This window comes from Rhodococcus sp. BE178 (assembly GCF_050433545.1).
In the GTDB taxonomy this organism is placed as follows: Bacteria; Actinomycetota; Actinomycetes; order Mycobacteriales; family Mycobacteriaceae; genus Prescottella.
This window is the reverse complement of the sequence record NZ_JBNPXA010000003.1, coordinates 228,355-285,279: the sequence shown is the minus strand read 5'-3', so window position 1 is coordinate 285,279 and position 56,925 is coordinate 228,355. Positions and strand designations below refer to the sequence as shown.

Annotated in this window: 52 protein-coding genes and 1 pseudogene (2 of these 53 cut by a window edge); 28 read left to right on the top strand and 25 right to left on the bottom strand. The window is 68.3% G+C overall.

Annotated elements, in window-relative coordinates; all coding sequences use genetic code 11:
* On the top strand, positions 1-649 hold the 3' portion of the coding sequence (locus J2X34_RS08305; RefSeq protein ID WP_114718300.1) for an alpha/beta fold hydrolase. The gene continues 407 nt to the left of window position 1, outside the view; 649 of the gene's 1,056 nt are visible here — the last part of the coding sequence; its start codon lies off the left edge, out of view; it ends in the stop codon at positions 647-649.
* 3 nt (positions 650-652) lie between these two features.
* Here the strand turns inward: J2X34_RS08305 and J2X34_RS08300 are convergent, their stop codons facing one another.
* Complete coding sequence (locus J2X34_RS08300; RefSeq protein ID WP_147283439.1) at positions 653-847, bottom strand: hypothetical protein; 195 nt, start codon at positions 845-847, stop codon at positions 653-655.
* Between the two features lie 240 nt (positions 848-1,087).
* Between J2X34_RS08300 and J2X34_RS08295 the strand changes: the two genes are divergently transcribed.
* Positions 1,088-2,224, top strand: coding sequence for a class I SAM-dependent methyltransferase (locus J2X34_RS08295; RefSeq protein WP_429516543.1), 1,137 nt, complete (start codon positions 1,088-1,090; stop codon positions 2,222-2,224).
* An 8-nt stretch (positions 2,225-2,232) separates the two neighbouring features.
* Here J2X34_RS08295 and J2X34_RS08290 read toward each other — a convergent pair whose 3' ends face one another.
* Positions 2,233-2,571: a hypothetical protein gene (locus tag J2X34_RS08290; protein ID WP_114718302.1), complete on the bottom strand. Its 339-nt coding sequence runs from the start codon at positions 2,569-2,571 to the stop codon at positions 2,233-2,235.
* Positions 2,572-2,815: 244 nt separating this feature from the next.
* Here J2X34_RS08290 and J2X34_RS08285 point away from each other — a divergent pair, with 244 nt between their 5' ends.
* The gene (locus J2X34_RS08285; RefSeq protein ID WP_181818642.1) at positions 2,816-3,655 is read left to right on the top strand and encodes a Bax inhibitor-1/YccA family protein; all 840 of its coding nucleotides are present in this window, start codon (positions 2,816-2,818) and stop codon (positions 3,653-3,655) included.
* A gap of 141 nt (positions 3,656-3,796) precedes the next feature.
* On the top strand, positions 3,797-4,678 hold the full coding sequence (locus J2X34_RS08280; protein WP_429516541.1) for a DUF559 domain-containing protein: 882 nt from the start codon (positions 3,797-3,799) through the stop codon (positions 4,676-4,678).
* 54 nt (positions 4,679-4,732) lie between these two features.
* On the opposite strand, the gene J2X34_RS08275 is transcribed toward J2X34_RS08280, so the two are convergent.
* The gene (locus tag J2X34_RS08275; protein ID WP_114718304.1) at positions 4,733-5,950 is read right to left on the bottom strand and encodes an acetyl-CoA C-acetyltransferase; all 1,218 of its coding nucleotides are present in this window, start codon (positions 5,948-5,950) and stop codon (positions 4,733-4,735) included.
* Between the two features lie 284 nt (positions 5,951-6,234).
* On the opposite strand from J2X34_RS08275, the gene J2X34_RS08270 reads away from it, so the two are divergent.
* From J2X34_RS08270 to J2X34_RS08250, 5 genes are all read left to right on the top strand, one after another.
* Entirely contained in the window at positions 6,235-7,620 is a 1,386-nt protein-coding gene (locus tag J2X34_RS08270; protein WP_174908930.1) for a cystathionine beta-synthase, read from the top strand.
* A 78-nt stretch (positions 7,621-7,698) separates the two neighbouring features.
* Entirely contained in the window at positions 7,699-8,307 is a 609-nt protein-coding gene (locus J2X34_RS08265; protein WP_429516538.1) for a hypothetical protein, read from the top strand.
* A 60-nt stretch (positions 8,308-8,367) separates the two neighbouring features.
* Entirely contained in the window at positions 8,368-9,522 is a 1,155-nt protein-coding gene (locus J2X34_RS08260) for a cystathionine gamma-synthase (RefSeq protein WP_429516537.1), read from the top strand.
* Positions 9,523-9,684: 162 nt separating this feature from the next.
* Positions 9,685-11,046, top strand: a complete 1,362-nt coding sequence (locus J2X34_RS08255; protein ID WP_429516535.1) for an NlpC/P60 family protein — start codon at positions 9,685-9,687, stop codon at positions 11,044-11,046.
* 57 nt (positions 11,047-11,103) lie between these two features.
* A complete protein-coding gene (locus J2X34_RS08250) occupies positions 11,104-13,011 on the top strand; it encodes an SEC-C metal-binding domain-containing protein (RefSeq protein WP_429516533.1) in 1,908 nt (635 codons plus the stop codon).
* 58 nt (positions 13,012-13,069) lie between these two features.
* Here J2X34_RS08250 and greA read toward each other — a convergent pair whose 3' ends face one another.
* Complete coding sequence (gene greA / locus J2X34_RS08245) at positions 13,070-13,564, bottom strand: transcription elongation factor GreA (RefSeq protein ID WP_114718309.1); 495 nt, start codon at positions 13,562-13,564, stop codon at positions 13,070-13,072.
* A 259-nt stretch (positions 13,565-13,823) separates the two neighbouring features.
* Positions 13,824-14,249, bottom strand: a complete 426-nt coding sequence (locus tag J2X34_RS08240) for a DUF4307 domain-containing protein (RefSeq protein ID WP_114718552.1) — start codon at positions 14,247-14,249, stop codon at positions 13,824-13,826.
* Positions 14,250-14,449: 200 nt separating this feature from the next.
* Here J2X34_RS08240 and mca point away from each other — a divergent pair, with 200 nt between their 5' ends.
* The 3 genes from mca to J2X34_RS08225 are packed head-to-tail and all read left to right on the top strand — an operon-like array spanning position 14,450 to position 17,683.
* Entirely contained in the window at positions 14,450-15,325 is an 876-nt protein-coding gene (gene mca, locus J2X34_RS08235; RefSeq protein ID WP_174908942.1) for a mycothiol conjugate amidase Mca, read from the top strand.
* A 2-nt stretch (positions 15,326-15,327) separates the two neighbouring features.
* Positions 15,328-15,648: a hypothetical protein gene (locus J2X34_RS08230; protein ID WP_114718554.1), complete on the top strand. Its 321-nt coding sequence runs from the start codon at positions 15,328-15,330 to the stop codon at positions 15,646-15,648.
* 7 nt (positions 15,649-15,655) lie between these two features.
* A complete protein-coding gene (locus tag J2X34_RS08225) occupies positions 15,656-17,683 on the top strand; it encodes a thioredoxin domain-containing protein (protein ID WP_429516530.1) in 2,028 nt (675 codons plus the stop codon).
* 65 nt (positions 17,684-17,748) lie between these two features.
* Here J2X34_RS08225 and J2X34_RS08220 read toward each other — a convergent pair whose 3' ends face one another.
* From J2X34_RS08220 to trhA, 5 genes are all read right to left on the bottom strand, one after another.
* A complete protein-coding gene (locus tag J2X34_RS08220) occupies positions 17,749-17,895 on the bottom strand; it encodes a hypothetical protein (RefSeq protein WP_429516529.1) in 147 nt (48 codons plus the stop codon).
* Positions 17,896-18,920: 1,025 nt separating this feature from the next.
* Positions 18,921-19,838 carry an alpha/beta hydrolase gene (locus J2X34_RS08215; protein ID WP_429516528.1) on the bottom strand — a complete coding sequence of 306 codons (918 nt, stop codon included), beginning with the start codon at positions 19,836-19,838 and terminating at the stop codon, positions 18,921-18,923.
* 601 nt (positions 19,839-20,439) lie between these two features.
* Positions 20,440-20,637 (bottom strand): hypothetical protein, encoded by a 198-nt coding sequence (locus tag J2X34_RS08210; RefSeq protein ID WP_147283441.1) that lies wholly within the window; start codon positions 20,635-20,637, stop codon positions 20,440-20,442.
* Positions 20,638-20,760: 123 nt separating this feature from the next.
* Positions 20,761-22,269, bottom strand: coding sequence for a wax ester/triacylglycerol synthase domain-containing protein (locus J2X34_RS08205; RefSeq protein ID WP_429516527.1), 1,509 nt, complete (start codon positions 22,267-22,269; stop codon positions 20,761-20,763).
* A gap of 111 nt (positions 22,270-22,380) precedes the next feature.
* Complete coding sequence (gene trhA / locus J2X34_RS08200; protein ID WP_429516526.1) at positions 22,381-23,049, bottom strand: PAQR family membrane homeostasis protein TrhA; 669 nt, start codon at positions 23,047-23,049, stop codon at positions 22,381-22,383.
* Between the two features lie 180 nt (positions 23,050-23,229).
* Here trhA and J2X34_RS08195 point away from each other — a divergent pair, with 180 nt between their 5' ends.
* Positions 23,230-23,997, top strand: coding sequence for an isoprenyl transferase (locus tag J2X34_RS08195; protein WP_429516525.1), 768 nt, complete (start codon positions 23,230-23,232; stop codon positions 23,995-23,997).
* Positions 23,998-24,004: 7 nt separating this feature from the next.
* Here the strand turns inward: J2X34_RS08195 and J2X34_RS08190 are convergent, their stop codons facing one another.
* Complete coding sequence (locus J2X34_RS08190) at positions 24,005-24,640, bottom strand: TetR/AcrR family transcriptional regulator (protein ID WP_429516524.1); 636 nt, start codon at positions 24,638-24,640, stop codon at positions 24,005-24,007.
* Positions 24,641-24,787: 147 nt separating this feature from the next.
* Here J2X34_RS08190 and J2X34_RS08185 point away from each other — a divergent pair, with 147 nt between their 5' ends.
* Both J2X34_RS08185 and J2X34_RS08180 read left to right on the top strand, forming a co-directional pair.
* A complete protein-coding gene (locus J2X34_RS08185; RefSeq protein WP_114718316.1) occupies positions 24,788-26,122 on the top strand; it encodes a flavin-containing monooxygenase in 1,335 nt (444 codons plus the stop codon).
* Positions 26,119-27,258 (top strand): serine hydrolase domain-containing protein, encoded by a 1,140-nt coding sequence (locus J2X34_RS08180; RefSeq protein WP_429516523.1) that lies wholly within the window; start codon positions 26,119-26,121, stop codon positions 27,256-27,258. Before J2X34_RS08185 ends, J2X34_RS08180 begins: the two co-directional genes overlap by 4 nt.
* 50 nt (positions 27,259-27,308) lie before the next feature.
* Here J2X34_RS08180 and coaA read toward each other — a convergent pair whose 3' ends face one another.
* A complete protein-coding gene (gene coaA, locus J2X34_RS08175; protein ID WP_429516522.1) occupies positions 27,309-28,241 on the bottom strand; it encodes a type I pantothenate kinase in 933 nt (310 codons plus the stop codon).
* A 150-nt stretch (positions 28,242-28,391) separates the two neighbouring features.
* On the opposite strand from coaA, the gene J2X34_RS08170 reads away from it, so the two are divergent.
* The 4 genes from J2X34_RS08170 (at position 28,392) to kstD (ending at position 34,527) form a co-directional block, all read left to right on the top strand.
* Positions 28,392-29,636: a DUF885 domain-containing protein gene (locus J2X34_RS08170; protein ID WP_429516521.1), complete on the top strand. Its 1,245-nt coding sequence runs from the start codon at positions 28,392-28,394 to the stop codon at positions 29,634-29,636.
* A gap of 42 nt (positions 29,637-29,678) precedes the next feature.
* Positions 29,679-30,989, top strand: a complete 1,311-nt coding sequence (glyA, locus tag J2X34_RS08165; RefSeq protein ID WP_114718320.1) for a serine hydroxymethyltransferase — start codon at positions 29,679-29,681, stop codon at positions 30,987-30,989.
* A gap of 302 nt (positions 30,990-31,291) precedes the next feature.
* On the top strand, positions 31,292-32,602 hold the full coding sequence (locus J2X34_RS08160; RefSeq protein ID WP_114718321.1) for a PhoH family protein: 1,311 nt from the start codon (positions 31,292-31,294) through the stop codon (positions 32,600-32,602).
* Between the two features lie 221 nt (positions 32,603-32,823).
* On the top strand, positions 32,824-34,527 hold the full coding sequence (gene kstD / locus J2X34_RS08155; RefSeq protein ID WP_114718322.1) for a 3-oxosteroid 1-dehydrogenase: 1,704 nt from the start codon (positions 32,824-32,826) through the stop codon (positions 34,525-34,527).
* Here the strand turns inward: kstD and J2X34_RS08150 are convergent.
* The 6 genes and pseudogenes from J2X34_RS08150 to glpX form a co-directional block, all read right to left on the bottom strand.
* On the bottom strand, positions 34,514-34,927 hold the full coding sequence (locus tag J2X34_RS08150) for a carboxymuconolactone decarboxylase family protein (RefSeq protein WP_114718323.1): 414 nt from the start codon (positions 34,925-34,927) through the stop codon (positions 34,514-34,516). The two genes, kstD and J2X34_RS08150, sit on opposite strands and share 14 nt — an antisense overlap.
* A 142-nt stretch (positions 34,928-35,069) precedes the next feature.
* Positions 35,070-36,185 carry a hypothetical protein gene (locus J2X34_RS08145; RefSeq protein WP_429516520.1) on the bottom strand — a complete coding sequence of 372 codons (1,116 nt, stop codon included), beginning with the start codon at positions 36,183-36,185 and terminating at the stop codon, positions 35,070-35,072.
* Positions 36,186-36,386: 201 nt separating this feature from the next.
* Complete coding sequence (locus J2X34_RS08140; RefSeq protein ID WP_114718325.1) at positions 36,387-36,812, bottom strand: limonene-1,2-epoxide hydrolase family protein; 426 nt, start codon at positions 36,810-36,812, stop codon at positions 36,387-36,389.
* A pseudogene (locus J2X34_RS08135) lies at positions 36,809-37,486 on the bottom strand (serine hydrolase); the annotation flags it as partial. The pseudogene J2X34_RS08135 and the gene J2X34_RS08140, both read right to left, overlap by 4 nt.
* Positions 37,487-37,696: 210 nt before the next feature.
* A complete protein-coding gene (locus J2X34_RS08130; RefSeq protein ID WP_114718327.1) occupies positions 37,697-39,106 on the bottom strand; it encodes a class II fumarate hydratase in 1,410 nt (469 codons plus the stop codon).
* 97 nt (positions 39,107-39,203) lie between these two features.
* Positions 39,204-40,244: a class II fructose-bisphosphatase gene (glpX, locus tag J2X34_RS08125; RefSeq protein ID WP_114718328.1), complete on the bottom strand. Its 1,041-nt coding sequence runs from the start codon at positions 40,242-40,244 to the stop codon at positions 39,204-39,206.
* 131 nt (positions 40,245-40,375) lie between these two features.
* Between glpX and J2X34_RS08120 the strand changes: the two genes are divergently transcribed.
* Complete coding sequence (locus tag J2X34_RS08120) at positions 40,376-40,996, top strand: DUF4245 domain-containing protein (RefSeq protein WP_429516519.1); 621 nt, start codon at positions 40,376-40,378, stop codon at positions 40,994-40,996.
* A 31-nt stretch (positions 40,997-41,027) separates the two neighbouring features.
* On the opposite strand, the gene J2X34_RS08115 is transcribed toward J2X34_RS08120, so the two are convergent.
* Genes J2X34_RS08115 through J2X34_RS08105 form a run of 3 tightly spaced genes read right to left on the bottom strand, consistent with a single transcriptional unit; the run spans position 41,028 to position 43,141 of the window.
* Positions 41,028-41,261 carry an exodeoxyribonuclease VII small subunit gene (locus tag J2X34_RS08115; protein WP_114718329.1) on the bottom strand — a complete coding sequence of 78 codons (234 nt, stop codon included), beginning with the start codon at positions 41,259-41,261 and terminating at the stop codon, positions 41,028-41,030.
* Positions 41,262-41,267: 6 nt separating this feature from the next.
* Positions 41,268-42,530: an exodeoxyribonuclease VII large subunit gene (gene xseA / locus J2X34_RS08110; protein WP_114718330.1), complete on the bottom strand. Its 1,263-nt coding sequence runs from the start codon at positions 42,528-42,530 to the stop codon at positions 41,268-41,270.
* The gene (locus tag J2X34_RS08105) at positions 42,527-43,141 is read right to left on the bottom strand and encodes a lipid droplet-associated protein (protein ID WP_114718331.1); all 615 of its coding nucleotides are present in this window, start codon (positions 43,139-43,141) and stop codon (positions 42,527-42,529) included. Before J2X34_RS08105 ends, xseA begins: the two co-directional genes overlap by 4 nt.
* 107 nt (positions 43,142-43,248) lie before the next feature.
* Here J2X34_RS08105 and J2X34_RS08100 point away from each other — a divergent pair, with 107 nt between their 5' ends.
* Positions 43,249-44,253 carry a 4-hydroxy-3-methylbut-2-enyl diphosphate reductase gene (locus J2X34_RS08100; protein WP_114718332.1) on the top strand — a complete coding sequence of 335 codons (1,005 nt, stop codon included), beginning with the start codon at positions 43,249-43,251 and terminating at the stop codon, positions 44,251-44,253.
* 67 nt (positions 44,254-44,320) lie between these two features.
* Here the strand turns inward: J2X34_RS08100 and J2X34_RS08095 are convergent, their stop codons facing one another.
* Positions 44,321-45,262: a DUF6542 domain-containing protein gene (locus J2X34_RS08095; protein ID WP_114718333.1), complete on the bottom strand. Its 942-nt coding sequence runs from the start codon at positions 45,260-45,262 to the stop codon at positions 44,321-44,323.
* 173 nt (positions 45,263-45,435) lie between these two features.
* On the opposite strand from J2X34_RS08095, the gene J2X34_RS08090 reads away from it, so the two are divergent.
* Together J2X34_RS08090 and J2X34_RS08085 are read left to right on the top strand one after the other, a co-directional pair.
* Complete coding sequence (locus J2X34_RS08090; RefSeq protein WP_429516518.1) at positions 45,436-46,632, top strand: metallophosphoesterase family protein; 1,197 nt, start codon at positions 45,436-45,438, stop codon at positions 46,630-46,632.
* Complete coding sequence (locus J2X34_RS08085; protein ID WP_429516517.1) at positions 46,629-49,610, top strand: AAA family ATPase; 2,982 nt, start codon at positions 46,629-46,631, stop codon at positions 49,608-49,610. Before J2X34_RS08090 ends, J2X34_RS08085 begins: the two co-directional genes overlap by 4 nt.
* Here the strand turns inward: J2X34_RS08085 and J2X34_RS08080 are convergent.
* On the bottom strand, positions 49,607-50,818 hold the full coding sequence (locus tag J2X34_RS08080; protein WP_254622960.1) for an AI-2E family transporter: 1,212 nt from the start codon (positions 50,816-50,818) through the stop codon (positions 49,607-49,609). The two genes, J2X34_RS08085 and J2X34_RS08080, sit on opposite strands and share 4 nt — an antisense overlap.
* 183 nt (positions 50,819-51,001) lie before the next feature.
* Here J2X34_RS08080 and J2X34_RS08075 point away from each other — a divergent pair, with 183 nt between their 5' ends.
* Positions 51,002-51,469, top strand: coding sequence for a hypothetical protein (locus J2X34_RS08075; protein ID WP_309473061.1), 468 nt, complete (start codon positions 51,002-51,004; stop codon positions 51,467-51,469).
* A gap of 9 nt (positions 51,470-51,478) precedes the next feature.
* Here the strand turns inward: J2X34_RS08075 and J2X34_RS08070 are convergent, their stop codons facing one another.
* On the bottom strand, positions 51,479-53,056 hold the full coding sequence (locus tag J2X34_RS08070; RefSeq protein ID WP_429516516.1) for an FMN-binding glutamate synthase family protein: 1,578 nt from the start codon (positions 53,054-53,056) through the stop codon (positions 51,479-51,481).
* Positions 53,057-53,153: 97 nt separating this feature from the next.
* Here J2X34_RS08070 and J2X34_RS08065 point away from each other — a divergent pair, with 97 nt between their 5' ends.
* The 3 genes from J2X34_RS08065 to J2X34_RS08055 all read left to right on the top strand — a co-directional run bounded on the left by J2X34_RS08065 (position 53,154) and on the right by J2X34_RS08055 (position 55,865).
* Positions 53,154-53,585, top strand: coding sequence for a MarR family winged helix-turn-helix transcriptional regulator (locus tag J2X34_RS08065; protein WP_114718336.1), 432 nt, complete (start codon positions 53,154-53,156; stop codon positions 53,583-53,585).
* 76 nt (positions 53,586-53,661) lie between these two features.
* Positions 53,662-54,117, top strand: coding sequence for a MarR family winged helix-turn-helix transcriptional regulator (locus J2X34_RS08060; RefSeq protein WP_114718337.1), 456 nt, complete (start codon positions 53,662-53,664; stop codon positions 54,115-54,117).
* A 71-nt stretch (positions 54,118-54,188) separates the two neighbouring features.
* Positions 54,189-55,865 carry an MDR family MFS transporter gene (locus J2X34_RS08055; protein ID WP_114718338.1) on the top strand — a complete coding sequence of 559 codons (1,677 nt, stop codon included), beginning with the start codon at positions 54,189-54,191 and terminating at the stop codon, positions 55,863-55,865.
* A 13-nt stretch (positions 55,866-55,878) separates the two neighbouring features.
* Here J2X34_RS08055 and J2X34_RS08050 read toward each other — a convergent pair whose 3' ends face one another.
* Positions 55,879-56,628: a hypothetical protein gene (locus tag J2X34_RS08050; RefSeq protein WP_258557593.1), complete on the bottom strand. Its 750-nt coding sequence runs from the start codon at positions 56,626-56,628 to the stop codon at positions 55,879-55,881.
* 33 nt (positions 56,629-56,661) lie between these two features.
* On the opposite strand from J2X34_RS08050, the gene J2X34_RS08045 reads away from it, so the two are divergent.
* On the top strand, positions 56,662-56,925 hold the start of the coding sequence (locus J2X34_RS08045; RefSeq protein ID WP_114718339.1) for a class I SAM-dependent methyltransferase. It continues 324 nt past the right edge of the window; only the first 264 of its 588 coding nucleotides appear in the window; its start codon is at positions 56,662-56,664; its stop codon lies off the right edge, out of view.

Sequence of the window (56,925 nt, the reverse complement as noted above, 5' to 3'; positions counted from 1 at the left end):
CCTCGGCGGCACGCTCGCGCTGCTCACGGCCTCGGCGCATCCCGATCTGCCGATCGCGTCGGTCACCGCGCTCGGCACGCCGATCGACTACTCGAAGATTCCGACGATGGCCGTGGCGCGCGCCGTCGCCCGCGTCACCGGACACCGCCCGGTCACCGAACTGACCCGGCTGATGGGTGGACTGCCGGCGCCCCTGGTGCAGGTGGCCTACCGCGCGACGGCGCCGTCGCGGGAACTCCTCAAGCCGTGGTTCGTCGCGCGCAACCTGCACGAGACCGAGACCCTCGCCCGGATGGAAGCGATCGATCGGTTCATGGCCGAGATGCCCGGGTACCCGGCCCGGCTGTTCTATCAGATGGCGGAGGAGCTGGTGCTCGGCAACGGACTCCTCGAGGGCCGGGTCACGGTGGGCGGCACCACGATCAAGCTCGCCGAACTCGCCGTTCCGGTGCTGGCGGTCGGTGGTACCGGTGACGTCATCGCCACCGCCGACTCGGTCGGTGCGATCGTCGACGTCCTCACCGGGTCGCCGTCGGTGCGGTTCGAGACCGCGCCCGGCAGCCACCTCGGCCTGCTCGCCGGACCGGGAGCGCGCGACACCACGTGGCGGCACATCGACGCGTTCCTCGGTGAGCGACCGGCCGGCTGAGATTCAGCTTCCGAACAGTGGGCCGAGCGAGGCGAGCGATCCGGTGGCGGGTGGCGTCGACAGCCGGGCCGGTATGCGCTCGTGGACTCCGTCGACCAGGTAGGCGGCGCCGTTGTCGATGCTGAGGACGGCAGGATCGCGGAAGCCGTCGAACCGGAGCGTCACCGGCGCCGTGTCGCCTGAAGAAGTAGACGTCACCGTTGTCCACGGTCAGACCGCCGATCTGATTCTCCGCGGTGAAGGGCAGGACGATCGGCGTCGATGCGATTCCCGCTACGCACCTGCTCCTGAACGCCATCGAATCCCGTCACTGTTTGTCCGGTTATGTGCCTTCGGGCGGAGCCTAGCGGCAGTAGGAGACCCGAAATTGCGATTCGCCGGGATTCGGGACGGTCCCCGATCCGGCTGCCGTCACGGGGTACGCGCACACTTACAGCCATGCTCTCCGCCGAAAACCTGTTCACCCTCATGCGTCGATTCCCCGACGTCGAGGCCCCCAACCTGTTCGCCGTCGACGCGGCGGACCGTCTGATCCTCGACGAGGCGGCGGACGCCCTGGGCTCGGTCCCGGGCGATTCGATCGTCGTGATCGGCGACCATTACGGCGCGCTCACCCTCGGCACCGCCGTCCAGTACGAAGTGACCGGGATTCGTGTGCACCAGGATCCGCTCACCGGGGAACGCGCGCTCGCGAACAATGCGTCGACGTTCGAGTTGTCCGACTGCTACCGGTCGTGCGGCCTGGGGGAGGAACTGCTGGCCGGCGCCCGCGTCGTCCTGCTGCAGCTGCCGCGCAGCCTCGACGAGCTCGACGAGATCGCCGACGCGATCGCCCGCTACGCCGACCCCGGCGTCGTCGTGTTCGCGGGTGGACGCGACAAGCACATCACCCCGACGATGAACGAGGTGCTGGCCCGGTCCTTCGTCAACGTGCGTGCCAGCCGCGGGCGGCAGAAGTCACGCGTGCTGATCGCCGACACGCCGCGGGAGATCTCGACGGCAGCACGGTTCCCGATTTCCGAGCACCTCGACGAACTGGACCTCGACGTCTTCGCACACGGCGCGGTCTTCGCCGGCACCCAACTCGACATCGGCACCCGATACCTGCTCGAGTTCCTGCCGCGGGCGCTGCCCGACGCGCGAACCGCGGTCGACCTCGGCTGCGGCACCGGCATCCTGGCCGTCGCGCTCGCGTTGTGGCGCCCCGAGATCGAGGTCGTCGCGACCGACCAGTCGGCGGCGGCCGTTGCGTCGGCCGAGGCGACGGCCCGTGCGGCAGGCGTGGGCGATCGGGTCCGGGGACTGCGCGACGACGCCATGGCATCGCTTCCGGACGCGAGCGTCGACCTGATCGTCTGCAACCCGCCGTTCCACGTGGGCGCGGCGGTGCACACCGGCGCGGCTACCAAGATGTTCGCCGAGGCCGGACGCGTCCTTCGTCCCGGCGGCGAGATGTGGACCGTCTTCAACTCGCATCTCGAGTACAAGAGCGGCCTGGCCCGTGCGGTGGGGCGCACCGAGGTGGTCGGGCGCAACCCGAAGTTCAGCGTCACGCGGTCCGTCCGCGCGCAATAGCAGGGGGACTACTGGACCGGTCCGCCGCCGGCTGCGTCCCCGTCGACCTGGCCGCGGTGGAGTCCGATGTCCTCGACGATGACCCCGTCCACGATCTCGGCGCCCTGCAGTTCGTCGTCGTCCTCACGGTCGGGGCCCGACGGCGGCGTGTCCGGCTCCTCCTCGGCGAGGCGTTGGTCGAGGCTCTCGCCCTGCTCGGCCTCCCTGAGGGTGGTGCCGAAGCGGTCGGCCTCGCTCCACTCGTCGGGGGCGTCGACGACGTCGTCGCCGTCGGCGTTGCGGACCTCGTCAGAATCGAGGCTCTCGCTGACATCCAGTGTCTCGTCGAATCCGTCTTCGATTCCCATGCGCCCATTGTCGGCCGAATCGTGGTTTTCCGCTGGATTGCGGCCGAACGACGTTACCGTTGATCAGGTGCTCGTATAGCGGTGGCAGACGCGTCCCCGGTACAGTCCGAAATGTCCAACTCGGCTCGGCGGGCGGGAACTTTCCCCTCGGTGCCGGACGTTTCACGGACAACGACGCCGGTCCGACCCGGCCGAGACGGGCCCCGACGGGCACGACAGACGACCACGAGAAGGGATGTGCACGGTGCGCACCACCAGCAACCCGGTATTCAAGAACCTGCCCAAGCAAGAGGGCAGCGGATACGCCACCTTCGGATCCGCGCAGGCCGGCGCCGCGCAGGTCACGCAGGAATACGGGCAGCAGTACCAGGCGCCCGAGCAGTACCAGACCACCCAGCGGGCCATGACGATCGACGACGTGGTCACCAAGACCGCGATCACGCTCGGCGTGCTGACCGTGGCGGCGATCATCTCGTTCTTCCTGGTCAACAACAACGAGGCGCTGGCCGCACCGTTCGTCATCGTCGGCGGCCTCGTCGGCTTCGTCCTCGTGATGGTCGCGTCGTTCGGCCGCAAGATGGACAACCCGGCGATCGTGCTCGCCTACGCGGCGTGCGAGGGTGTGTTCCTGGGTGCGCTGTCGTTCCTGATGACTTTCCAGATCCAGGGCGTCGACGCATCCATCCTCATCGGCCAGGCTGTGCTCGGCACGTTCGGTGTGTTCTTCGGCATGCTGGTCGTCTACAAGACCGGCGCCATCCGCGTGACCCCGCGCCTGACCCGCATGATCATCGGCGGCCTCATCGGCGTCCTGGTCCTGATGGTCGGCAACCTGATCGCGAGCTTCTTCACCGACGGCGGCTTCGGCCTGCGTGACGGCGGCACCATCGCCATCGTCTTCAGCCTCGTCTGCATCGCGCTCGCCGCGTTCAGCTTCCTGCTCGACTTCGACGCCGCCGACCAGCTGATCCGCGCCCAGGCGCCGGAGAAGGCCGCCTGGGGCGTCGCCCTCGGCCTCACCGTCACCCTGGTGTGGCTGTACGTCGAGATCCTGCGCCTGCTGAGCTACTTCAACAACGACTAGCCTCACGCGCCCCACGAACGGGCGGTTTTCTGACAGGCCACGCGGCCGATTGTCAGAAAACCGCCCGTTCGTCGTCGTCGGCCTGGGGATAACTCGCTGGCGGTGGCGGTCCTGCCGGTCGGGGTGGGTGATGCTGCACGGATGGGGGAGTACGACGAGCCATTCCTGCGATCGACTGTGGCCGGCAGGCTGACAGATCACCAGCTCTATCACGACTTCGTCCGGATCTACCGTGGCGTGTACCTGAGCAGGCACGTCGAACTCACGCCGGACAAACGGGCCCGAGCCGCGGCGCTGTTCGCCGGCCCCGATGCGGTGCTGACCGGATTCTCGGCCGCTGCGCTCCACGGGGCGAAGTGGATCGGTGGCCATGAACCTGCCGAGATGATCCGTTCGGGTCACTGGCGGCCGCCGTCCGGGATGATCACTCACAACTGTCGGATCGAACCGGACGAGTTTCGCCTTCTTGGTGGGATCAGGGTGGCAACTCCGGCCCGTACCGCATTCGATCTGGGACGCAGGTTGCCGCGGCTCGAGGCGATCGCGGCAGTCGATGCGCTGTGCAATGCGACGGGCTTGAAGCCGATCGACGTGTCGCGGTTGGCCGACCGGTACGCCGGCATGCGCGGGATAGCTCGGCTCCGAGGGATCCTCGACGACGTGGACGGTGGTGCGGAGTCGCCGCCGGAGACCCATACGAGGCTGGTTCTCGTCGATGCGGGACTCCCCCGGCCGCAGACTCAGATACGTATCCGGAACCGGAGTGGACGTGTCTTCGCGCGGTCGGATCTGGGCTGGGTCCAGTGGTGGGTCCTCGTGGAGTACGACGGTGCCGATCACTGGAACCGAGGGCAGCGCGCGAGGGACATCGAGCGGCTTGCCCAACTCGAGGCGCTCGGATGGACGGTAGTTCGGGTAGGTGCAGAGCTGTTGTACGACCGGCCGAGGCCATGGTCGCCCGCGTACGGGAAAAGCTCCGAGCCGCCGGTGCTCCTGTCTGACGACGAACGGGCGGTTTTCTGACAGGCCTCTCGGCCGACATTCAGAAAACCGCCCGTTCGCGGAATCAGGTGAGGACTAGCTCAGGCGCTCCAGCACCATTGCCATGCCCTGGCCGCCGCCGACGCACATGGTCTCGACACCGAACTGCTTGTCGTGGGTCTGCAGGTTGTTGATCAGCGTCGCGGTGATGCGGGCGCCGGTCATGCCGAACGGGTGGCCGACGGCGATGGCGCCACCGGAGACGTTCAGCTTGTCCTCGTCGATCTTCAGCTCGCGGGCGGAGCCGAGGACCTGCACGGCGAAGGCCTCGTTGATCTCGAACAGATCGATGTCGCTGACCGACTTGCCGGCGAGCGCGAGGGCCTTCTTGGTGGCCTCGATCGGGCCCAGGCCCATGATCTCGGGGGACAGGCCGGAGACACCGGTGGAGACGACGCGGGCCAGCGGGGTCAGGCCCAGCTCCTTGGCCTTGGTGTCGCTCATGATGACCAGCGCGGCAGCGCCGTCGTTGAGCGGGCAGCAGTTGCCGGCGTTGACGGTGCCGTCGGGGCGGAAGACCGGCTTGAGCTGGCTGACGGCGTCGTACGTGACGCCGGCGCGCGGGCCGTCGTCGGTGCTGACGACGGTGCCGTCGGCGAGGGTGACCGGGGTGATCTCGCGCTCGAAGAAGCCGGCCTTGATGGCCTCCTCCGCGCGGTTCTGCGAGCGGACGCCCCAGCGGTCCTGGTCCTCGCGGGAGATGCCGGTCAGCTGCGCGACGTTCTCGGCGGTCTGGCCCATCGCGATGTACGCGTCGGGGACGATGCCGTTCGACCGCGGGTCGCTCCACTGGACGCCACCCTGGGCGGCGGTCGCGGTGCGCTCCATGGCCTCGGCGAAGAACGGGTTCTTCGTGTCCGGCAGCGAGTCCGAGTTGCCGGCGGCGAAGCTCGACACCGACTCGACACCGGCGGAGATGAAGACGTCACCCTCGCCGGCCTTGATCGCGTGCAGGGCCATACGGGTGGTCTGCAACGACGACGAGCAGTAGCGGGTGATCGTGGTGCCGGGCAGGGTGTCGTAGCCGAGCTTGATGGCGACGATACGGCCCATGTTGAAGCCGGCCTTGCCGCCGGGCAGGCCACAGCCGAGCAGCAGGTCGTCGATCTCGGTGGGGTCGAGCTCAGGAACCTTGGCCAGCGCGGCGGCAACCATCTGCGCGGCGAGGTCGTCCGGACGCATGCTCGCCAGCGAGCCCTTCATGGCGCGGCCGATGGGCGAGCGGGCAACGGAGACAATGACTGCCTCGGGCATGGAAACTCCTTCGTACGTTGGTCTCTTCGACCATGAACTTACGTTGCCTGCGCCACATCACCACGCGGCAGTCAGTCGTCGGCGGCCCGGAACTCGTCCTACCGCGGGTTTTGCTCGGCCGCAGGGGCCGCGACCTGGTCGGATGCACGCGGTTCTGAAACACGTTCCCGGAAGTCGAGTGACGAACGCCCGTCCCACTCAGCGAGAGCCCGTGCCGGGGCGGTTTCGCGCAGGTAAGGACCCTTCGCGACACGTGTCCGAATCGGATCTGGAAGCATGGGGTCATGCGCATCGCGGATCATGTCGTCGATCTCATCGGCAACACCCCTCTGGTCAAGCTGTCCTCCGTCGTCGGCGAGAACTCCGGGCTGGTTGCTGCCAAGGTCGAATACCTCAATCCGGGCGGCAGCTCCAAGGACCGCATCGCGGTCAAGATGATCGACGCCGCCGAGGCGTCGGGCGAGCTGAAGCCGGGTGGCACCATCGTCGAGCCCACGTCCGGCAACACCGGCGTCGGCCTGGCCCTGGTCGCGCAGAAGCGCGGCTACAAGTGTGTGTTCGTCTGCCCCGACAAGGTCAGCGAGGACAAGCGCAACGTGCTGCGTGCATACGGCGCCGAGGTCGTGGTGTGCCCCACCGCGGTCGCTCCCGAGCACCCGGACAGCTACTACAACGTCTCCGACCGTCTGGTGAAGGAGATCCCCGGCGCCTGGAAGCCCAACCAGTACGCCAACCCGGGCGGACCCGACAGCCACTACGAGACCACCGGGCCCGAGATCTGGCGGGACACCGAGGGCAAGGTGACGCACTTCGTCGCCGGCGTCGGCACCGGCGGCACCATCACCGGCACCGGTCGCTACCTCAAGGAGATCTCGGGCGGCAAGGTCAAGGTCATCGGCGCCGATCCCGAGGGCTCGGTGTACTCGGGCGGCACCGGACGGCCGTACCTGGTCGAGGGTGTCGGCGAGGACTTCTGGCCCACCGCCTACGACCCGTCGGTTCCGGACGAGATCATCGCCGTCTCCGACGCCGACTCCTTCGAGATGACCCGTCGTCTCGCCCGCGAGGAGGGCCTGCTGGTCGGCGGCTCGTGCGGCATGGCCGTCGTTGCGGCGCTCAAGGTCGCCGAGCGTGAGGGCCCCGACGCGGTCGTCGTCGTGCTCCTGCCCGACGGTGGCCGCGGCTACCTGTCGAAGATCTTCAACGACGAGTGGATGTCGTCGTACGGCTTCCTGCGCAGCCGCCTCGACGGCTCGACCGGCGAGCAGACCGTCGGCGACGTGCTGCGCGGCAAGTCCGGTGAGCTGCCGGACCTCGTGCACACGCACCCGTCCGAGACCCTGCGCGACGCGATCGAGATCCTGCGCGAGTACGGCGTCTCGCAGATGCCGGTCGTCGGCGCGGAACCGCCCGTCATGGCGGGCGAGGTCGCGGGCAGCGTGTCCGAGCGCGACCTGCTCAGTGCGGTCTTCGAGGGCCGGGCCGCTCTCGCCGACCCGGTGGAGAAGCACATGAGCAAGCCGTTCCCGCTGATCGGTGCGGGCGAGCCGGTGTCGTCGGCGACGAAGGCCCTCGGCGACACGGATGCGCTCATGGTGGTCGACGACGGCAAGCCCGTCGGCGTGATCACCCGGCACGACCTGCTCGGTTTCCTCAGCGCTGGCGCGTAACGCCGCGAGTTTCACGGAGAATCCCCGACGGACACCGTCGGGGATTCTCCCGTTTCGGGGCTCGGTTACGCTCTCGGCATGCAATGGGGGAGAGCAGTGGGGGCTGCCGCATGTCTTGCGGCGGTGGTGATGTCGGGTTCGGCGTGCGGGAGCACGATCGAGGGGACGCCGCAGGCACAGGGCGACAGCATGGTCGTGGCGGGATCGCCCGACAGCGATTCGGGCTCGCCGGCGACCGAGCCGCGGGTGCCGGGCGGCGCTGCCGTCCAGGTGTCGAAGCCGCCGACGTGCGCCGAGATCGAGAAGCCGGTGCTGGGCGTGCTGAAGGGCTACCGGTTGGACCGGACTCCCTCGGTCGACGGCGGATCGACCATGTGCTGGTTCAACCAGTCCGGTGCCGGGGGCTTGACGAAGGCGGTCACCGTCTCCGTCAACTCCGTGGACCAGACCGCCGAACAGCTGGCCCGGACCCGGGACTACTTGGCGAAGGAGCGGCCCGACAGGTTCGTGTCGTCTCCTGCCGCGGAACGGCTGGGTGGCTACGTCTCGACCCCACTGGGTGGTCGCGATGTGGCGTTGTCGTTGCCCGGCGCGCAGATTCTCCTCATCGTTCCCGACGGGGCGGACGTGTCGAAGGAGCAGGCCGTGGAGGTCGTTCTCGCGGTCGGCGCGGCCATGTCGAACTGAGGCGGGTGGGCCGACGGCCGGAGGACGGGTGCGGCGGCCCGGGTCGCTAGGCTGGTCGCCATGAGCGAGCAGGGATTCTCCAGCGGTTTCTCCACCAAGGCCATCCACGCGGGGTACGAGCCCGACCCGCAGACCGGTGCGGTCAACGTGCCGATCTACGCCAGTTCCACCTTCGCCCAGGACGGCGTCGGCGGGATGCGCGGCGGCTTCGAGTACGCGCGCACCGGCAACCCGACCCGTCGCCCCCTCGAGGCGAACCTCGCGGCGCTCGAGTCGGGCACGTTCGGGCGGGCGTTCGGTTCGGGGATGGCGGCCACCGACTGCGTGCTGCGGTCGATGCTGCGCCCGGGCGATCACCTGGTGATCCCGAACGACGCCTACGGCGGCACGTTCCGGCTCATCGACAAGGTCTTCACCCAGTGGGGCATCGAGTACACCCCCGCCGAGGTGTCCGACGTCGACGCCGTCCGCGCCGCGATCCGGCCGAACACGAAGCTGGTGTGGGTCGAGACCCCCACCAACCCGCTGCTCAACATCGGCGATATCGCCGCCATCTCCGAGGTGGCACACGCCGCCGGGGCAAAGCTGGTGGTGGACAACACCTTTGCGTCGCCGTACCTGCAGCAGCCGTTGCAGTTGGGTGCGGACATCGCGTTGCACTCCACGACGAAGTACATCGGCGGACACTCCGACGTCGTGGGCGGCGCGCTCGTGACGAACGACGAGGAACTGGATACGAAGTTCGCGTTCCTGCAGAACGGCGCGGGTGCGGTCCCGGGACCGTTCGACGCCTTCCTGACGATGCGCGGCATCAAGACCCTCGCGCTGCGCATGGAACGGCACAGCGACAACGCCGAGAAGATCGTCGATCTGCTCACCGGCCACGCCGCGATCTCCCAGGTCATCTACCCGGGCCTCGAGTCGCACCCCGGCCACGTGGTGGCGGCCAAGCAGATGCGGCGCTTCGGCGGCATGATCTCGGTGCGACTGAAGGGTGGCAAGCAGGCCGCGCTCGACTTCTGCTCGCGCACCCAGATCTTCACGCTCGCCGAGTCCCTGGGCGGCGTCGAGTCGCTCATCGAGCATCCGGGCGCGATGACGCACGCGTCCACCGCGGGCTCCGCGCTGGAGGTGCCGGAGGATCTGGTGCGCCTGTCCGTGGGTATCGAGGATGCGGCCGATCTGCTCGCCGATGTGGAGCAGGCGCTCGGCTGATCCCGCGCTGATCTCGCGTTTCGCGCACTTGTCGTCGTGTTCGGTGAACACCGGTCGACGACAAGTGCGCGAAACACTGAGGGTTTCCTGAATCCCGCCCGCGGCAGTCTGTTTGCCCGTTACCGTGAGTCCTCGGACAAGCACGACCCCCAGGAGCGGTGTATGACATGGGAGCCCGCAGCCGCGATCGTGGCTGTCGCAGCAGTAGCAGGTGTCGCGTTCCCCGCGGTTGCGAATGCAACACCCGACCCGGCTCCCGAAGCCCCACAAGCGCCCGCCGCCGTGCAGTCCGCGCCGCAGCTCGTGGAACCGGTGAACAGCATCGTCGCGCTGCTCCCACCCGAAATGCGGGAGCAGGCGGCGACCGATCTCGTCAGGGTCATACCCGCCCTCGAAGCTCCGAAGGCCCCCGACGCGCTGCCGTCCACCGATGTGGTCCCGACGCCGGAGGCTCCCGCGCCCGAACCTGCCCCGCCGGTCGCCACACCCCCCGCGGCGGTGCCGACCGTGATCCCTCCCGCTGTCGGCGCGAACACCGCTCCCACGATCACGCTGCCCGGTGTCGGCGGTCTGACATTGCCGTCGCTGTCGGCGGTACTCCCGCCCGGCAATCTCCTCGGGCAGGTCGGTTCGATCGCGGTGTTCGCGCCGTGGCTGCGTCAGGCCGGCGAGATCTGTGGGGGCGTCAAGGCGCCCACCCTCGCGGCGCTGTTCTCGGTGGAGAACGACTTCCGCTACGGTCCGACGGCTCCGGTCTCGCTCGCCGGTGGGCGTGGTCCCGCGAAGTTCATGCCGAGCGAGTGGGCCAAGTACGGCAAGGACGCCGACGGTGACGGCACGGCCGACATCCTCGGTGTCGCCGACTCGGTGATGGCCGCGGGACACATGCTGTGCGACAACTATGCGCAGGTCGACGCGTGGAAGCAGGAGGGCCTGGTCCAGGGCGACACCCTCGATCTCGCGCTCGCCGCGTTCAACGCCGGCACCCGCGCGGTGCGCAAGGCGGGTGGTGTGCCGTCGGGTGTCGACGACGCGGCCGACCAGAGCGGGCCGTACGTGCAGAAGATCCGCGCGTCGGAGGGCCAGTTCGAGCAGTTGCTGTCGCCGTTCGCGAACCTCGACCTCGGCAACATCACTCTCCCGACGTCGGGCATCGGGGGCGCGGTCGTGCAGCTCGCGATGCGCTACCTCGGTCTGCCGTACGTGTGGGGCGGCGGCAATATCAGCGGACCGTCGATGGGTGGCTTCGACTGCTCGGGTCTGACGTCGTTCGCGGTGTTCGCCGCCAGCGGCGGCAAGGTCGCACTGCCGCGCACGTCGGAGACGCAGTGGGGGGTCGGCACCGAGATCCCGATGGCCGCGGCGCAACCCGGCGATCTGGTGTTCGGTAATTGGCAGGCCGGGGGCCCCGGACACGTCGGCATCTACATGGGCAACGGGATGATGGTCCACGCCCCGACCTTCGGCGATGTCGTCAAGGTCGGGCCGGTCTTCGGCGACATGAAGGCACGCCGGGTCATGTGACGGTCCGCGCCTCGGCGTGGCATTCGCGGTCACGGGAATCGAATACGATCGATCCCCGTGACCGAGCCCGATCCCCGTGACCGCATCGCCGACGCCGCGATGACCATTCTTCGTGAGCACGGAGCGCTGACCACCGAGGAGTGGGGGCGGCGTCTGGCCGACGCGGGGTACGGCTCCGCCCGCGAGATCGAGGACGTCGTCGAGGCACTCGACGACTACGATCTCGGTTTCCTACCCGATGGGCGGAACCTTGCGCTCGGTCCGCTCCTCGAGGGCCGGACGCTGACCCACCGGCTCACGGATGCGGAGATCGCCGCCGGCATCCTCGACGCCAACCCCGACCTGACGCCGCTGACGACCTTTGCGTTCGACTCCGAGCAGGGGTTCCGTGTGGTCTTCGAAGGGCTGGACGACGACGTCTTCGCGGAGCGGGGTGTCACCGATCCCGATTTCCTGTACGACGAGGGGCTGCTGCTCGAGCCGGGGGCTCTGGCCGGTTACGCGGCGGGGGACCTCGTCGCGATCACCGCCGTCGACGGTGGGCTGGAGTTGCGAAGGGTGGCCGGCGAACCGGCTTCCGCGCCCGACCTCACCGCGGCCCTGCGCCGGATCGTGCCCGAGGATGCCGCCGAGCACCTGGACGCCCTGGTCTGGCAGCTGATGATCGACGACCCGGCGTTGTTCGTCGCCCCCACCGTCCCACTCGCCGAGCTGATCGACGCCGCCGGCTACGTGCGTGACGGTGACTACCTCGCGGTGCGCGGTTTCGATTTCGCCACGCACCGCCTGGCCGCGCAGATCGGGATGGTCGCACGCGAGCACGAACTGCATCCGGACGAGGCCCGCGCGGTGGTCGAGTTCCTGGACCTGGTGCGGCAGACGCAGGAACAGGCGGCACTCGGTGCCGATCCGAGAACCTATGCGCACGAACAGATCTCCGCCGACGTCGACGCGTTCGTCCTGCTGTCGGATCCGGCGGTGGCCGCCGCCGCGCTGGAGCTGGTGAGCGAGTTCGACGACCGGACCGAGGCGCTGCACGCGGTGGCCGTCGGACTCGTGGACCTGGCGCCGCGTCGTGCGAAGGCCGCGGCCTGTTGGCTGGCGGGTAAGGCCGCCGACCGGCTCGGTGACGTCCTGGCCGCGCGGTCGTACTACGACGAGGCTCTCTCCCACGATCCCGACTGGATCCCCGCGATCTTCGACCTCGCACTGCTCGCCGCCGACGGCGGCGACGTCACCCGCGCACAGTCACTGCTCGGCCGGATCGAGGGCGGCGAATCGGAGGCACTGCACGACGTGCTGCAACGCTTCGCGCCGCGCGAGCACCCCGAGCTGGGACGCAACGACCGCTGCTGGTGCGGATCGGGCCGCAAGTACAAGGCGTGCCACCTCGGTCGGTCCGAGCTGACCTCCGACGACCGGGCGGCATGGCTGTACAGCAAGGCACAGCTGTTCATGCGGTCCCCGGAACTGTTCGACATCCTCTTCGATCTCGCCGAGATCCATGCGGCGCCCGGGGCGGACGACGGTGAACTGTTGCGTGCGATCGAGGGCGGACCGGCCGTCGATGTCGCGCTGTTCGAGGGCGGCCTGTTCGAGTTGTTCGTCGGTCGGCGCGGCGCGCTGCTGCCGGCGGAGGAACTCGACCTCGCCGGGCAGTGGGTGCGCACGCGGCGGTCGGTGTACACCGTGGTCGCCGCGGCCGACGACGTGGTGACGCTGCAGGACCTGCGCGGAGACGACACCGTCGAGGTCACGCACGAGGGTGCCGGTCGCGATCTGAACGTCGGGGCAGTGGTCTGCGCCCGACTGTTGCCGACCGGATCGGCGACGCTGCTCGCGCTCGGTGGGATGGAGCCGGTCGAGGCGTCCGCCGCGGACGACCTGGTCGCGCTGCTCGCCGGGGATCCCGAACCCGAGGCGCTGGTCGAGTTCCTCGGCGCGCACTCCCTGCTCCGGAGCTGAAACGAGAGAACCCCGGCCGAGGAATCCTCGGCCGGGGTTCTGCGTCGGTGCGCCTGTATCAGGCGTGGTACGGCTCTGCGCTGACGAGGGTGACCTTCATCAGGCTGCCGTTGGGCAGGGTGTACTCGCGGGTCTCGCCGACCTTGGCCTGGAGCAGCGCGGCGCCCAGCGGGGAGTTCGGCGAGTAGACCTCGAGTGCGTTGTCGCGGGCGCCCTCTTCGCGGGTCGCGATCAGGAAGGTCTCGGTGTCGGACTCGTCGCCGTCGTAGTAGACCTTGACGACCGAGCCGGGCAGTGCGACGCCGGACTGGGTGGGGGCCTCGCCGACCTTCGCACTGTTCAGCAGCTCCTGCAGCTGGCGGATGCGCGCCTCCTGCTGGCCCTGTTCCTCGCGAGCGGCGTGGTAGCCGCCGTTCTCCTTGAGGTCACCCTCTTCGCGACGCTCGTTGATCTCGGCGGCAATGACCGGACGATTGGCGATGAGCTGGTCGAGCTCATTCTTGAGCCTGTCGTGAGACTCCTGAGTAAGCCAGGTCACCTGGGTCTCGGTCATTCTCGATCACTCCCTTGTAGTTGAAGTCCGGGTGGACTCCCTCGGCAGATCACTGCGAACAGCAGCGATCAACGGGCAGGGCTGCTCTCGTCCGTAGCGAATGTCCGGTGGCGAAGACCCCCGGCTCGCCCATCTCGTGAGCAGACTCGTCCTGCCGTCAATGCAGCAATACACGGCTCCGAGTGGAACCGTGTATTGACTCATTTTAGCACGATGAGGGGTATCGACCGATCCGAACGAAGACCGATCGGTCCACTTGTCAGCCTGCGTGAAGGTAGTCCGGAACGTCCAGACTGCAGCCGTACAGATCGCCCATAGCGGGCGGCTGAGATGCGCGAACGGGGGCCGTGATCTCGACGGTCCCCGAGCCCGACGGCCCGACGTACACCTCGCGGCGGCCCGTCTCGGAGCCGTCCTTGGAGCGGGTACGGATGATGCAGACGGCGGGCTCGGACGGGTCGTCGCGCGTGACGGTGAATCGGATGTTCATCGTCGTCTGGTCGACGACGTCGAACGCGACCTGCTCGCCCTCGATCTCCTTGACGGCGAACTTGGTGTAGGCGATGTACGCGAGGCCGACGCCGGCGAGGACGACGAGACCGGTGAGAATCCACTTGGCCCAGGGGATGGGGCCGGACGTGCGGCGGGTGGACCCGTAGCGGTCCGGGGAAGGCGTACTGCTCATCACTCTGCTCTCGCCGGTGGTGGTGCTCTGCACGGCCGTCGGAGTCGCCGTTTGCCGCGCGTAGCGGGGGTACGACAGACGGTCGTATGTGTCAGGTGGAACTATAGGGGAAGGACGACGACGACCGACGAGTGGTAGTGGTCGACGACTGCAGGCGACACGCCACGCCGGTGACACGCGAAGCTGAGGTGAAGACACACGTGAGCGGATACCGACTCATGGCCGTTCATGCCCATCCCGACGACGAGTCGAGCAAGGGTGCGGCGACGATGGCCCGTTACGCCGCCGAGGGCAACGAGGTACTCGTCGTGACCCTCACGGGTGGCGAGCGCGGTGACATCCTCAACCCGGCGATGGACGTCCCGGGCATCCGGGAACGGATGCACGAGGTTCGGCAGGAGGAGATGGCCGAGGCTGCGCGCATCCTGGGTGTGCAGCAGACGTGGCTCGGGTTCGTCGACTCCGGCCTGCCGGAGGGTGACCCCAAGCCGCCGCTGCCCGAGGGTTGCTTTGCGCTCGAACCGCTCGAGATCCCCACCGAGGCGCTGGTCCGGGTGATCCGCGAGTTCCGGCCGCACGTCATGACCACGTACGACGAGAACGGCGGCTACCCACACCCCGACCACATCAAGTGCCACGAGGTGTCGATGGCCGCCTACGACGCGGCCGGCGACCCCGAGCAGTTCCCCGACGCGGGCGAGCCGTGGGAAGTGCAGAAGGTCTACTACTCGCACGGCTTCATCCGGAAGCGCCTGGTGCAGTTCCAGGAGGAGTACGAGCGCCGCGGGGAGGAGTTCCCGATGGCCGAGTGGCTCAAGAAGTGGAAGACCGAGCAGGGCGACCTGATGGCGCGCGTCACGACGCAGATCGCGTGTGGCGACTACTTTCCGCAGCGTGACGACGCCCTGCGGGCCCACGCGACGCAGATCGATCCCAACGGGTCGTTCTTCGCGGTCCCGCTCGACATTCAGCAGAAGATCTGGCCCACCGAGGAGTTCGAGTTGGCCAAGACCCGGGTGCACACCGCCATCCCGGAGAACGACCTGTTCGCGGGCATTGTGGAGGATGAGCAGTAGTGATGACGACGTTGGCCTGGGACTTGCTGGCGCAGGGGACCAGCACCCCGAGTAGCCCGCAGGGTCCCGAGTTCGGCAAGGCATCCCCGCTGGGGCTCGTCCTGATCGTGGCGCTGCTGGTCGGCACCGTTCTGCTCATCCGCTCGATGAACAAGCAGCTGCGGAAGCTGCCGGACGACTTCGAGCCGGAGCATCCCGAGGCCGATCAGGCGGCGGACGAGGGCACGGACCGCGGCGCTGCGATCGCCGAGGTCGTCGAGCCGAGTCGGCCGGACGAGGACCCGCAGGCCAAGCACGATCCGCCCGCGAAACCGGCGAGCTAGGACTTCCGTGACCGGGCCGGGGCCGCGCGAGCGCAACACGCTCGGCGATGCGACCAGTCCGTATCTGCGTCAGCACGCAGACAATCCGGTGCACTGGCACCAGTGGGGGCCGGAGGCCCTGGAGTGGGCGCGGGAACGCAACGTGCCGATCCTGCTCTCCATCGGGTACGCGGCGTGCCACTGGTGCCACGTGATGGCGCACGAATCGTTCGAGGACCTCGAGACGGCGGCCGTGATGAACGAGAGCTTCGTGTGCATCAAGGTCGATCGGGAGGAACGCCCGGACCTCGACGCGGTCTACATGAACGCGACGGTCGCGATGACGGGTCAGGGCGGCTGGCCCATGACGTGCTTCCTCACCCCGGACGGCAGCCCGTTCTACTGCGGCACCTACTACCCGGCGCAGCCGCGCGGCGGGATGCCGTCGTTCACCCAACTGCTGCACGCGATCACCGACACCTGGCTGACGCGGCGCGGTGACGTCGACGACGCAGCGGCGTCGGTGGTGGCCGAACTGCGCCGCAGCGCCGGTGCGTTGCCGCTCGGCGGGGTGCCGGTCGACGTCCCGCTGCTGTCGGGCGCGGTCGCGAGCATCCTGCGCGACGAGGACCGCGAACGCGGCGGATTCGGTGGTGCGCCGAAGTTCCCGCCGTCCATGTTGCTCGAGGGTCTGCTCCGCTCGTACGAGCGCAGCGGGGCCGAGCCGACGCTGCGTGCCGTCGAGCGCACGGCCGACGCGATGGCGCGCGGCGGAATATACGACCAGCTCGGCGGGGGTTTCGCGCGCTACGCGGTGGATGCGGAGTGGGTGGTTCCGCACTTCGAGAAGATGCTCTACGACAACGCGCTGCTGCTGCGGTTCTACGGGCACCTCGCTCGCCGCACCGGATCCGAGCTTGCGTACCGCGTCGCGGAGGAGACCGTCGAGTTCCTGTTGCGCGACCTGCGCACCGCCGCGGGGGCGTTCGCGTCGGCGCTCGACGCCGACACCGACGGCGAGGAGGGGCTCACCTATTCGTGGACGCCGGGCCAGTTGGTCGAGGTCCTCGGTGCCGAGGACGGCGCATGGGCGGCCGAGGTGTTCGCGGTGACCGACGTCGGGACGTTCGAGCGGGGTGCATCGGTCCTGCAGTTGCCGGTGGACCCGTCCGACGGCCGGCGCCTCGCGGCGGTCCGGGCCCGACTGCTCGCCGCGCGTGCCCGACGTCCGCAGCCCGGCCGTGACGACAAGGTGGTCACGGCGTGGAACGGGCTGGCCGTCACGGCGCTGGCCGAGGCGGGTGCGGCGTTCGGACGGTGGGAGTGGGTCCGCGCGGCCGAGGAGTGCGCCCGCGTCCTGCTCACGACGCATCTGGTGGACGGACGTCTGCGGCGCGCGTCGCTCGCCGGCGCGGTGGGGGAGCCCGCCGGGATCCTCGAGGACTATGCGGCCCTGGCGACGGGGCTGCTCGCGCTGCACCAGGTGACCGCGGCGGCCGAGTGGCTGGACGCGGCGACGTCCCTGCTGGACACCGCGATCGAGCGCTTCGCCGATCGCGACGAGGCCGGCAGCTGGTTCGACACCGCGGACGACGCCGAAACGCTGGTGGCCCGACCGCGTGATCCTCTCGACGGGGCGACGCCGTCGGGGGCGTCGGCGATCGCGGAGGCGCTGCTGACCGCGGCGGCGTTGGTGGAGGCGGACCGGTCGTCGAAGTATGCAGCGGCCGCGGAGGATTCGCTGGCCCGTGCGGCGGTGGTCCTGCAGCGCGCGCCGCGTTCGGCGGGGCACTGGCTCGCGGTCGCGGAGGCGTCGGTGCGGGGGCCCATCCAGATCGCGGTGGCAGAGATGGCGCCGTCGGACCTGGCCGAAGCGGCCCGACGACTGGCGCCCGGCGGTGCCGTGGTGATCGCGGGCCCACCGGATTCGGCTCCGCTGCTGGCCGATCGGCCTCGGATCGACGGTGCACCGACGGCCTACGTGTGCCGGGGTTTCGTGTGCGACCGGCCGGTGACCGGGGTCGATGATCTGCGGGATTCGGTCGAAGAGCGCTGAAACGTGCAGGGCCCGTGTGGTATTCCACACGGGCCCCGGTTCGATCCCTGGAAGGGATCAGCGTTCTACGAGCCGAGGCTGCCGGTGACGCCGTTGAACCAGTTGGTGAGGCCGGCGATGGCGCCGTTGGCGGCATCGATGTAGCCGCTGATGATGGTGTCGGCACTGCCGACGGGGATTGCGATGAGACCGGTGATCGATCCGAAGTCCATGGATTGCCTCCATAAGGGTTGTAGTGCGGCCGGGCCGCGCTACACGGTGGGGAAGCTCCTTAGTGGGAGCGGGGCGTTCGAGTCGACAGCGTCAGCTGTTGAAGATGCCCTGGACCGAACCGGTGATGGTCGCGAACAGCGCCTTGATCGAGTCCAGCGACCCGAGTCCGTCGAAGATGCCCTCGAGCGAAGCCATGTAACTCTCCTAATGTGAATGCGGGTGGCGCGATTGTCCGCAGCTGTGTGCGGGCATGCGTCTATGTTCAATCGCAAGCATGTGCTTGTGACCGGAGTGAAGGTAGCAACCCGTTGATGCCGGTGGGGTGAATTCGGTGAATTTGGTCGACGCGGGTTCGGGGTTCGAAATGCCGGGGGAGCGCCGAATTCTGCCACTTCAAACAAATAATTGATCACTTGCCCGTTCGCCGGGTCGGGGAATGCCCGCGCGGGCGAAGGGGCGACGTCGCTCTTGGGTCGACGAGGTGAATTCGCCAGGGGCCCGCGCATGGACGCACGGGCCCCTGGAATCGCACTCACGGAGTCTTGAAAGTTGCGACGTGCCTCAGCTCAGTGCGAGACCGGCGTAATCGATCAAGTTACGGAACGACTGAAGCGCTCCCACGCCGAGAGCGTCGAGGCTCATGACGGGAATCTTGATCAGGTCTGCGAGCGAACTCATGTCTTACCTCCAGGTAGATGCAGGCCTCGTGGAGGCTCTGCCAGTCGAATGATTCGAATCAGGGCAGGACCGCGGGCCAGGTCAGGCCTCGCTGCTCGTGACGATGTCGCCGAGCCAATCGAGAATGGTCTTGACCGTGTTTCCCGCCAGTTCGATCGACTGGATGGAATCGAAGATGTCCGCTAAGGAACCCATATCTACTCCCGACAGGTTGCGGCAACACACTGCTGTCGAGCTCCCGACAGTAATGCGAGTGCCGAGTTCTGCACGAGCAATTGCGCGTGCCAGTCGACTGTAACAACGACTGGTCGGTTCGTCCGGGTAACACCAAATGGTCGATCGGTGGCTATCGAAGAGCCGCCTCGATGGTGGGCCACGAGCGACCGAGTTCGTCGCGCCAGTACGGCCACGCGTGCACACCCACCGGCTGGGCGCTGCGGGTCACGTCGGCGCCCGCGTCTCGAAGAGCCTGCGCCAGTTGGTCGGTGCACAGATTGGAGCCGGCCTCGAGCAGTCCGCCGACGACGACCCGGTCCTGAATGCCCTGTTGGTCGAGGGATTCGTGAGGGCCGGGTAGTCCGTTGCCGGATGAGAGATACACCTTCTTCCCGGCGAGGGCGGACGCGTTGCTGAACAGATCGTGTTCACGCCAGACGTCGTTGCCCTCCGGGCCCCACATCATCTCGGAGTTGGCCATGCCGTTGAGCACGACCAGATCGGTCAGCGCGCGCCCGACGGGACCGTCGGTGACGTAGCAGCCGCTGTAGCCGACGACTCCGTCGTACAGCTGTGGTTCGCGTGCGGCCAGCATCACGGCTCCCTGTGCCCCGGAGGAGATTCCGCCGATGACGTTGCGGCCGTTGGTGTCGAGTTGGGCATCGATGAGTGGGGGCAGTTCCTTCGACAGGAACGTCTCCCACTGGGTCCGCCCGAACTTCGGGTGGTCCTGGGTCCAGTCGGTGAAGAGAGTTCCGGTACCGCCGACCGGTAGGACGACATTGACGTTCTTGTCGGCGAAGAAGTCCTCCGCGTTGCCCCTGGTTCGATCGAGCCAATTGCTGCTCTCGACCTGGCCGGAGTTGCCGTCGAGGAGGTAGAGGACACCGCGGGGTTGACTCCGATCGGCGGGCAGCAGCACGTTGACCGGCACTTCGCGGCGCATAGCCGGAGACGCGACCTGCAGAAGTAGTAGTCGATCGTCCACCGTCGTGATGCTGGTGATCGACGGTTGCGCGTCTGCGGCCACCTGGACGTATTCGGGCACGACTGTCCCGATCTCGGGTTCGGCCGCTGCCACTGAAGGAAGCGCCGTGAGGAGTCCTACAGTCAGAAGTCCCGCGGACAGTGCTCGAATATTCTTCCGCTGCATACTTGTTCGATCTCCCCAGCTCGACGCGTTCAGATGCCTGGTGGCCGTGCGATCGTCGGTCACGAGTGCATGCAAGTTCTCATCGCAGTATCCCTCCACGAGTGGGAGGCTGCGGGACGGAGGGCGGTGCGGCCCGGGTCCTGCAGGCGATTGCTTCCCCGTGGGTCCGTCGCCATGCATTTCCGGTGCCGTACAGACACAATCGGGGCCCGCGCACACAGCGCGAGCCCCGATGAGGTGCCCAGGGCACCAGTGTCTTACTGCTTCGGCAGTCCGTCGGGGTAGCCGCTCAGCGTGAAGAGGGACCCGATGCCCTTCATGATCTGCGCGCTCAGGCTCCCGGTCACATTTCCGAGTACTTCGTAGATGGATCCCATGACTCTCCTTAGATCAGACGATTCCGAGCGATTGTCAAAGCTGGATCGAGGCGGGCCGTATCACTCGATGCTGCCCGCCGCGGCTAGTAATCGCGGGGTTGGTAGGCCCGGTTCAGCTATTAGCCCTTGGCCGGAGGCGCCGAGAAGCTGTCGATCGAGCCGAAGCCGATGGTGACGAGGTCACCCAGCGAGCCGAGGGCATCGGTGATGCTGGTCTGAGCGGAGCCGAGGAATGCGGGAAGCAGGCCATCGGCCGCGAGGGAGTTGAGCCCACCGTTTCCCAAGATCGCTCCCATAAGTCCTTCGAGTGAACCCATTTGTGCCTCCTGAAGACGTTATGTGTTGCCCGGTACCGAATCCCGCACGCAATTCGGATCGCACACCGGTTTTCCGTGTATCACGAGCGGATTGCCTGTGATCAAACGAACGGTAACAACGTGTCACGGGATGGCGGGTCGGTTTCGAGAAAGTTTTCGGGAATCGGAGGAAGGTCCTTCGGTCTCTGGGGGCGTTGCGCGCTCGACCAGTGCACGGAACGACTCGGTGAGGAGGGTCTTGTAACGATCGGTGTCCGGCATCATTGCGGTGTCGGTGCAGAACGAGATCTCGATCTCGTCGCCGTGGTGCGACACGATCAGATGTCTCAGTCCGACCTTGTCGATGATTCCGAGAATGCCGAAGCTTCTGACGAGAGGCGCACCGCGCAGGACCATGTCGTCGCCGGTCCAGGGGATGTTGCTGACCATCGTGTTGATGGTTTCGACGGTTCCCTCGGGCTGTTTGCGTAGACCCATCAGGCTTATGACGAGCTTCAGGAGCCAGGCCGGCGATGTGTCGATCCTGGACGCGGCTTCCTGGACATCCGGGTTCCGGTGCCGCTCCTTCTCGGCGCGGACCGATGCGTTGATGGCTCGGAGTCGTTGCACCGGGTCGTCGATATCGGTGTGAAGATCCACCGCCATCAGCGCGAGATGGTTCGCACGGTTCCCGTCCGGATGGTCGGCCACGCCGGGGCGAGTGCCTCGCAGCGACATCGGCACCAGCGTCGATAGAGAACTCGGCGGGGTTTCGCCCTTCTCGGCCAGGTAGGCGGCGAGAGCGCCGGAAATCGTAGCCAGGAGAACGTCGTTGAAGGTGACGCCCTCGACCGCTGCCTGCACGGCGCGGATGTCCTCGGGGGGGAAGCTCACGACGTCGAACGTGAGGTCAGGGGTGATGGCCGTGTTGAAGCGGGTTGCGGGTCGCCGTGGCGGTGCCGGGGCGATCGTGCCGGCCTCGACCTGTTCGGTGACTCGGCGCGCCGCCTCGCCCGACGTCGTGAGCCCCTGGCGGAAGTCGCGCCACTGCTGGGGGAGCCGGCCGATGGCCTTGACGAATTCTGCGGGCGTGAACCAGTTCGCCGACGTCGTCGGAACGGGCGGGTGAGTCTCCGAGCGACCGAAGATGCGCAACGCCAGGTCGCGGGCGGCCAGGCCGTCCCCGGAACTGTGATGGCAGCGCAGGACCGCGACGGTCATCCGGTCGGGCAGTCCGTCGATGCCGGTAACACCGGTGAGGAAATGCAGCTGCCACGGCGGCCTGGTGAGGTCGAGTGATTTGCCCGAGAATCGGGCGATGTGGTGTCGCAGGGCATCCCATCCCGGCCCGTCGACCGGCTCGACGATCACGTGCTGTGCGAGATCGAGGGTGGGGTCCGGAACCCAGAATGGATAGTCCAGCGCCAGAGGAATGTGCCGCAGACGTCGGGTGAAGACTCCGCTGTAGCCAAGGCGCGGGCGCATCCACTCGATAGCCTCGGCCTGTGTGATCGGCGCGGCCTCGCCGGTGGTGTCGAACAAATAGATACCCGTCGAGTTCGAGATGTGGTTCTCGCCCTCGTGGTAGACGAAGTCGGCATCCTGCGGTGCCAGCCGGGTGATGCCACCCACTTCTCGCTCGGTCGTCGTCACAACGGTCCCTCCCAGGTCAGATCCGCCCAGGGTAAGCAGGTGAACCCGGATCTCGGGGCGTTTCGGGGACCTTCCGCGCATTCTCCGCAAAGGGGAATCTGGGTAATCCCTCTACCCGAACACGACCAGGCAGACCGCGACGAAGTGGCACAGCGCCGCGACGGCGGTGGCGGCGTGGAAGAACTCGTGATGCCCGAAGGTCTGCGGCCACGGGTTGGGCCACTTGGTGGCATAGAGGATGGCGCCGACGCTGTAGAGGACGCCGCCGATCGCGAGCAGGACCAGGGGCAGAACCCCGGCTTCGTGGACGAGATCTCCGGCCACGGGGACGATGGCCCAGCCCAGCAAGAGGTAGAGCGGGACTCCGACCCAGCGAGGGGCGGTGGGCCACAGCATCTTCAGCGCGATCCCGGCGAGGGCGCCGCACCAGACGACCGTCAGGAGGATCGCGCCGGTGCGCGGCGGGAGTGCCAGCAGGCCGAACGGGGTGTAACTGCCCGCGATGAACAGGAAGATCATCGAGTGGTCGGCACGCTTCATCCATGTGCGGGCGCGCACGGTGCGCCAGTGGATGCGGTGGTAGGTGGTGCTCACCGCGAACAGGCCGCACACGGTGACGCTGTAGATCAGTGTGGCGAGGCCGGCACGTGGCGATTCCTTGGCATAGGCGAACGAGACCAGCACGGCGCTCGCCAGGATCGCGACCACCAACGACCACGTGTGGATCCAGCCACGCATGCGTGGCTTGACCGGCAGGTCGTTCAGTCCGAGTGCCGTCATGTGGTGCCCCTGTCGTTGTTCCGCCTGGTGGAACTGTCCGAGCCACCAAACCTACGCAACCGTAACCTACGGAAGGGTAACTACTGTAGCGGTGGCGAACGTCTCCGAGGCGACACTGTGACCGCCGTCGCGGGTGCGCGGGGTTCGCGGCGTAGTCTTTCTTCTCGTGGTGATGTCCAGGTGAAGTTGCGCGGCCTGCTGTACAGCATCTACGAGCGACGGCTCCTGCGCCGTCTCGACGGTTTACAGCATCCGCGCCATGTGGCGGTGATGTGCGACGGCAATCGCCGGTGGGCGCGGGAGAACGGATTCACCGACGTCAGTCACGGGCACCGGATGGGTGCGCGCAAGATCGCCGAACTGCTGCGCTGGTGCGACGCGGCCGATATCGAGATGGCCACCATCTACCTGCTGTCCACCGAGAACCTGCGTCGCGAACCCGAGGAACTCGACACGCTGCTCGAGATCATCACCGACGTCGTCGAGGAGATCTCCGCTCCGGGCCAGAACTGGAGCGTCAAGATCGTCGGCACCCTCGACCTGCTCCCCGAAGCGCAGGCCCGTCGGTTGCGGGAAGCGGCGGAGAGCACCCGCGGGCGCACCGGCACACACGTCAATGTCGCGGTCGGGTACGGCGGCCGGCAGGAGATCGCCGACGCGGTGCAGTCGTTGCTCCGCGAGAAACTCCATGAGGGAATGGCCGGGGACGACCTCGTCAAGGCGATGAGCGTCGAGGGCATCGACAGTCACCTCTACACGTCGGGTCAGCCCGATCCCGATCTGGTGATCCGGACGTCGGGGGAGCAGCGGCTGTCGGGATTCCTGTTGTGGCAGAGCGCCTACTCCGAGATTTGGTTCACCGAGGCCTACTGGCCCGAGTTCCGGCGCGTCGACTTCCTGCGTGCGCTGCGCGATTACGCCGCCCGGCATCGCCGGTTCGGCGCCTGACCGACCGCTACCGCGCCGGCGGCGTCATCGCCGGGAACCAGACGTCGGTGAGGATTTCCGCGGCCTGATCGCGGGGAACCTCGATGGTGCCCTGCACTGCCCATCGCGTGAAGAACCGTTCGAGTTGGGTGACGAGTAGTTCGATCCGCAGCCGGGCTTCCTGTTTGCGATCGTCTCCCCACCGCGCCAAGTACGACGGCATCGCGTCCGGAAGTGCCGAGATCGCATCGCGCGCCGCCTCGCGGAACTCCGGTTCGAGCACCAGTGCCTCGTCCCAAGCCGGCAGGATCGCGCGGTTGCGGTCGAACCAGTCGATCGCCCGACCGACCCAGTGTGCGAACTCGTCGCGAGATCCGCTGTCGAGAACCTCGTCGAGGTCGGCGTAGACCGACGCCGCACGCGGCTCCATCGATTCGGAGCCGATCTTGCGCAGGACGTCGGTTTTTCCGGTGAAGTGCAGGTAGAAGGTGGCGCGGCTGCAGCCGGCCGCGGACGTGATGTCGTCGATCTTCACGGCCGCGTAGCCGCGCGCCGAGAACAGTTCGCGCGCGCAGTCCAGTAGCCGGAGTCGGGTGATCCGTTTCTGTTCGTCGCGCTGTGTCGGCCTTCTGTCGGCCTCGGTCCTGACCTCGATCTCGTTCACCTCACACCTCCGGTCGCATCGTACGGACCCGTTCCACATCGGCCCGTGGAAGCTGTCGCTTGACAGTGTGTCAGTGAATCCGGTTCTATGACGCAGATCACGTTCTGTCAGGTTTGAGATCAGATCAAGCGCGGGAGAGGAACGTCCATGCCCCAACTGCCCAAGGTGTGCATCATCGGTGCCGGCTGCTCGGGATTCACCACCGCGAAGCGCCTCAAGGATCACGGCATTCCCTACGACTGCTTCGAGGCCTCCGACGACATCGGCGGCAACTGGTACTACAAGAATCCGACGGGCATGTCGTCGTGCTACGAGAGCCTGCACATCGACACCTCGTCGACGCGGCTGCAGTTCGAGGACTTCCCGGTGCCGGCGGATTGGCCGCACTTTCCGCACCACTCGCTGATGCACGGCTACTTCCGTGACTACATCGACAAGTTCGGTCTGCGCGAGACCATCACGTTCAACACGATGGTCGAGAAGGCCGTCCGCAACGCGGACGGGACCTGGGCGGTCACGCTGGATACCGGCGAGACCCGCAACTACGACGCGCTCGTCGTCGCGAACGGTCACCACTGGGATCCGCGGATGCCGGAGTACCCCGGCAAGTTCGACGGCCGGATCATCCACAGCCACGACTACCTCAATGCGTTCGACCCGATCGACATGCGCGGCAAGAACATCGTCGTGGTCGGGATGGGCAACTCGGCCCTCGACATCGCCTCCGAACTCTCGCACCGGTCGATCGGCAAGCACGTCTGGGTCTCCGCGCGCCGCGGAGTGTGGGTCCTCACGAAGTACCGCGAGGGCAAGCCGGCCGACAAGATGATGATGCCGCCGTGGATGCCGAAGAAGCTGGGCCTGAAGATTGCCCGGCGCAAGATCAAGAAGTCGCTGGGACGGATGCAGGACTACGGCCTGCCCGAGCCCGATCACGAGCCCCTCGGTGCGCACCCGTCGGTGAGCATCGACTTCCTCGCGAAGGCCGGATCCGGTGACCTGACATGTGTTCCGGCGATCGAGTCGCTCGACGGCGACCACGTCCGCCTGGTCGACGGCCGCAGGATTCCCGCCGACGTGATCGTGTGTGCCACCGGGTACAACATGAGCTTCCCGTTCTTCGACGACCCGTCGCTGCAACCCGATGCGCAGCACCGGTTCCCGCTGTTCAAACGGATCATGCAGCCCGGTGTCGACAACCTGTTCTTCATGGGTCTGGCGCAGGCGTCGCCCACGATCGTCAATCTCGCCGAGCAGCAGAGCAAGCTCGTCGCTGGTGTGCTCGACGGCAGCTATGCGCCGCCGGCCGTCGACGAGATGCGCCGGATCATCGGGGTCGACGACGCCGCGAGCCTGGCGCAGTACTACGAGACGCCCCGCCACACCATTCAGGTGGACTTCGCGCGCTATGTCCGGGATCTCAAGAAGGAGATGGTTGCCGGGGAGAAGCGGGCGCAGAGTGTGCCGGTGGGGGCGCGGTGACGCCCGCCGAGGGGTTCGCGGATCCTAGCTACGCCGGGCTGCGAGAGCTGTTGCAGCGCAATCTCGACGACGGTATCGATGCGGGCGCGTCGGTATGCGTGGTGCGTGACGGCGAGATCGTCGTGGATCTGTGGGGTGGCGTCGCCGACGTCGATACCGACGCCCCCTGGGCCAAGGACACTGTCGTCAACACGTACTCGCTGACGAAGACCATGACCACGCTTGCGGCCCTGCTGCTCGTCGACCGCGGCCTGCTCGACCTCGATGCACCGGTCGCTCGGTACTGGCCGGAGTTCGCCGCGAACGGCAAGGACGGTGTCCTGGTGCGACACGTCCTCGGGCACACCTCGGGAGTGAGCGGTTGGCAGCAGCCGGTGACGATCGCCGACATCTGCGACGACGTCCTTGCCGAGAACCTGCTCGCCGAGCAGGCGCCGTGGTGGGAGCCCGGGTCCGCGTCGGGTTACCACGCGACCAACTACGGGCACCTCGTCGGCGGACTGGTCCGCCGGATCGCCGGGCGCAGTCTCGGCGAGTTCTTCGCAACCGAGATCGCGGAGGTCTGCGGTGCCGACTACCTGATCGGCACACCCGCCGACGTGGATGCACGGGTCGCGCCCCTGATTGCGCCGCCGCCCACCGGATTCGACTACGGCGCACTGCCGGCCGACAGTGTCTTCGTCAAGACGATGACCAATCCGGCGATTTCGATCCCGGAGACGTCGAGCAGACAGTGGCGTGGCGCTCAGATCGGCGGCGTCAACGGTCACGGCAACGCCCGGTCGGTGGCCCGTGTCCAGTCGGTCGTCTCGCACGGCGGGCGGGCCGTCTCCGGCGTGGAGGTCTTGCGACCCGAGACCGTCGAGCGGGTCTTCGACGTCCAGGCCGACGGCGTCGACCAGGTGCTCGGGGCCGCGCTGCGGTTCGGGCTCGGGTACGCGCTGCCCGCTCCCGCGATCCATCCCTCGATCCCCGACGGGCGGGTGTGCTGGTGGACGGGTTACGGCGGATCGATCGTCGTCAACGATCTGGACCGTCGGATGACCTTCGCGTACGTGATGAACAAGATGACGCCGCAACTTCTCGGTGCGCCGCGCACCGAGGAATACGTCGCCCAGGCGTACGCGGCGCTGTGACCTCGGGTGTCCTTTGCGCCGCACCGGGGACGCAAAGGACACCCGGACCCTCAGAGCTTGCGCAGGCGCAGGCGGTTGATGGTGTGATCGGCGTCCTTGCGGAGCACCAGCGTGGCACGTGGACGTGTCGGGAGGATGTTCTCGACCAGGTTGGGCCGGTTGATCGAGTTCCAGATGTCCTCGGCCTGAAGGGTCGCGTGCTCGTCGGAGAGCGCTGCGTAGTGGTGGAAGTGCGCGTTGGGGTCGGTGAATGCCGTCTTGCGCAGCGCCAGAAAACGTTTGATGTACCAGGCCTCGATGTCCTCGATGCGGGCATCGACGTAGATCGAGAAGTCGAACAGATCCGAGACCATCAGCCGGGGACCGGTCTGCAGCACGTTGAGGCCCTCGATGATGAGGATGTCGGGCTGGCGGATGAGGTGGTACTGGCCCGGGATGACGTCGTACGAAGTGTGTGAATAGACCGGGGCGGCAACCTCTTTCGCGCCGGACTTGACCTCGGTGACGAACCGCAACAGCTTGCGACGGTCGTAGCTCTCGGGGAAACCCTTGCGGTGCATGATGCCGCGGCGGGTGAGTTCGGCGGTGGGGTAGAGGAACCCGTCGGTGGTGACGAGGTCGACCCGCGGGTGATGTTCCCAGCGGGCGAGTAGTGCCTGCAGGACGCGGGCGGTGGTCGACTTGCCGACCGCGACGCTGCCGGCGACACCGATGACGAACGGCACCTGACGGTCGGGGTGCTTCTCGCCGAGGAAGGTTGCGGTGGCGGCGAACAGACGCTGCCTCGCGGCGACCTGCAGGTGGATCAGACGAGCGAGCGGGAGGTAGACCTCGGCGACCTCGTCGAGGTCGATCTGTTCACCGAGACCGCGGAGCCCGACGAGCTCTTCCTCAGTGAGTACGAGCGGCGTCGACTTACGCAGCTTGCGCCACTGCTTGCGGTCGAACTCGACGTAGGGGCTGGACTCGCTCACCCGTGCCATCGGTGCATCTCTCGAGAGAGCGGCTTCGACTGCGATCGGTGCATGCGCGTGCTGGGGGGAGGCAGGTGCATGAGGCAAATTGTGCTCGCAGCCACACACCGCCGATGCGCCGGGTCCGCTTCGCAGCGAAAACGACTAGTGTCAGCCGCCATGGAGCTCGACACACTGGTGCGTGAATACCTCCTGCTGGGTCTACGTTTCGACCGCCTGGAGGAGGGTTTCGTCGACGCCTACACAGGTGATCCGGCGTTGCGCCGTCAGGTGGAGAACGAGCCGCGGCCGGACCCCCGCACACTCGTCGGTAGTGCACGCGCGCTGCGGGCCGAACTGCCTTCCGCGGGACTGACCGACGAGCGAACGAGGTTCCTCGACGCGCACCTGACAGCGTTGGAGTGCTCGGCGCGCAAGTTCGCCGCCGACGACATCGGCTTCGTCGACGAGGTCGCCGCCTACTTCGACGTGCGGATCGCGCCCGGCGACGAGGAGCGCTATCGCGACGCGCACCGCCGGATGGATGCCGTCCTGCCCGGTCCGGGCACCCTCGCCGAACGCATGGAGGCGAACCGCGCGGCCGATCGGATCCCGCCGGATCGGTTGCAGGACTGCGTCGAGGCGTTCAACAGCGCGCTGCGCGACCGCGTCCGCGCCGAGTACGCGCTGCCCGAGCACGAGCAGGTCGACTACGAGGTGGTCGGCGACAAGCCGTGGTCCGGGTTCAACTACTACCTCGGCGGCTACCGCTCCACGGTCGCGATCAACTCCGATCTCGACCAGCACATGTCGAACCTGCCGCGCCTCATCGCCCACGAGTCCTATCCCGGTCACCACACCGAGCACTGCCGCAAGGAGGCCGGGCTGGTCGGGGCGGGCCAGCTCGAGCAGACCCTGTTCGTCGTCAACACCCCGCAGTGCCTGATGGCCGAGGGCCTGGCGGACCTGGCGCTGGAGTCGATCGTCGGGGCGGGATGGGGGACGTGGGCGCAGGAGATCTACGCAGACCTGGGTCTGCGGTTCGACGGCGAGCGGGCGGAAGAACTCGCGGCCGCGTCGAGCGGGCTGCTGTCGGTGCGACAGGACGCCGCGCTGCTGCTCCACGATCGTGGGGCGAGTGCCGACGACGTCGCGGCGTTCCTGCAGCGGTGGACGCTGTCGAGTCCCGAGCGGGCACGGCAGAGCCTGCGGTTCCTGTCGTCGCCGCTGTGGCGCGCGTACATCAGCACGTATGTCGAGGGATATCGCCTGCTCGGCGGCTGGCTGGCGCAGGCTCCGGTCGGTCCCGAACGGTCTGAGCGGTTCCGCCGACTGCTCGACGAACCCCTCACTCCGGGTGCGCTGCGCGACGACGTCGTGAGCGCTGACGGAGCCGCCTCGATGCTCGGCCGAGGTCGTCCTTAGACTGGTAGCGATACTTCCGCAATCCAGCCTGGAGATTCGCTGATGACTGCTGTGCCTGCCACCGACGTGAACACCGCGTCCCTCGCCGAACTGGACCCCGAGGTCGCCACCGCGATGGCGGGTGAGTTGTCGCGTCAGCGTGACACTCTCGAGATGATCGCGTCGGAGAACTTCGTTCCCCGCGCGGTGCTCGAGGCCCAGGGCAGCGTGCTCACCAACAAGTACGCCGAGGGCTACCCGGGACGCCGCTACTACGGCGGCTGCGAGTTCGTCGACGTGGTCGAGGACCTGGCCCGCAACCGCGCCAAGGACGTCTTCGGTGCCGAGTTCGCGAACGTGCAGCCGCACGCCGGTGCGCAGGCCAACGCCGCCGTGCTGATGGCGTTGATGAACCCGGGCGAGAAGCTGATGGGCATGGACCTGGCCCACGGCGGTCACCTCACCCACGGCATGAAGCTGAACTTCTCCGGCAAGCTGTACGAGGTCGCGTCGTACGGCGTCCGTGAGGACACCCACGTCGTCGACATGGACCAGGTCCGCGAGACCGCGCTCGCCGAGCGTCCTCAGGTACTCATCGCCGGCTGGTCCGCGTACCCGCGTCACCTGGACTTCGCGGCGTTCCGGTCGATCGCCGACGAGATCGGCGCCAAGCTGTGGGTCGACATGGCGCACTTCGCCGGTCTGGTCGCCGCGGGTCTGCACCCGTCGCCCGTCCCGCACGCCGACGTCGTCTCCACCACCGTCCACAAGACCCTCGGTGGGCCCCGTTCGGGCATGATCCTGGCGAAGAAGGAGTGGGCGAAGAAGCTCAACTCGGCGGTGTTCCCGGGCCAGCAGGGCGGCCCGCTGATGCACGCGATCGCCGCGAAGGCCGTCGCGATGAAGATCGCCGGCACCGACGAGTTCAAGGCGCGTCAGGAGCGCACCCTGGCCGGTTCGAAGATCCTCGCCGAGCGTCTCGGTGGCGCCGACGTCGCCGGCAACGGCATCTCGGTCCTCACCGGTGGCACCGACGTGCACCTGGTCCTGGTCGACCTGCGGCACTCGCAGCTCGACGGCCAGCAGGGTGAGGATCTGCTCCACGAGATCGGTATCACCGTCAACCGCAACGCGGTGCCGTTCGATCCGCGTCCGCCGATGAACCCGTCGGGCCTGCGGATCGGTACCCCGGCGCTGGCCACCCGTGGCTTCGGTGATGCGGAGTTCACCGAGGTCGCCGACATCATCGCGACCGCGCTCGCCAATGGCGCCGACGCCGATGTCCCGGCCCTGCGCGCCCGCGTCTCCAAGCTGGCGCAGGACTTCCCGCTGTACGACGGCCTCGAGAACTGGGGCCTGCTGCCCAAGGCCTGATCCCTCGGATCGCAGAACGGCCCGCACCCTCCTCGGGTGCGGGCCGTTTCGGCGTCATGGCGAGTCTTAACGCGGCGTTCACTCGACACGCCGCGCGCGAGCGTCGCGCTCCTCCTGGACAGGCGTAGCGTCCCGGATAACAGGCAGCAGGGGTAGCTGACTGTACGGGAGGTCCTGATCGTGGCTGATGCAGTCAGTGCGAGAGGGCCGGCGCCCGGCCCTCGTGTCGATTGACACTCGGGTTCGGACCGGTCCAGCGAACACGTTTGCGCGGGTGCCACGCAGACAACGAGGAGCCTCACGTGACCGCAATCAGCTCCGTCCGCACCTACGTCCTCGACACCTCGGTCCTGCTCTCGGACCCGTGGGCTGTCAGTAGATTCGCCGAACACGAGGTGGTCCTACCGCTGGTCGTGATCAGCGAACTCGAGGACAAGCGTCACCATCACGAGCTGGGATGGTTCGCCCGCGAAGCACTGCGGATGCTCGACGACCTTCGTCTCGAGTTCGGTCGGCTCGACCGTCCGGTGCCCATCGGCTCCGAGAACGGCACCCTTCAGGTGGAGCTCAACCACACCGATCCGTCGGTACTTCCTGTCGGATTCCGCACGGACAGTAACGATTCCAGGATCCTCGCCTGTGCCCTCAACCTCGCCGCCGAGGGCCGGGACGTGGTGCTGGTCAGCAAGGACATCCCGCTGCGTGTGAAGGCCGGCGCCGTGGGTCTGCCCGCCGACGAGTTCCGCGCGCACGACGTCGTCCCGTCCGGTTGGACCGGGATGACCGAGTTGGATGTCGAGTCCGGCGTCATCGATCAGCTGTTCTCCGAGGGGATCGTCGATCTGGACGAGGCCCGGGAGTTGCCGTGCCACACGGGTATCCGACTGCTGGGCGAACGGTCGAGCGCGCTGGGGCGGGTCACCGCGGACAAGCGGGTGCAACTGGTGCGGGGCGAGCGGGAGGCGTTCGGCCTCCACGGCCGCTCCGCGGAGCAACGCGTCGCACTCGATCTGCTGCTCGACGAGAGCGTCGGCATCGTTTCGCTCGGCGGCAAGGCAGGCACCGGCAAGTCCGCGCTGGCGCTGACGGCGGGGCTCGAGGCGGTGCTCGAACGGCGCAGTCACCGCAAGGTCGTCGTGTTCCGGCCGCTGTACGCGGTCGGCGGCCAGGAACTCGGCTACCTGCCCGGCAGCGAGAGCGAGAAGATGGGGCCGTGGGCGCAGGCCGTCTTCGATACCCTCGACGGCCTCGCGAGCCCCGAGGTGATGGAAGAGGTGCTCAGCCGTGGCATGCTGGAAGTGTTGCCGCTCACGCACATTCGTGGCCGCTCGCTGCACGATTCGTTCGTGATCGTCGACGAGGCGCAGTCGCTCGAACGCAACGTCCTGCTCACCGTGCTGTCCCGGCTCGGCAGCGGTTCGCGAGTGGTGCTCACCCACGACGTCGCCCAGCGTGACAACCTGCGTGTCGGCCGACACGACGGCGTCGCGGCGGTCATCGAGAAGCTCAAGGGACACCCGCTGTTCGCGCACGTCACCCTCACCCGCAGTGAGCGTTCGCCCATCGCGGCCCTGGTGACGGAGATGCTTGAGGAGTTCGGTCCCACCGCCTGACCCCGACCGGCCGAATGTCACACACGTTCAGCTGGATTGAACGTGTGTGACATTCGGCCACGGCGCCCGGGCCGGAGTGGTAGTCAATATCAGTCCGTGAGTCCGGATCACCGAAGGGATAAGGCCAGTTTAGGCTAGGTTTCTGCGCCAAATCGTTGATCAATAGTGAAACGTGTTCTAGATTTTGGGCACTCTATTTCACACTCGGATCAGGAGCGGTCATGGCAGCGCAGACGGAACGGGACGAACAGTTCGACGTGGTCGTGGTGGGTGCCGGCGGGGCCGGTATGTCCGCTGCGATCACGGCCGCCGCACAGGGCCTGAAGGTCGTCATCGTCGAGAAGTCCGAGTACTGGGGCGGCTCGACGTCGCGTTCGGGCGGCGGCGTGTGGATCCCCGGCAACTCCGTGCTGAAGCGGGAGGCGCCCGCCGACGACGTCGAGGCCGCCCGCACCTACCTGCACAGCATCATCGGGCCCGGAGTGGATCCGGCCCGGATCGACACCTACATCGACCGTGGCCCCGAAGCCCTGCAGTTCCTCATCGACCACTCGGCGCTGAATCTCGAGTGGGTGAAGAACTATTCGGACTACTACCCGGAGGCGCCGGGCGGCCTGTCGACCGGGCGGTCCTGCGAGCCGAAGCCGTTCGATGCCGCCAAGCTGGGGTCCGACCTCGGCACCCTGCACCCGACGTACAGCAAGGCTCCGCTGAACGTCGTAGTGAAGCAGTCGGATTACCGGTGGCTCAGCACCGGACTGCGGCACTGGCGCGGGCCGGTTCGGATGGTCCGGGTGGGCATGCGAACCTTCGTGGCCAAGGCGCGCCGGCAGAAGCTCATCGGCATGGGCGGCGCACTGATGGCCGAGTTGCTGCTGGGGGTGCGTGAGGCCGGAATTCCGTTGCGCCTGAACACCGGACTGGTCGACCTGGTCGTCGAGGACGGGAAGGTCACCGGTGTGGTGGTCGAGTCCGGCGGTCGGACATCCACGCTGCGCGCCGAGCACGGTGTCGTGCTGGCCTGCGGCGGATTCGACGCCAACGACGAGATGCGCAAGAAGTATCAGCGGGCGCCGATCGGTGCGGACTGGACCATCGGCGCCCCGTCCAACACCGGCGACGGCATCAATGCGGGTCTGAAGGTCGGCGCCGCAATCGATTTCATGGACGACGCATGGTGGGCCCCGTCCATTCCGCTGCCGCGGGGACCGTGGTTCGCGCTCGCGGAGCGGTCGCTGCCGCGCAGCATCATGGTCAACGACCGCGGCGAGCGCTTCATGAACGAGTCACTGCCCTACGTCGAGGCGACGCACCGCATGTACGGAGGCGAGTTCGGTCAGGGTGACGGTCCGGGCGAGAACCTGCCCTGCTGGCTGATCTTCGACCAGACCTACCGCGACCGCTACCTGTTCGCCGGGGTGACCGCGCGCAGTCCGCTGCCGCGCAAGTGGCTCGAGAGCGGGGCGATCGTCAAGGCGTCCACCGTCGAGGCGCTGGCCGAGAAGATCGGGATCCCGGCCGGCACGCTCGCCGCGACGGTCCGACAGTTCAACGGCTTCGCCCGCACCGGCGTCGACGAGGACTTCCACCGCGGCGAGAGCAAGTACGAGCACTACTACGGCGACATCACCAACAAGCCCAATCCCAGTCTCGGTGAGCTCACCAAGGCGCCGTTCTATGCCGCGCAGATGGTGCCCGGCGACCTGGGTACCAAGGGTGGCATCGTCACCGACGTCGCGGGACGGGCCCTGCGTGAGGACGGCTCGGTGATCGACGGGCTGTACGCGGCCGGTAACACCAGTGCGCCGGTGATGGGGCACACGTACGCCGGACCGGGCGCCACCATCGGCCCCGCACTGGTGTTCGGTTACCTTGCGGCCCTGGATATTGCGGCGAAGGCGGGCCGGTCCGTCAGTCCTCGCTGAGCGGCCCCAGTTCGGCCTCGAGGACCTCCTGCACGACGCGCATCGCGGCCAGTCCGGCGGGGGCGCCGCAGTAGGCGCTCGCGTGGATGACGGCCTCGACGATCTCGTTGCGGGTCAGCCCGTTCCGCAGCGCGCCGCGCACGTGGCCGCGCAGTTCGTTCTCGGCGCGCAGCGCGATGAGCATGCCGAGGTTGATCAGGCTGCGGCTGCGGCGGTCCAGGCCCGGCCGCGTCCACACCGAACCCCACACGTGTTCGGTGATGAATTCCTGGATGTCCTCCGAGTCCGTGCCGCGGGTGCGCTCGAAGGCCCGTTCGACGAAGTCGGCGCCCATCACCTCGGTGCGGACGTCGAGTCCGGCCTGGAATGCGGGGGAGGTGTTCTGGTGCTGTTCGGTCATCGCGGTCGGCTTCCTGTGTGGGGTCTGGCAGCACGCATCGCCGGTACCGCACGGACTGCGAGCCTACTAGGTCTGCCGTGGCGCCGGCCGTGTGTGCTCAGCGGGTACGGCCCGCCGAGCGCACACGGCCGCCGCCACGGTGTCAGCTGGTGCTCGGCGTGAATCCGCTTCCGACGACGCCGCGGGGGTTGAGATCCGCGAGGATGTTCTTCGCCGACGTGTTCACCCACGGCATCAGCACGGTCCCGTCGGCGGCCGTGATGATGCCGACCCACTGTCCCGTCCCGCGCAGAGCCACCGGGCCGCCCGAATCGCCGGGAACGAATGCCGCGCCCGAGCGGAACAGTCCGCCGTCCATGGGTGCGCCGACTACGCCGGAACTAGGGGCGCTGGCCTGGAACAGAAGATCGTCCGCCCACCCCGTGAATCGTTCTTCGATGGTGCGGCGGTCCGAGGACGACCCGAAGTTCTCCACGTACTGTGGGTTCGTCGGCACGGCGACCGCGCCACTGGCATCCCGGAAGATCGAGTCGATCTTGAACTTGGTGTCCCCGGTCGTGCTCATCACCTCATGGCCGTTTTTGTCCTTGACCTGACTGGTCAACCGCATGCGCGGCGCGAACTCGATGACCATGTAGTCGGTCGTGCTGTCGGGATCGGTGTGGTCCACTGCGGGAGTCTCCGCGCCGGTGACGGGGTCCTTCAGGACACACTTCGCGCCGTTCGGAAAGACGTCGATCGGATCGGTATCGCAGGTGTTGTCGTCCACCCAGCGGATCCAGCCGATCGGTTCTGCGCCGTTCGCGGTGCGGGTGTTGAACACCGGATGGTTGTTCTCGAGGTTCTCGACGCCGCGGGTCGCGCCCGGGTGCTTGGGATTGAGGTCCCAGAGCGCGGTGCCGGGGTTGCAGTGCCCTGCGGTGATGCCGACGTTGCGTCCCGCGGAATCGGTGCCGACGACCCCGAGCGTGCAAACTCCCGATGTCCCCTTCCTGCCGTCGCCGAGGTCGCTGCCCAAGTACCCCTCCTGGCCGTCGAAGTTGATCCGCATCCCCGGGAATGCCTCGTCCAGGTTCACCTCGGAAGGTCCGTCGCTGCCAGTCCCGAGGGAGCGGAGACTGCCGGTCCCGATGTTCCCGAGACTGTCGGTCCCGACAGACCCGAGGCTGCCGGTCTGGGCTGACGCGACCCCGGTCAGGGCCGTCAGTACCGCTGCCGACGCGACTGCGCCGGTGAGAAGTCGAGCAATCCTTGCCAACGAACACTCCTTCGGACGGTTGGAATCGGCGCGTGAAGCCGCGCCCGGCGGAGGATATCGACGCGATTGCCGACTTCGAGCGTTAATCGGAAATTTGGCCGAAGATGTTCAGGATTCAGGGGTTGTCCGAATCTGCATGCACTACGACGGAACTCGGCGGTCGAGCAGGTGCCGTTCGCGGGAGGGCTGCACTTCGGACCGCTACCGCCGAAGGAGGGAGCGGGCCGTCGCCGTCACGGTGCCGACGGCGAGGTTGCCCCAGCTGAAGCGGTCCCGCCAGAGCGCGATCCGGCCGTCGCGCATCTCGAACGTTCCGCACACCCAGAACGTGGACCGCAGCGGCCCGATGTAGAGCGTGTCGGTGCGGTCGCTGAGCACGGTGTCGCCGTCGCTCGCGACGTGGTGCATCACGGCGTCGAATCGGCACGCTGGGCGATTCGCGAACGCGAGCGCCCGGGTCACCGCGGGCAGGCCGCGCAGCGTCGGCAGTGTCCGGTTCTGCCAGACGATGTCGTCCGTGAGGTGTGCGACGGCGCGGTCCACGTCCATGTCGGCGAGTGCCGAGAAGAAGTCCTCGACCACTCGGACGGCAGCGTCGCGGCGGTCGGCGTCCGATGTCGTGTTCATGGTGCACTCCTGGTGAAGGTGCCGAGGTGGTCGGTGTCGAAGGACTCGAGCACGACGGTGTTCCCGGTGAAGGTGGCCTTGGAGATCGATCCTTCCGGGGCGTCGAACTTGGAGAACTTCTCCTTGTACAGCGCCGTCCAGTCCTCCCGGATCTCGCCGAACTGCACCAGATCCGCGAATTCGGCGGTGAGAGTCTCCGGTACGCCGACCGGCGCCGCGTTGGTGAGGGCGGCGATCTCGACGTCGGCGGAGGGGATCGCGACGAAGTTCGTAGCGGCGCCCAGCGAGAAGGCCCCGGAGTGGCTGAGCGTGACCCGTCCGGCGGGGCTCGTGCCGACGTTGAACCCGAACCCGTAGAAGCCGGCGCGCGCGTCCGGGCCGGTGGGCGGCGACGAGACGCTCTGCGGGGAGATCGCCGGCAGCAGCGCCTCGGCGGGAATCAGTTGCCTCCCGTCGACCTGCCCGTCGGCCAGCAGCATCTTCAGCCACGCGGTGAGATCGGTGACCGACGAGCTGACGCCGCCGGCCGGGGACTGGGCGTCGGGCTCGCGCACCGCCTGCGCGGCGTCCTTGCCGTCGACCTTCATGTGTCCCACGGCCGCTGTGAGTCCGAAGTTGGTGTAGGCGTAGGAATCCCGGAACGGTTCGAGCGGCAGCAGTCGTAGTCGCTCGAGGCTGCGCGACGGCGTCGGCCACCGAGGCCTCGGACAGCGGAGGCGCCGCCGTATTCTCGTTCGGGGCGGAACTGCATGCGGTCGCCAGCACCGACACACGACCGCGACCGCGAGTGCACCGCGACGGAATACGCGCATGGTGGGCCCTTCTCTCCAGTCGGATGGTAGGCCGGTGTGCCGTGCACCGCAGGGGAATCCGCGGGCCTCGGTCTACTCGGTGGGCTCCACCTTCGTCATGGCGAGTACATCGAGCCGCCGATCCAGTTCGGCCTCCGTCAGCCCGTCGCCGATCAGTCCGCGGTCGATCACCGTCTGGCGGATGGTCTTCTTCTCCCCGAGCGCCTGCTTGGCGACCGCGGCCGCCTCCTCGTAGCCGATCGCCGAGTTGAGTGGGGTGACGATCGACGGCGACGACTCCGCGAGCGTACGCAGGTGCTCCTCGTTCGCCTCCAACCCCACGATGCAGCGGTCGGCGAACAGCCGGGAGACGTTGGCCAGCAGCCGGAACGACTCGAGCAGGTTGCGGGCCATCACCGGGATGTAGACGTTGAGCTCGAACGCGCCCGCGGCGCCGCCCCACGCAACGGTGGCGTCGTTGCCGACGACCTGGGCCGCGACCTGCGTGACCGCCTCGGGCAGAACGGGATTGACCTTGCCGGGCATGATCGAACTGCCGGGCTGCAGGTCGGGCAGCCGGATCTCACCGAGACCGGTGAGCGGCCCCGACCCCATCCAGCGGATGTCGTTGGCGATCTTCGTCAGGGACACCGCGACGGTGCGCAGCGCGCCGGACGCCTCGACCAGGCCGTCGCGGGCGGCCTGCGCCTCGAAACTGTTGCGGGCCGGGGTCAGGGCGTCCAGCCCGGTGCTGCGGACGAGTTCGGCGACGACGCGCGGGCCGAACCCGTCGGGCGCATTGAGCCCGGTGCCGACGGCGGTGCCGCCGATGGGCAGTTCACCCAGGCGGGGGAGCGTCGCGAGCACTCGCTCGATTCCTGCCTCGATCTGGTGGGCATAGCCACCGAACTCCTGACCCAGGGTGACCGGGACGGCGTCCATCAGATGCGTACGGCCGGACTTGACCACCGTCTTCCACTGGGTGGCCTTGTCGAACAGGGCGAGCCGCAGGTGATCCAGCGCGGGCACGAGGTCCTTGACGGCGGCCTCGGTGGCGGCGACGTGCGTGGCGGTGGGGAAGGTGTCGTTGGACGACTGCGACATGTTGACGTCGTCGTTGGGGTGCACGGTCACGCCGGCGTTCGCGGCGAGGCTCGCGATGACCTCGTTGGCGTTCATGTTGGAGCTGGTGCCCGAGCCGGTCTGGAACACGTCGATCGGGAACTGGTCGTCATGGCGACCGTCGGCGATCTCGGCGGCAGCGGCGATGATCGCGTCCGCCTTCTGCGGTTCGAGTAGCCCGAGATCCTTGTTGACCTGTGCGCAGGCGGCCTTGAGGAGCCCCATCGCGCGGATCTGTGCGCGTTCGAGGCCGCGGCCGGAGATCGGGAAGTTCTCGACGGCCCGTTGCGTCTGCGCGCGCCACAGCGCGTCGACCGGGACGCGGACCTCGCCCATCGTGTCGTGCTCGATGCGGAACTGGGGATCGGTGCTGTCGGTCATGGACCCAGCTTGCCACCGCCACAACGGCCGAAGGGTCCCTTCGTGCGCTCGCAGCGCACGAAGGGACCCTTCAGCTGGTGTATTGCCGGAGAACCCGTCAGAACGACGGCGGGATGGCTCCGTCGACACCCTGGAAATCGATGGCCGAGTACTCGCTCAGCTTCTCGAGGCGGTGGTAGGCGTCGATCATGCGGACCGTGCCCGACTTCGAGCGCATGACGATCGACTGGGTCGACGCGCCGCCGCCGTAGTAGCGGACGCCGCGCAGCAGGTCACCGTCGGTGACACCGGTCGCGCAGAAGAAGACGTTCTCGCCGGAGACGAGGTCCTCGGTGACGAGCACGCGGTCCAGGTCGTGGCCGGCGTCGATCGCCTTCTGGCGCTCCTCGTCGTCCTTCGGGGCCAGCTTGCCCTGCAGGACACCGCCCATGCAGCGCATTGCGGCCGCGGCGATGATGCCCTCCGGGGTGCCGCCGATGCCGACGAGCATGTCCGTGCCGGACTCGGGGCGGGCCGCGGCGATGGCGCCGGCGACATCGCCGTCGGAGATCAGGCGGATGCGCGCACCGGTGTCGCGGACCGACTGGATCAGCTCGGCGTGGCGCGGACGATCCAGGATGCACACCGTGACGTCGGAGACCGACGCCTTCTTGATCTTGGCGACGCGCTTGATGTTCTCGGCGATCGGATCGCTGATGTCGATGACGTCGGCGGCCTCGGGGCCGACCGCGATCTTCTCCATGTAGAACACGGCGGACGGGTCGAACATCGCGCCGCGCTCGGCGACCGCGAGCACGGAGATCGCGTTCGGCATGCCCTTCGACATCAGCGTCGTGCCGTCGACCGGGTCGACCGCGAAGTCGCAGTCCGGGCCGTCACCGTTGCCAACGTGCTCGCCGTTGTACAGCATCGGCGCTTCGTCCTTCTCGCCCTCACCGATGACGACGACGCCGTTCATCGAGACAGAGGAGACGAGTTCACGCATCGCGTCGACGGCGGCGCCGTCGCCACCCTCCTTGTCGCCACGTCCGACCCACCGGCCGGCTGCCAGGGCGCCCGCCTCGGTGACGCGCACCAACTCGAGTGCGAGGTTGCGGTCGGGGGCCTCGCGGCGACTCGATGGGGTGCTGGCCGTCATGGGCAGTGCCTCCTGCTGCAGTCACGGTCGGCGCGATGTGGTGGCCGACACGATGGGACGGCCGACCGCAGTGCGGCCGTGCCGTCGATTCGGTGGACGAATCTCGAGATGATTCTTTCAGAACCCCCACGATGAGTGGGCTGCTGGGCCACCTCGACGGCGGAACAGGAATACTGGACACCGTGCCAGAGAAGAAGCCCCGCATTCTGCAGAACGGCCACGACATGGCGTGGTCGCTCATCCCGCTCGTCCTGGCGTGTCTGCTGATCGCGGCAATCGCGAGCCAGTGCTCGTTCAGCCCGGGTGGCCCCAAGCCGGGTCCGATCCCCAGCTTCGACGCCGACGCCGCGTTCAAGTACGACTCCCGCGAGCTCGGGTTCCCGATCCGGCAGCCGGAGATCCCCGAGGGCTGGACCCCGAACTCGGGCAGCCGGAGCATCGTCTCCGGTGACGGTGGCGGCGACTCGAGCAACATCGGGTTCATCACCGAGGTCGGCCGCTACATCCAGCTGACCCAGAGTGATGCCACCGTCGAGGCACTGGTCCCGTTCATCGCCGGGGAGCCGCGCATCCAGACCGGCACCGAGCAGATCGGCGGCCGCACGTGGGACGTGTTCGACGACGGTGACTCCGAGGCGATCTGGATCTCCGACTTCGGAGACGCCCGCGTGCTTGTCACCGGGCCGGCCCCGGCGGAAGACTTCACACAGCTCGCGACCGCGATCAGCGGCGTCGAGCCGTTGCAGCGCTAGGACCGCGGCTCGCGGCAGACACCGCCGTCGGCTAGTCGTCGTCTGTCGCGTCTGCCGCGTTGTCGGAGTGGGCGAGCGCGTCCTCGACCCGCTTGCGGGCACCGGCGAGATGCTCCTCGCAGCGCTTCGCCAGCGCCTCGCCGCGCTCCCACAGCGCCAGCGATTCGTCCAGGTCGAGGCCACCCAGCTCGAGGGTCTTCACGACGACGACCAGTTCGTCCCGGGCCGCCTCGTAGCCGAGTTCGGCGACATCAGAGTTGCTCATGGTTGCTCAGGACTCTCTTCCCATCACGGCGGCACGGACGGCGCCGTCTGCCAATCTGACTCGAATCTGCGTTCCCGGCGGCGCGTCGTCCACCGACCGCAGCACCTCGGGTTCGGCGTCCCCCAACACCCGCTGGACCACCGCGTAGCCCCGCGCGAGGGTCGCGGCCGGCCCGAGGGTCGTCAGTCGGGCCTGGAGATGTTCGACGGTGGTCGACTCGGTGGCGATCGCGCGCGTCACGTCCCGGCGCGCGGCGTCACGCAACCGTTCGACTTCCTCGGCCCGACGGTCGACGGCCTGCAGCGGGTCGGCGAGTACCGGGCGGCTGCGGAGTTGCGCGACCAGATGAGACTCGCGCTGCACCCAGTTCCGCAGTGCGGCGGCGCTCCGCTGCCGCAGATCGGACACCAGTGCCTGCTCGGCGACGGCGTCCGGCACGACCCGCTTGGCGGCGTCGGTGGGCGTGGCCGCCCGCAGATCGGCGACGTGGTCACTGAGCGGGCTGTCCGGTTCGTGGCCGATCGCGCTCACCACCGGGGTGGTGCACTTGACGATCGCGCGGCACAGCGTCTCGTCCGAGAACGGCAGCAGATCCTCGACGCTGCCGCCGCCGCGGGCGAGGATGATCACGTCCACGCGTGGGTCGCGGTCCAGTTCCTCGAGCGCTTCGATGATCTGCGGCACCGCGGTGGGGCCCTGCACGGCGGTGTTGCGAACCTCGAACCGCACGGCCGGCCAGCGGCGCTCGGCAACGCTGAGCACGTCCCGTTCGGCAGCGCTGGCCCGTCCGGTGACGAGGCCGATCGTGCCGGGCAGGAACGGCAGCGGACGCTTGAGCCGCGGGTCGAACAGGCCCTCTGCGGCCAGCAGCGCGCGCAGCCGCTCGATCCGGGCCAGCAGTTCGCCGATGCCGACCGCGCGGATCTCCGTCACCCGCAGCGAGACGCTGCCGCGGCCGGTGTAGAACGACAGCTTGCCGAACATCACCACCCGGCTGCCCTCGGTGAGCGGTACGGGGGCGTCCCGCAGCAGTTGCGGCGAGCACGTCACCGACAACGACATGTCGACCGACGGATCGCGCAGGACGAGAAACGCGGTCCGTGTCCCCGGCCTGGCGTTGATCTGGGTGATCTGACCTTCGACCCACACACTGCCGAGTCGATCGATCCACTGCGCGACCTTGGTGGAGACGGTCCGGACCGGCCAGGGCTGTTCGGCCGTGCTGGTCGACGGGCCGCTGGCGGCGGAGGCGGGGCGCGCGGAAGTCACTTGGCTTTGGCGGAGGTGATGCGGTTGGCGAGCATGGTCTGGAACGGCGCCCGGGCCGCGGTGCGCTCCTCGTACTCGAGCAGCGTCGTCAGATCCTCCACCGACAGCGACCGCAGGCGAGAGCGCAGTTGGGCGAGCGTGAGCGCCGCGTAGTCGAGTTCCTCGGCGATCTCCGGAACCGGGATCTCGTCGGAATCGTCGGTCGTCTTCTCCGGGGTCGTCTTCGCGGTGGGGGCCGCCGGGTTCGACGCCGGTTCCCCCGCGTCGCCGTTGTCGGCGGGCGTCATCGAGTACAGCGCGAACCTGCCCGGTGCCGCGGGCCGGTCGTCGTCGACATCGACTTCACCGTCGGTGTCGAAGTCGGAGGTGTGGTCCTCGTCGAACACCGCCCACGACGGTTCCTCCTCGGCTCGGTTGAGCAGGCAGAACGCCTGGTCGCCCTTGATCGCGAGCGCAGTCATGGACTGCTGCATCCGCATCGTCGTCTGCAGGACCTGGCTGACCGCGGTCATCGGCAGTGTCACGGCCGTGGACGGCAGCTTGAGCGCCTCTTCGTAGGCCGTGATGGCCATTCCGGCGGCGACGCGCGCCACGAACGGGGGACGGATCATGCAAACAGCCTGCCTCACGATGGCGCTATTTGGTAGCTGACGGGACCGAACGTCGGCGAGTGGTGTGCTGCGGGGGTGGGCGACGACCTGCCCCGTAGGCTGGGGTCATGTCTTCGGCAGTTCCTCTCAATCTGGGTATCGCACGATCTGCGGGTTCCGACGCGGCCGGTGCGGGCAAGCGGATCCTTCTCGCCGAGCCGCGTGGCTACTGCGCGGGCGTCGACCGCGCGGTCGAGACGGTCGAGAAGGCACTCGAGAAGCACGGTGCTCCGATCTACGTGCGCAAGGAGATCGTGCACAACCGGCACGTCGTGGACACGCTCGCGGAGCGGGGCGTCGTCTTCGTCGACGAGACCGACGAGGTGCCCGAGAACTCGGTACTCGTGTTCTCAGCACACGGGGTGTCCCCGGCCGTGCATGCGGCGGCCGCGGAGCGCAGCCTGCACACCATCGACGCGACGTGCCCGCTGGTGACCAAGGTGCACCAGGAGGCCAAGCGGTTCGCCCGCGACGACTACGACATCCTGCTGATCGGCCACGAGGGTCACGAGGAGGTCGAGGGCACCGCCGGTGAGGCACCCGAGCACGTGCAGATCGTCGACGGTCCCGACTCGGTGGACTCGATCACGGTTCGCGACGAGGACAAGGTGATCTGGCTGTCGCAGACGACGCTGTCGGTCGACGAGACCATGGAGACCGTCGAGCGCCTGCGGCAGAAGTTCCCGAAGCTGCAGGATCCGCCGAGCGACGACATCTGCTACGCCACCCAGAACCGTCAGGTCGCGGTCAAGGCGATGGCCCCCGAATGCGATCTGGTGATCGTCGTCGGCTCGCGGAACTCGTCGAACTCGGTGCGCCTGGTCGAGGTCGCGCTCGGTGCGGGCGCCCGGGCCGCGTATCTGGTGGATTACGCCCGTGAGGTGGACCTCGCCTGGCTCGACGGGGTCCGCACGGTCGGCATCACGTCGGGTGCCTCGGTACCGGAGATCCTGGTCCGAGGCGTCATCGACCTGCTCGCCGAGCACGGTTTCGACGACGTACAGCCGGTGACCACCGCCAACGAGACGCTCGTGTTCGCCTTGCCGCGTGAGCTGCGGGCCGCCCGCGCATAGCGGCCACCCAGCGAACGAAGACCGCCCCTGGACGAGGTTTCGTCCCAGGGCGGTTTTTCGGTTTCGGCTACTGATCGATCGGGGGTTCGCGGCGCTGGCGGTAGCGGACCTGCGGCATCGGGTGCGCGGGGGCATCTGCCACCGGGCGGGCCGTGCGGACCGGGATCGGATCGCGATCGAGGGGCTCGCGGTTCCTGGCGATCGGCTCGTCGTACACATTGTCGCGACGCGCGTTCTCCCTGCGTGCCGTGTCGCGATAGACCGGCTCCCGGCGGATCGGCTCGTGACGAATCGGCTCGCGGGGAACGGGGTCGTGATACCCGTCGCGTCCGCGACGCTGGTCGGGGCCCGCGTAGGTGCCGTTGTACGACGGCGCATGCGCCGTGGCGGGGTCGTGGGACGGGCGCGAGACGCGAGGATCACGGATGGGTTCGCGGTCGGGCTCACGGGCATCACGGCGGGGGCGCGAACGGCGGGCGGCGGGGGCCTGCTCGTCGCGGCGATCCGTGCGCGCCTCGGTGCGGGCGGGACGGGCGGACGTCCGCCGACCACGGGAACGAGCGGGTGCACTCTTGCTCTGCTGGACGAGGAACGTCCGGGCGCCGGCGATCAGCGCCACCACGACAGTGGCGGCCAGCATCAACGGGAAGCGGTTGACCAGTGGAATCGCGACGTTGAACGCGAGGTCCTTGAGTCCGGTGCCGGCATTGTCGGTGAGCACCTGCTGACCGATCGGCACCGCGACGAACAGGAGCAGCGGCGGCTGCACGACCGCGGTGAACAATCCCCGCTGGCGGACGGCGAGGACCGCCAGCACACACCCGAGGAAGTACATCGTCGAGAAGGTCGAGGTCAGCTCGTTGCCCGACATACCGTCGAATGCGAAGCCGAGGAAGGTCAACCCAGCGGCGACTGCGACAGCTCCCCAGGCGGGTATGCCGGGAATGGTGGGGAGGGCCGATCTCTGGTCGAGCGGCACCCCGGATCTAGCACGTTGGGTTGCGGACACACTTCGACAGTAGTCGCTAACGGTCGGGTTGATTCGTTGGCGGGACCGTCGGAAGCCGAGAAATCGGCCGATGCGAAGGCTGCCGGCCGGCGCTCGAGCATCCTCGTGACACAGCCGAGACTGCCACGTCCACATCGGCGTGGTGTCGGCGGTGTGCTCTACCGTCTTGCGGCATGAGGATCCTGCACACGTCCGACTGGCACATCGGTCGCACGTTCCACGGCGTCGACCTGCTCGACGACCAGGCGCGGGTGCTCGATGCGATCGCGGAGACGGTCACCGCGCGCGATGTCGACGTCGTGGTCGTCCCCGGTGACGTGTACGACCGTTCGATCCCGAGTGCGGACGCGGTCACGGTCTGCAACCGGGGCTTCGAGGCGATCCGGGCAGCCGGTGCGGTGATTGTCGCCACATCGGGTAATCACGACTCGCCGGTGCGCCTCGGCGCGGGTGCGGCGTTCGCGGCGGCCGGTGGCCTGCACCTCCTGACCCGGGTGGGGGAGTTGGATACCCCGGTGCTGCTCGACGACGAGCACGGCCCGGTCGCGTTCTACGGCATCCCCTACCTCGAGCCCGAGATCACACGCGCGGAGCTCGACGCGCCCCACGCGCGTTCGCACGCCGACATCCTCGACGTCGCGATGGCCCGCGTCCGCGCGGATCTCGATACGCGCAGAGCGGATGCGTCGGGGCTGCGCTCGGTGCTGCTCGCGCACGCCTTCGTCGTCGGCGGCGAGGCGACCGGCTCGGAGCGCTCGATCTCGGTCGGTGGCGTCGAGACGGTGTCGGCGTCCGCGTTCGACGGTGTCGACTATGTCGCACTCGGGCACCTGCACTCGCCGCAGACGCTGGCCGAGCACGTCCGCTACAGCGGCTCGCCGCTGCCGTACTCGTTCGGGGAGCGCTCGCACCGCAAGTCGGTGTGGTTGGTCGACGTCGACGCGGACGGGCTCGCCGCGGTGGAGCGGATCGATCTGCCGGTCGTGCGGGGGCTCAGCCAGCTGGTCGGAACGCTCGACGAACTGCTCAGTGACGCGGCGTTCGCATCCGCGGAGGAGCACTACGTGTCCGCGGTGCTCACCGATCCGCTACGGCCGGTCGACGCGATGCGCGCCCTGCAGACCCGGTTCCCGTATGCCGTGCACATGGAATGGCAACGCCCCGAAGGAAATCCGGAGCTCAAGTACCGTGACCGGGTGCGCGGGCGCTCGGACCTGGAGGTGGCGCAGAGCTTCGTCTCCGATGTCCGCAGCGGCGCGACGGTGGGGGAGGTGCGCCTGCTCGAGCAGGCGCTGCGCAGTTCCACTGCGCCGGAGGAGTCGGTGTCCGGCGGCGCCCCGCGCGCCGACGCGATGGAGGTCTCGGCGTGAGGCTGCACAACCTGGAGGTGAGCGCGTTCGGGCCGTTCGCCCGGACCGTCGAGGTCGACTTCGACGAGCTCGGCTCGGACGGACTGTTTCTGCTGCACGGCCAGACGGGCGCGGGCAAGACGACGATCCTCGACGCGGTGGCGTTCGCGCTGTACGGCACGGTGCCCGGCGCCCGCAAGGACGGCAAGCGACTGCTGTCGGACCATGCGCCGGAGGGCTCGGTGCCGACCGTCCGGCTCGAGGCGACCATCGGGGGACGCCGGCTACGCCTCACCCGCTCGCCCGAGTACCAGCGAGCCAAGAAGCGCGGCGCGGGGACCATCACGGAGAACGCGAAGGCGACGCTCGAGTGGCTGGACGGCAACGGCGAGAACCTGTCCCGGATCCCCGACATCGCGCGGGAGGTCGAGCGGCTGCTGGGGATGACCTCGGATCAGTTCTTCCAGGTGGTGCTGCTGCCCCAGGGGGAGTTCGCGAAGTTCCTGCGGGCCGACAACGAGGACCGCGGCAAGCTGCTCGAGAAACTGTTCGACACCATTCGGTTCAAGTCCGTCGAGCAGTGGTTCGTGGACCGGCGGCGGGCCAGCGCGGCCCGGGTCGAGGAGCACCGCAAGCAGGTGGACCTGCTGCTGGCGCGGGTCTCGACCGCCGCGGGCATCGAGGTGGGCACCGAAGGCGACCCACTGAGCTGGTCGAGGAAACTGCTGGAGCAGGCGGCCGAGACGGTCGACCTGGCGTCGGTGGAACTCGCACGTACCCGCACGGTCGAGGAGAAGGCGCGCGCTGCCGCCGCCGAGTCACGTCGCGTGCACGACCTCCAGCTTCGACGGGCCCGCGCGAATGCCGAACTGGCGCAGCTCGAGTCGGGTGCAGCCGAGCGTGACGAACTCGCCGCCGAGGTCGACCGCGCACGTCGCGCCGCCGCCGTTGGTGCCGTCGCCGCGGATGCCGAGTCCGCCGCGCGGGACGCCGAGACCGCGGTCTCGCGCGCCCGTGCCCTCGCCGACGGCCTGAGCGCATCCGCGGACGGTGCCGGTCTGGTCGCCCCGCTGTCGTGGCCGCAGACCGAGACGGACCGGGACACGATCCGGGCGCAGGCGCGGGACTGGACCGCGGAGGTGGTCCGCCTGGACGCCCTGCTCGCGGAGGCCCGGACCGCCGATCAGCTCGGTCGCGATCTGGAGGCGATGCGTGGCCGCGGCGCCGAGCTGTCCCGCCGCGCGCAGGAGCTGGCGAGCGCCCGCGTGCAGTGGCCGGAGGAACTGCGCGCGGCGGAGGAGGCGGTGCGGTCCGCCGAGCATGCGCAGGCGGCATTGCCGGCCCTGGAGGAGACCTGCGCCCGCGCCGCGGACGCCGCGGCCGCGGCGACCGAGTTGATGTCGACCCGCGCCTCCCTGGGCGAACGACGCCAGGGCGCCGCGAACGCCAGGACCCGCCACCAGGACGCTCGGGACCGATTGCTCGACCTGCGGGAGCGGCGCATCGCCGGCATGGCTGCCGAGCTGGCCGCGGAACTGGTCGACGGCGACAAGTGTGCGGTCTGCGGCTCGGTCGAGCATCCCGAGCCCGCGCGTCCCGGCGACTCCACCGTCACCAAGGCCGACGAGGACGCCGCACGGGTCGCCGAACAGAAGGCCGCCTCCGCATTCGAGGCGGAGACCGAGCGGGTCACCCAGCTCGAACGGACCGCGGATCTGCTGATCCAGCGTGGCGGCGACGGGGACCGTGACGCGCTGCGGCAGGCGCATGCTGTCGCGACCGCCGACGTCGAGCGCGCGCGGGACGCAGCGGCCAGGCTCGCGCGGGCGACCGGTGCGGTAGACGAACTGCGTTCCCGCGGTGTGCAGTTGGAAGAACAGTCGCGCGCGGTGGACAACGAGCGCACCGCGCTCGAGACGCGCATCGAGTCCGCCGACGAACAGGTCCGCCGGATGCGCGACCGGATGGTGGAGGCTGCCGGGACCGATCGGAGCGTGCCGGCCCGGCGGGAGCGGTTTGATGTCCTCGCGACCCGGGCCGCCGAATTGCTCGACGCCCGCGATCGCGCCGCCACGCTCGACACCGCCGCACGTGAACTGTCGGACCGGGCACAAACGGCAGCGGCCGACGCCGGCTTCGCCTCGCTGGCCGAGGCGCTTGCGGCGGTGCGGCCCGCGGCGCGGATCGAGCAGATCGATGCGGTCCTGACCGCGGCCCGGGACCGGCTCGTCGCCGCCAACGCGGTGCTGTCCGAACCCGACGTCCAGGCGATCGCGGCCCTCGACCCGGTGGACCCGTCGGTGCCGGAAGCGACGGCGCGCGAGGCCGCGACGGCGGTGGAGGTTGCCGCCACGGTGGTGGCCGAGGCGGAGACCCGCCGCACCAACGTCGAGCGGTTGACGACCCAACTCGCGGCCGCGATGAAGGGCCTGGGGCCGGTGCTGGCGCAGCACGACGAGCTGGCCGGACTGGCCGACGTCGTCGAGGGGCGCGGCCAGAACTCGCGCAAGATGTCGCTGCGGTCGTACGTCCTGGCCTCTCGGCTCGAGGAGGTCGCGGTGTCGGCGTCGGTGCGGCTGCGCCGGATGTCGGCCGGACGCTACGAGTTCGTGCACTCCGACGAGGCCGGTTCGCGTGGCCGCCGCGGCGGGCTGGGCCTGGACATCCGTGACGACTACACCGGCGTCGTCCGCTCGGCGAAGACGCTCTCGGGTGGCGAGTCGTTCCTCGCGTCGCTGTCGCTGGCACTCGGTCTCGCCGACGTCGTGGCCGCCGAGTCCGGCGGTGTGGTGCTCGACACGATGTTCATCGACGAGGGCTTCGGCACCCTCGACGCCGACACCCTCGACCTGGTGATGGGTGTGCTCGACGAACTACGCGAGGGCGGCCGCGTGGTCGGCATCGTCAGCCACGTGGACGAGATGCGGCAGCGGATCCCGAGCCGGCTGCACGTGGTGCGGGGCCGGACCGGGTCCACCGTCGAGATGATCGCCGGCTAACTCTGCGCGGACTCCGCTGTCGGCCCCGAGGAGTTCCCGCTCGGGAGTGCCGGTTGGAGCGGGCTCGGTTCCTCCGGCGCCGGCTCCGGGTTCGCGGTGGCGGTGCCGTCGGCGGTCGCCTCGGCGGCGTCGAGCAGCGCGTCGTCCTCGAGGCGGTGGTCGATCTGCTCACCGAGGTACCGGATGACCACCGCGCCGACGGCCGCGACGGGCACGGCGAGGAATGCGCCGACGATGCCGAACAGCGAGCTGCCGGCCGCGACCGCCAGCAGCACGATCACGGCGTGCAGCTTCATGCTCTTGCTCTGCAGCACCGGCTGCAGCACGTTCCCCTCGATCTGCTGGACCGCGATGATGATGGCGAGCACGATCAGCGCGGTGGTCACGCCGTTGGCCACGAGCGCGACCAGGACGGCGAGTGCGCCGGCGACGAAGGCACCGACGATCGGGATGAAGCCGCCGATGAACGTGAGGATCGCGAGAACCGGGGCGAGCGGCACACCGAGGATCAGCAGTCCCGCGCCGATGAAGACGGCGTCGATGAGGCTCACGAGGGCCTGGGTGCGGATGAAGCCGCCGAGGGTGTCCCACATCCGGCCGAGGACTTCTTCGAGATGCCGTCCCGCCCGGCCACCGCCCACGCTGTGCAGCCACGGGATGAATCGCGGGCCGTCCTTGACGAAGAAGAACGCCAGCACCAGGACCAGGCCGAGCGTGACGATCATCGATCCGGCGGTGGTGACGCCGCTGAACACGCCCGAGGCGATCGCGGTGCCGCTCTCTTGCACCTTGGCCGTGATGGCGTGGACCGCGGTGTCGATCTGCTCGTCCTGCAGGTTGATCGGCGGACCCTTGAGCCAGTCCTGAACCTGCTGGATGCCCTGGGTCGCCTTGTTCGCGAGTTCCGGGGCCTGGTCTACCACCGACGGCACGACCAGAGCCACGACGCCGCCGAAGAGGCCGAAGAAGACGAGCAGCGTGATCGCTGCCGCCCCGGCCGGGGGCACGCCGCGCTTGGTGAGGGCGCGGGTGGGCGGCCACAGCACGGTGCAGACGACGATCGCGAGCAGCACGGGCAGGACGATCACCCACAGCTTCTGCAGGATCCAGCCCAGCACCAGCGCTCCGACGGCGATCGCGGCGATGCACAGCGACCACTTCGCCAGCCACAATCCGCCGGCCCCGATCACCTCGCCACGATCACGCATGCGCGGGCGCGCGGTGGGCTGGGCGGTCTTCTTGGCGCTCACAGGTCGAGGGTCCTTCCGGCGGACGGTGATGGTCGACGTTGAATCTACGCATTTCTCCCGGAGTGGGCTCGAGTAATCGATCCGGTCACGACGCGGTGAAACCCGGAGTTCGCCGCCGGAACCGTCCGTAGGATCCGGCGCATGGGGAGAATCTGGAAAACCACGGGCAAGACCACAGCCACGATTGTCGCCGCAACCACAGCCGTGTTCGTGATCACCGCGTGCAGCAACGACGGCGGCACATCCCAGGAAACCAAGGAGAAGATCAGCTCCGCCGCCACGTCGGAGCCTGGACCGGGCGAGGCGCTGCGCTCGAGCATCGAGTCGACCGCGTCGAGCGCGGTATCGGGCATCAGCGGTGCCTGGGACCAGGCGAAGCTGACCGCGTTCACCGCCACGTTCCGGACGGCCTACCCGAACCTGTCGAGCGACCGCGACGACGAGTCGATCGAGTCGATCGTCAAGGAGACGTGTACGGCCATCGACTCGGGCGCGAGCGACCAGGATCTGGTGGCGAAGGTCACCGAGGTCGCGACCAACGACGGCACCGTCCCGACCGAGGATCAGGCCAACCGGATCCTGCAGATCGTCCGGCCCGCCTGCCCGTAGACCCGCCGATCAGAACCGGGACGGGTCAGCGGTGCGCCAGTCGCGCCGCCAGGACTCGCGGGCGTGGTCGAGCAGTTCCTTCGGCTCGAGCCAGTCGTAGAGCTCGTCGTACGTGCGGGTGGTGACGCCGTCGACCCGGCGGTGCAGCATCGACGGGTCCAGCTCGTCGAAGCCGTCGAGGCCCATCGACGCGACCATCTGCTGGGCGCTGGCGACGGTCGCCTTCTGGAACCGATAGACCCGCGCCGTCTTGTCGGGCACGTCGAGAGCCTGTGCCCGGGCCGGATCCTGGGTGGCGACGCCGACCGGACACCGGTTGGTGTGGCAGCTCTGCGCCTGGATGCAACCGACCGCGAACATCATCGCGCGGGCCGCGAGGGTGAAGTCCGCTCCCTGGATGATGCGCTTGACGATGTCGGATCCGCTGGCGACCTTCCCGGAGGCGCCGATCTTGATGCGGTCGCGCAGGCCGACGCCGACGAGCGCGTTGTGCACCAGCATGAGCCCCTCGGTGAGCGGCATGCCCATGTTGTCCTCGAACTCGACGGGGCCGGCGCCGGTGCCGCCCTCGGAGCCGTCGACGATCACGAAGTCCGGCGTGACGCCGCGCGCGAGCATGGCCTTGCAGATCGCGAGGAACTCGACGCGCGACCCCACGCAGAGTTTGAAGCCGACGGGCTTGCCGCCGGAGAGCGTGCGCAGACGCACGACGAAGTCGATCAGCTCGTGCGGTGTGCCGAACTCGCGATGCGCGGGCGGTGAGATCACCGTCTGCCCGATCGGGACGCCGCGGGCCTCGGAGATCTCGGCGGTCACCTTGGTGCCGGGCAGGACACCGCCGAGACCGGGCTTGGCGCCCTGCGAGAGCTTGATCGAGATCGCCTTGACCTGGTCGTCGGCGGCCTTGGCGGCGAACTGTTCGGGATCGAATCGGCCGTCGGGGGTGCGGCATCCGAAGTAGCCGGACGCGATCTCCCAGATCAGATCGCCGCCGTGCTTGCGGTGGTGGCGGCTGATGCTGCCTTCGCCGGTGTCGTGCGCGAACCCGCCGCGTGCGGCGCCGGCGTTGAGTGCCTCGATCGCGTTCGCCGACAGCGACCCGAAGCTCATCGCCGAAACGTTGAGCAGCGCTATGTCGTACGGGCGGCCGCAGTCGGGGCCGCCGATGCGCACCGAGGGCGTGGCCGCGGGTGCGGTCCGGGCGCGCAGCGAGTGCGTCATGAATTCGTAGCCGATCGCGTGCACGTCCCGCTCGGTGCCGAACGGCTCCTCGTCCAACGTGCCCTTCGCGCGCTGGTACACCAGATCTCGCGTCTCGCGGTCGAACGGTGTTCCGCCGGTGGGCGTTTCGATGAAGTATTGCTGAATTTCGGGGCGGATGTGTTCCATGAGGAAGCGCATGTGGCCGAGGATGGGGTAGTTGCGCAGCACATTGTGGCGCCGCTGCAACAGATCCCACGTCCCGACGAGCGCGAGTGCAACCAACGGAATCGTGGCGACGAGCCACCATGGCGAGAAGACTGTGGACGCGACTGCCGCGGCCGCACCGAGGACCCAGACACCGACGACGATCGACCAACGGACCATGCGGCGATGGTAGGCGCCGGACGCGCGCCGTACCCTGTCGGGCGTTGCGGTCGGTGTGTCCACCGGCACCGGTCGACACGAAGGGATGCCCACGAACATGAGCACGGATCCGATCACCGAGCTGGAGGCCGAGCTGGTCGACATGTGGCGGCGTGGACGGATTCAATCACGTGCGCAGGCCCGTGCGATCCATCCGAAACTCGACCCGGCCTGCTATCCGCTGCTCGTGATCCTCACCCGCGCCGACGCGGTCCCGATGTCGGATCTGGTCGCCGAGCTCGGGGTCGAGAAGTCGACGCTGACCCGTCAGATCGACGCTCTCGTCCGCCTCGGCCTGGCCGAGCGCCGTCCGGATCCGCAGGATGCCCGCGCCCGGCTGGTCGCGCTCACCGATCCCGGGCGCGGCAGGCTCACCGAATCGCGGGAGGCCGTCATCGCGCGGTGGCGCGAGCGGCTGTCGCGATGGGATCCCGAGGACGTCCGTCAGCTCGCGACGCTGCTGCGGCGCCTGGGCGACTGCTCCGACTGAAGCACCACTCGAATATTAGTTGCGCGATACAACCATTACCTCTATAGTTGTACTACTCAACTAATTGGGAGGGGTCATGGTCGCTACGGATACGGCGGACGCGCTGCTCGACAGTCTGCGCGATCTCGTGCGTCGTGGTCGTGAGGTCTCCGCCTCGCTGGCCCGCGAATCCGACGGCGACATGCTCACCGAGCCGATGGGGGCGGTGCTGTCGCACGTCGCCACCGGTCAGGGGAGACGCTGCAACGTGCTCGCCGAGCGGATGCGGATCACTCCCTCGACGTTGAGTCGGCACATCGCCCATGCGGAGGATCTCGGCTACCTGATGCGAGTTCCCGATCCCGCCGATCGCCGGGCCACCCTGCCCGCGTTGACCGACGAGGGGGAAGCGGTTCTACGTCGGCACCGCGAACGGCAGAGGGAATGGCTGCTGGCCTCGATCTCGGACTGGACCGACGGCGAGGCGCAACAGCTCGTGGACGGGCTCACGCGTTTGCGTATGTCGGTCCCGGACGCGATCTCGACACTTTGACGTCGAGTTATTCAATTCACTTTTTACGCAACTGTTTTCGGGGTCACTCGAACAACTCGTGAGGTTTCTGCATGAGCACATCTGCTACCCGGGACACCGGGACATTCGATCCGTCATCCGATTCGCCGATGACCCACAAGCAGCGCATCCAGGCGCTCGTGGGCCTGCTGCTCGGCATGTTCGTCGCCTTCCTGTCGTCGACGATCGTCTCGAACGCGCTGCCGACGATCATCACCGATCTGCACGGCACGCAGGACCAGTACACCTGGGTCGTCACCGCGACGCTGCTGGCCTCCACGGCCACCACCCCGATCTGGGGCAAGTTCTCCGACCTGGTCAGCAAGAAGCTCCTGGTCCAGCTGGCGATCGCGATCTTCACGATCGGGTCGATGCTGGCCGGTCTGTCGCAGTCCGTCGGCATGCTCATCGGATTCCGTGTGATCCAGGGCATCGGACTCGGCGGTCTCCAGGCACTGGTCGTCATCGTGATCGCGAGCATGTTCAGCCCGCGTGAGCGTGGCCGCTACCAGGGCCCGATCGCTGCCGTGATGTCCGTCGCGACGGTCGCCGGGCCGCTGATCGGCGGCGTCATCGTCGACACCAGCTGGCTGGGCTGGCGCTGGACGTTCTTCGTCGGCGTCCCGCTCGCGGTGATCGCGTTGGTCTTCGTCCAGCGCACCCTCAACCTGCCCGTGGTCCGCAAGGACGTCAGCATCGACTACCTCGGTGCGGTGCTGATCGCGTCGGGCGTGAGCACCCTGCTGATCTGGGTGACGCTGGCAGGCAAGAACTTCGACTGGGCGTCGGGAGTGTCGTACGGCCTCGTCGCGCTCGGTGTGGTGCTGCTCGGGCTCGCGGTCTTCGCCGAGTCCAAGGCGAAGGATCCGATCATCCCGCTGCGGCTGTTCCGTGACCGCACCACCGCCCTCGCAACCCTCGCGAGCGTCGCGGTCGGCATCGCCCTCTTCGGTGGCGCGGTGTTCCTGGGCCAGTACTTCCAGATCGCGCGCGGCTACTCGCCGACGGCGGCCGGTCTGCTGACGCTGCCGATGGTCATCGGTTCGATGGTCTCGTCCGCGGTGTCGGGTTCGCTCATCACCAAGTTCGGCCGCTGGAAGGGCTTCATCGTCGGCGGCTCGATCATGATGACGGTCGGCTTCTTCCTGCTCTCGACGATCGACCACCAGACCAACATGGTGCTGCTGGGCAGCTTCCTGTTCGTGTTGGGCGTCGGCATGGGCATGACGATGCAGAACCTGGTGCTGGCGGTGCAGAACACCGTGAGCCCGGAGGATCTCGGTTCGGCCAGTTCGACCGTCGGGTTCTTCCGCTCGCTCGGTGGCGCGGCCGGCGTCTCCGTCCTCGGCGCGGTGCTGTCGAGCCATGTCGCCGACCTCACCACCAAGGGCCTGGCGGCGGTCGGCATCGACGTCGGTGCGGGCGGCGGCTCCGGAGCGGGGCTGTCGAACCTCAACGAGCTGCCCGGTCCCGTCGCGGACATCGTTCGCGGCTCCTACGGTGACGCAACCGCGCGGATCTTCCTGATCTCCGGCATCGTCTCGCTGCTCAGCCTCGCCGCGGTCCTGTTCATCAAGGAGGTCGCGCTGCGCACCTTCAGCGCCGACGACCAGCGCCGGGCCGAGGCGGACGGCGACGACATCGACGCCGAGCTCGCCGAGATCGTCCAGGGCGACCCCGTCCTGGTGGACCCGCTCCCTGTGAAGCCCGGCGACCCCGGAAAGCAGTAGGAGCAGGTCCGACTCACCCAGAGGGTGGCGTGGGCAGTGGATTCACCGAATCGCTGTCCCACGTCACCCTTTGTGTGTCGAGGACCGGCAGCGCCTCGACGTCGGGGCACTCCAGGACCGCACGGATGCACGCGGCGCTGCCGCCGACGTAGGTGCTCATGAGGTCCACGTCGGTCGCGACGCACCACGCCCGGTCATCGGGCCACCACAGGCTCGCGCCGTGGCCGAAGGACGAGAACCGTACGTCGGCCGCGGCGAGCGGTCCCCGGAACACGATCATCGGTCGAGCCGACATGACGAGCCGTTCGATTCCGGGCGGGACGTCCAGCGCGTTGAGGATCTCGCACAGCGCGAACCAGCACGCGTCCGGCGAGTTGGTGAAGCCGGCGAGCACCGCTGCCAGCGCGTGGGCCTGCGGCGCCGGAAACGATCCGATATCGGGGTCGTCGTCCCACAGGCCGGGCTGGCCGTCCAGATCCCAGGACCCGACGATCGACCCCCACTCCATCACCGGATGCGCGACGGTGCCGTTCGCCGCCGCGACGTCCTGCCACCGCACCGGGATTTGGTCGTCGTACCCCGGTCCGGTGTGGAGGGTGGCGGGGTGGAAGATTCGCGCGTACGCCTCGAACACCGGTGGCACCAGTGAGCCGACGTCGTACTCGAAGTTCCGGACGGCGTCCGTGATCCAACGACCCGAGTCGGCGTCGGTGCACATCGTCAGCCCGCGGACTCGCCAGTCGCCGTCGTCGAGGTCGGTCATCGGGCCAGGATCACACGGAATAGGCTCGTCGGCATGGCCGACACCCGCTGGCAGCGTGAACGATCCGCGTCCGACTCCCGTCAGTACATCGAGCGCTTCGCGCAGCTCGAGGCCGAGGGCACGGACCTGCACGGGGAAGCCCGTGCCGTCGATGCGATGCTGCCGCGTGGCTCGCGTGTGCTCGACGCCGGTTGCGGCACAGGGCGACTCGGTGCCGAACTGGCGAGGCGAGGACACCGCGTGACGGCCGTCGACCTGGATCCGATCCTCGTGGCGGAGGCGCGGAAGCATTCGGAA

What these genes read in the sequence shown, in the direction of transcription:
- J2X34_RS08295 (WP_429516543.1), top strand. Translation starts at nt 1,088, where the DNA reads ATGCTCTCCGCCGAAAACCTGTTCACCCTCATGCGTCGATTCCCCGAC.
- J2X34_RS08290 (WP_114718302.1), bottom strand. Translation starts at nt 2,571, where the DNA reads ATGGGAATCGAAGACGGATTCGACGAGACACTGGATGTCAGCGAGAGC.
- J2X34_RS08280 (WP_429516541.1), top strand. Translation starts at nt 3,797, where the DNA reads ATGGGGGAGTACGACGAGCCATTCCTGCGATCGACTGTGGCCGGCAGG.
- J2X34_RS08275 (WP_114718304.1), bottom strand. Translation starts at nt 5,950, where the DNA reads ATGCCCGAGGCAGTCATTGTCTCCGTTGCCCGCTCGCCCATCGGCCGC.
- J2X34_RS08270 (WP_174908930.1), top strand. Translation starts at nt 6,235, where the DNA reads ATGCGCATCGCGGATCATGTCGTCGATCTCATCGGCAACACCCCTCTG.
- J2X34_RS08265 (WP_429516538.1), top strand. Translation starts at nt 7,699, where the DNA reads ATGCAATGGGGGAGAGCAGTGGGGGCTGCCGCATGTCTTGCGGCGGTG.
- J2X34_RS08260 (WP_429516537.1), top strand. Translation starts at nt 8,368, where the DNA reads ATGAGCGAGCAGGGATTCTCCAGCGGTTTCTCCACCAAGGCCATCCAC.
- J2X34_RS08255 (WP_429516535.1), top strand. Translation starts at nt 9,685, where the DNA reads ATGACATGGGAGCCCGCAGCCGCGATCGTGGCTGTCGCAGCAGTAGCA.
- greA (WP_114718309.1), bottom strand. Translation starts at nt 13,564, where the DNA reads ATGACCGAGACCCAGGTGACCTGGCTTACTCAGGAGTCTCACGACAGG.
- J2X34_RS08240 (WP_114718552.1), bottom strand. Translation starts at nt 14,249, where the DNA reads ATGAGCAGTACGCCTTCCCCGGACCGCTACGGGTCCACCCGCCGCACG.
- J2X34_RS08230 (WP_114718554.1), top strand. Translation starts at nt 15,328, where the DNA reads ATGACGACGTTGGCCTGGGACTTGCTGGCGCAGGGGACCAGCACCCCG.
- J2X34_RS08220 (WP_429516529.1), bottom strand. Translation starts at nt 17,895, where the DNA reads ATGGACTTCGGATCGATCACCGGTCTCATCGCAATCCCCGTCGGCAGT.
- J2X34_RS08210 (WP_147283441.1), bottom strand. Translation starts at nt 20,637, where the DNA reads ATGGGTTCACTCGAAGGACTTATGGGAGCGATCTTGGGAAACGGTGGG.
- trhA (WP_429516526.1), bottom strand. Translation starts at nt 23,049, where the DNA reads ATGACGGCACTCGGACTGAACGACCTGCCGGTCAAGCCACGCATGCGT.
- J2X34_RS08185 (WP_114718316.1), top strand. Translation starts at nt 24,788, where the DNA reads ATGCCCCAACTGCCCAAGGTGTGCATCATCGGTGCCGGCTGCTCGGGA.
- coaA (WP_429516522.1), bottom strand. Translation starts at nt 28,241, where the DNA reads ATGGCACGGGTGAGCGAGTCCAGCCCCTACGTCGAGTTCGACCGCAAG.
- J2X34_RS08170 (WP_429516521.1), top strand. Translation starts at nt 28,392, where the DNA reads ATGGAGCTCGACACACTGGTGCGTGAATACCTCCTGCTGGGTCTACGT.
- glyA (WP_114718320.1), top strand. Translation starts at nt 29,679, where the DNA reads ATGACTGCTGTGCCTGCCACCGACGTGAACACCGCGTCCCTCGCCGAA.
- kstD (WP_114718322.1), top strand. Translation starts at nt 32,824, where the DNA reads ATGGCAGCGCAGACGGAACGGGACGAACAGTTCGACGTGGTCGTGGTG.
- J2X34_RS08150 (WP_114718323.1), bottom strand. Translation starts at nt 34,927, where the DNA reads ATGACCGAACAGCACCAGAACACCTCCCCCGCATTCCAGGCCGGACTC.
- J2X34_RS08140 (WP_114718325.1), bottom strand. Translation starts at nt 36,812, where the DNA reads ATGAACACGACATCGGACGCCGACCGCCGCGACGCTGCCGTCCGAGTG.
- J2X34_RS08130 (WP_114718327.1), bottom strand. Translation starts at nt 39,106, where the DNA reads ATGACCGACAGCACCGATCCCCAGTTCCGCATCGAGCACGACACGATG.
- glpX (WP_114718328.1), bottom strand. Translation starts at nt 40,244, where the DNA reads ATGACGGCCAGCACCCCATCGAGTCGCCGCGAGGCCCCCGACCGCAAC.
- J2X34_RS08120 (WP_429516519.1), top strand. Translation starts at nt 40,376, where the DNA reads ATGAGTGGGCTGCTGGGCCACCTCGACGGCGGAACAGGAATACTGGAC.
- J2X34_RS08115 (WP_114718329.1), bottom strand. Translation starts at nt 41,261, where the DNA reads ATGAGCAACTCTGATGTCGCCGAACTCGGCTACGAGGCGGCCCGGGAC.
- J2X34_RS08105 (WP_114718331.1), bottom strand. Translation starts at nt 43,141, where the DNA reads ATGATCCGTCCCCCGTTCGTGGCGCGCGTCGCCGCCGGAATGGCCATC.
- J2X34_RS08100 (WP_114718332.1), top strand. Translation starts at nt 43,249, where the DNA reads ATGTCTTCGGCAGTTCCTCTCAATCTGGGTATCGCACGATCTGCGGGT.
- J2X34_RS08090 (WP_429516518.1), top strand. Translation starts at nt 45,436, where the DNA reads ATGAGGATCCTGCACACGTCCGACTGGCACATCGGTCGCACGTTCCAC.
- J2X34_RS08080 (WP_254622960.1), bottom strand. Translation starts at nt 50,818, where the DNA reads ATGCGTGATCGTGGCGAGGTGATCGGGGCCGGCGGATTGTGGCTGGCG.
- J2X34_RS08075 (WP_309473061.1), top strand. Translation starts at nt 51,002, where the DNA reads ATGGGGAGAATCTGGAAAACCACGGGCAAGACCACAGCCACGATTGTC.
- J2X34_RS08070 (WP_429516516.1), bottom strand. Translation starts at nt 53,056, where the DNA reads ATGGTCCGTTGGTCGATCGTCGTCGGTGTCTGGGTCCTCGGTGCGGCC.
- J2X34_RS08065 (WP_114718336.1), top strand. Translation starts at nt 53,154, where the DNA reads ATGAGCACGGATCCGATCACCGAGCTGGAGGCCGAGCTGGTCGACATG.
- J2X34_RS08060 (WP_114718337.1), top strand. Translation starts at nt 53,662, where the DNA reads ATGGTCGCTACGGATACGGCGGACGCGCTGCTCGACAGTCTGCGCGAT.
- J2X34_RS08055 (WP_114718338.1), top strand. Translation starts at nt 54,189, where the DNA reads ATGAGCACATCTGCTACCCGGGACACCGGGACATTCGATCCGTCATCC.
- J2X34_RS08050 (WP_258557593.1), bottom strand. Translation starts at nt 56,628, where the DNA reads ATGACCGACCTCGACGACGGCGACTGGCGAGTCCGCGGGCTGACGATG.